Source organism: Angustibacter speluncae, from assembly GCF_054777815.1.
Genome location: NZ_BAAHAF010000187.1, coordinates 1 through 55,047, shown reverse-complemented (window position 1 = coordinate 55,047; position 55,047 = coordinate 1). Strand labels below are relative to the sequence as shown.

Below are 55,047 nucleotides of genomic sequence, written 5' to 3'. Positions count from 1 at the left end.
GGCCGCGGCGACAGCGCGGCCTGCAGCACGGGCACGAGCACCGACGGCGCGCCGTCGAGGTCGTGGGCGCCGCGGCGCACCCGGTCGAGGACGACCTCCAGCGGGCCGCGCCCGAACGGCGGCCGGCCGGTGGCGGCGAACGCCAGGCTCGCGGCCCAGCCCCACCAGTCGGCGGCCTGCCGCACGGGCGCGCCCTCGACCAGCTCGGGCGACAGGTAGCCCGGCGTGCCCATCACCAGCCCGGTGCTGGTGAGCCGGATGTCGTCGGCGACGTGGGCGATGCCGAAGTCGATGACGACCGGCTCGCCGTCGAGCATCAGGACGTTCGCGGGCTTGAGGTCGCGGTGCACGACGTCGACCCGGTGGATCGCCGACAACGCCTCCCCCAGGCCGAGGCCCAGGCGGGCGAGCTCGTCCGGGCCGAGCGGGCCGTGGTCGGCGACGTAGCGGTCCAGCGGCGGCGCGGGCACGTAGCGGGTGACGACGTACGGGGTGTCGTGGTCGACGTCGGCGTCGAGCACCTCGGCCACCCGGGGGCTGCGGACGCGGGTGAGGGTGTCGACCTCGCGGGCCAGCCGCTCGCGCGCCTCGGGGTCGCCCGCCACGTGCGGGCGCAGCACCTTGACGGCCACCGCGCGCCCGTCCGGGTCGAGCGCGAGGTGGACGACCCCCATGCCGCCCTGGCCGATCGTCTGGGCCAGGCGGTACCGGCCGAGGCGTCGCCCGGTGCCGACCGTCTCGCTCACCCGGTTCACGGTACGGGAGCCCGTGGCCCGGGACGCGCGGCGCGCAGGTCACGAACCGGTCGCGTCCGCGGTCCTGCACCGGGTCTTCACCGCACCGACCCCCCGCGGTCGCGGGTCAGCTCTGGATGTAGGCGGAGAGCTGGTCGCGCTCGCTGGTGAGCTCGTCGATGCGGTGCTTCACGACGTCGCCGATGCTGACGATGCCGGCGAGGGCGCCGTCGCGGACCACGGGCACGTGCCGCACCCGTCGGTCGGTCATCAGCCGCATCAGGTCGTCGATGGCGACGTCGGGCTCGCAGGTGTGCACGTCGCTGGTCATGATGTCGCCCACGGTGCGCTCGAGCAGGGCGGGCCCGTCGCTGTGCAGGCGGCGCACCACGTCGCGCTCGCTGACGATGCCGTGCACCGTACGTCCGTCGGACGACACCACCATGGCGCCGATGCCGTGCTCGTCGAGCAGCGCGAGCAGCCGCGCCACCGTCTGCGTGGGCTCGACCGTCACCACCGCGTCGCCCTTGCTGCGCAGCACGTCCACGATCCGCATCGAGCACCTCCGAGACTCCGGTACCGGGGCACCGACGGTATCGCCGCGGGGGCTCCGCCGGAACCCCTCCGACCTGCCGGGCGGGCGTCCGACGGCTAGGGTCGGCCCCACCCCCGACCCCCCTGCACCAGGAGCTGGACCACCGTGCCGAGCACGCCCGGACGCCCCTCCCGCGCCCGCCGACGTCGCGGCCGCCACGACTTCGTCGTGGTGGCCAACCGGCTGCCCGTCGACCTCACCAGCGAGCCGGGCGAGGAGCTGGCCTGGACCCGCTCGCCGGGCGGCCTGGTCACCGCGCTCGAGCCCGTCATGCAGGAGCGCGGCGGCGCCTGGGTCGGCTGGACCGGCGCGGCGGGCGAGGCCCCCGACCCCTTCGACGCCGAGGGCATGCACCTGGTGCCGGTGCCGCTGTCGGCGCAGGAGATCACCGACTACTACGAGGGCTTCTCGAACGGCACGCTGTGGCCGCTCTACCACGACGTCATCGCCCCGCCCGAGTACCACCGCGAGTGGTGGGACGCCTACGTCGCCGTGAACCAGCGGTTCGCCGACGCCGCGGCCGCGCAGGCCGCGCCCGACGCCCAGGTCTGGGTGCACGACTACCAGCTGCAGCTGGTGCCGGCGATGCTGCGCGCGCAGCGGCCGGACCTGCGGATCGGCTACTTCCACCACATCCCGTTCGCGCCGTACGAGATCTTCGCCCAGCTGCCCTGGCGGCGGCAGGTCGTCGAGGGCCTCCTCGGCGCCGACCTGCTGGGCTTCCAGCGCGAGCAGGACGCCGGCAACGTGCTGCGGGCCGCCCGCCGCGCCCGCGGCCTCGCCCCGGCGCGGGGACGGGTCACGGTCCGCTCGGAGGAGTCCACCGACGACGCCGCCGGTCGCACCGTCACCGCCCGCGCCTACCCGATCTCGATCGACTCGCGCGGCCTCGACGCACTGGCCCGTGACGCCGCGACGGCCGAGCGGGTCGCGCAGGTGCGCGAGGAGCTCGGGAACCCGCGTCGGGTGCTCATGGGGGTCGACCGGCTCGACTACACCAAGGGCATCATGCACCGGCTGAAGGCGTACGGGGAGCTGCTCGACGAGGGTCGCCTCGACCCCGCCGAGACGGTCCTGGTGATGGTGGCGACCCCGAGCCGCGAGCGGGTCGAGCAGTACCGCCGCCTCAAGGACGAGATCGAGCTCGCCGTCGGACGCATCAACGGCCGGCACGGCACCCTCGGCCACACGCCCGTCGTGTACCTGCACCACTCCTACCCGCGGCCCGAGATGGCCGCGATGTTCCAGGTGGCCGACGTCATGCTCGTGACCTCGCTGCGCGACGGCATGAACCTGGTGGCCAAGGAGTACGTCGCGTGCCGCCACGACGACGCCGGGGTGCTGGTCCTGAGCGAGTTCACTGGCGCCGCAGTCGAGCTCGGCCAGTCCCTCCTGGTGAACCCCCACGACATCGAGGGACTCAAGGACGCCATCATGAGGGCCGTGGAGATGGAACCGAGGGAGCAGGCGCGGCGCATGCGGGCGCTCCGCCGCAAGGTGCTCGAGAACGACGTCAACGCGTGGGCCGAGCGGTTCCTCGCCGATCTGCAGCAGGCGCACCGGTGAGCCCCCGCCGGCCGGGGCAGGACCCCTCGCGGGCGACCGCCCTCGACCCCACCTCGCTCGAGGCGGCCCTGCGCCGCTTCGCCTCGATGCGGCCGCTCGTCGTGGCGCTCGACTTCGACGGCACGCTCGCGCCGCTCGTCGACGACCCGTCGACCAGCCGGATGCTGCCGGTGGCCCGCAGCGCGCTGCGCAGCATCGTCGCCGCCGACGGCGTCACGCTCGCCCTGGTGAGCGGCCGGTCGATGGACGACCTGCGCGCGGTGGCGTCACCGCCGCCGGGCGCCGTGCTCGTCGCGAGCCACGGGGCCGAGGTCGAGGACGGCCGCAACGCCGTCGAGGGCCCCACGCTCGAGCTGCTCCAGCGGGTCCACGCCGAGCTCGCCGAGCTCGCCGAGGAGAACCCCGGCACCCGGGTCGAGACCAAGCCGACCGGTGCCGTCCTGCACACCCGGCAGGCCCGCGGCACCATCGCGGCCCGCGCCACCGCCGCCGCCCTGCGGGGACCGGCCGCGCACGAGGGCGTGACGGCGCTGCGGGGCAAGGACGTCGTCGAGCTGAGCGTCGTCGAGGCCGACAAGGGCACCGCCGTCGACGCGCTGCGCGCCGACGCCGGTGCGGCGGCGGTGTTCTTCGCCGGCGACGACGTGACCGACGAGCACGTGCTGCGCCGCCTGTGGCCGGCCAACGGCGACGTCGGCATCAAGGTCGGCGAGGGCGAGACGGCGGCGGAGTTCCGGGTCGCCGACTGCGAGGCGATGGCCGACCTGCTGAACGACCTCGCCGACCTGCTGCACGGCTGACCGAGGGTCAGCGCCTCGCGGCCGCGGTCGACCCCCGCACGACGAGCTCGGGGCGGAAGACGTACTCGGCCCGCGGCGCGGGCGTCCCGTTGATCTCGTCGAGCAGCGCGCGCACGGCGGCGGCGCCCATCGCCGGCACGGCCTGGCGCACCGTCGTGAGCGGTGGGTCCGTGAACGCGACGAGCACGGAGTCGTCGTACCCGACGACCGAGACGTCCTCCGGGACCCGCAGCCCGCGCTCGCGGACCGCGCGGATGGCGCCGAGCGCCATCAGGTCCGACCCGCAGATCAGGGCCGTGCACCCGCGGTCGACCAGGCGCGAGCCCGCCGCGGCGCCGCCCTCGACGGAGAACAGAGAGAACTCGACCAGGTCGTCGATCTCCGCGGCCGACAGCGCGAGGTGGCTGCGCAGCGCGGCGCTGAACCCGGTGACCTTGCGGATCACCGGCACGAACCGCGACGGGCCGAGCGCCAGCCCGATCCGGGTGTGGCCCTGCGAGACCAGGTGCGCCACGGCGATGTCCATCGACGCGACGTCGTCGTTGCTGATGAACGGGGCGTCGACGCCCTCGGCGTACCCGTTGACCAGGACGATGGGCAGGCCGCGCTCGCGCAGCGTCGTGTACCGGCCGGTGTCGGCCGTGCTGTCGGCGTGCAGCCCCGACACGAAGACGATGCCGGACACCCCCCGCTCGAGCAGCATCGTCGTGTAGTCGTCCTCGTGCACGCCGCCGGGCGTCTGGGTGCACAGCACGGGCGTGTAGTCGTGCTGGGCGAGCGCCGACTCGATCACCTGCGCGAACGCGGGGAAGATCGGGTTCTCGAGCTCGGGGGTGATCAGGCCGACGAGGCCGGCCGACTTCTTGCGCAACCGCGACGGCCGCTCGTACCCGAGGACGTCGAGCGCGGTGAGGACGGCCTGGCGGGTCGAGTCGGCCACCCCGGGCTTGCCGTTGAGCACCCGGCTGACGGTGGCCTCGCTGACCCCCGCCTGACCTGCGATGTCAGCGAGCCGCGCGCGCATGGGTGGAACCGTACTGCATCGTCGTCAGCCGCTTGCAGCGATCTTGCAACGTCCGTGCGCAAGTCGTGGCACCCGCTGCCGCCTACCCCTTCACCGCGCCGGCCGTCAGCCCGCCGACGATGTAGCGCTGGAGGTACTGGAACAGCAGGATCACCGGGACGGCCGCGAGCAGCGCCCCGGCGGCGAACACCCCGAGGTTGTTCGACCGGTCGGCGTCGATGATCCCGTAGAGGCCGATGGCGAGGGTCTTGCTGTCGTTGCCGGTGAGGAAGATCGACGCCAGCAGGAACTCGCTGATGATGCCGATGAACGCGAGCAGGCCCGTCACGGCCAGGATCGGCCGCACCAGCGGCAGGATGATCCGGAAGTAGATCGTGGCGTGGCCGGCGCCGTCCATGATCGCCGCCTCGTCGAGCTCGCGCGGGATGGCGTCGAAGAAGCCCTTGATCAGCCAGACCTGGCCGAGCGCGCCGCCCATCAGCACCAGCGCGTACCCGAGCAGGGTGTTGAGCCCGAGCGCCGGCACCACCTCGCCGATCTCGGTGAACATGGTGAACAGCGCGACCGCGGCGAGGAACTGCGGGAACAGCTGGATCAGCAGCAGGGTGAGCAGGCCGGGACGGCGTCCGGTGAACCGGAACCGCGAGAACGCGTACGCCGCCAGCGCGCTGCAGAACACCTGCCCGAGCGGCACCACGACGCACAGGATCAGCGTGTTGGCGAACCACCGCAGGAAGGGTCGGTTTGGGTCGGTGAGGATCGACTCGAAGTTCACGAAGCTGACCTGGGTGGGGATCAGCGACGTCGAGGTGATCGAGCCGATCGGGTTCAGGGCCGCCGAGACGATGTAGAGGATCGGGAAGACCGCGAAGACCACGGCCACCAGGCCCACCGCGTGGCGCCACCCGACCTCGCGCCACCAGCGGGCGCCCTTCAGCTTCACCTGCGGCGCCAGTGCGCGCGGCTCGTCGGCCACGGCGGGCAGGGCGACCTGCCCGGTGGCCGGGTCGGTCTCGATGGGCTGGTTCGCGGTCATCTCAGCTCACGTCCTCGAGGGAGCGGGTCAGGCGGAACTGCAGCGCGGCGATCACGCCGGTGAGGATGAACAGGCAGACCGAGATCGCCGCGGCGAAGCCGATCTGGGCACCACCGGCGCCGAACGCCAGCCGGATCGTGTAGCTGATGAGCAGGTCGGTGCCGCCCGCCGTCGGGTTGTCCGGGGTGAACGGGCCACCCTCGGTCAGCAGGAAGATCGCGGTGAAGTTGTTGAAGTTGAAGGCGAACGTCGCGACCAGCAGGGGGGCGACCGAGACCAGCAAGAGCGGGAAGGTCACCTTGCGGAACCCGTAGAAGCCGCTGGCGCCGTCGATGCTCGACGCCTCCTTGAGCTCGGCCGGGATCGACTGCAGCGCACCGGTGGCCACGAGGAACATGTAGGGGAACCCGAGCCAGGTGTTCGTGATGATCAGGGCGGTCCGCGCCCAGAACGTCTCGCCGAGCCAGTTGATGTCGGTGCCGAGCAGGTCGTTGATGAGGCCGAAGTCGCGGTTGTAGAAGCTCGCCCACACCAGCAGCGAGATGAAGCCGGGGATCGCGTAGGGCAGCAGCAGGATCGAGCGGTAGACCCGCTGGCCCCGGACCCGCACGTCGTTCAGGGTGACGGCAAGCAGGAGGCCGACGCCGAAGGTCGTCACGACCGACAGGGTCGCGAAGACCACCGTCCAGACGAAGATCCGCAGGAAGTCGCCGCTGATGCGGCTGTCGGTGAAGATCCGCTCGAAGTTGGCGAACCCGACGTCCGCGCGCCACGACTGGTCGGACAACCGGTTGCCGTCGGCGTCGACGAACAGCTCGCGGTCGCCGACCGTCTGCACGGTGTAGGTGACGTCGGTCTGGGTGTTGGTGATCGTGTCGGCGGCCTCGTCGTACTGCAGCGTCGTGACGCCCTCGAAGGCCTCGCGGATGCCGAGCTGGCGGATCGCGCCGTCCTCGGTCGGCACCGCGAGCTCGGCGAGCGCCGCGCCGGCGTCGTTCACCTGGCCGGGCGTGAGGACCTCGTAGCCGTCTGCGGCGGTGACCCGGTCGTCCTCGACGGTGACGCCCTCGGGGTCCTCGGTGAGCCCGTCGGGCGTCCCGGCGTAGACCGTGCCGTCACCCTGGGAGACCAGGAAGAAGGTGAAGGGGCCGTCGGTGGGCGAGCCCTCCGTGGCGACCGTGAGGTTGTAGCGCGGGGCGTCCGGGGTCTGGACGACCGACGAGCCGATGATCCGCGAGACCGTCTCCTCCTTCGAGGTCCGCGTGCCGTCGCCGAAGTTCGTCGTCGACAGCTGCGCGGTCGCGACCACCGGGTACACCACGAACAGGACGAGGAAGAGCGTGCCGGGCACCAGGTACTTCGCCGGCAGCCCGCGACCGGTCGCGTAGGTGGCCACCAGGACGAGGGCGATCGCCCAGATCGCGGCGAGGAAGCCCCAGCGCTCACCTCCCAGCAGGGCCGGTGTCAGGGCCGCCGCGGTGCCGACGACGGTGCCGAGCGCCAGGACCTTGACGGCGAGCACGCCGGGTCGGGTGGTGCTCTGCCGGCGCCGCGTCGGCGGCGGCTCGGGGGTGGCGGGGGTGGACGGCGTCGTCGTCGTCTGGACCACGGGGGCTCCCGGCGTTCAGGGGTGCAGGAGGGGTGGTGGGGCGGTGCCCCGGTGGTGCGGTGGTGCGGTGGTGCGGTGGTGCAGGCCGACCGGCGCGAGCCCGCCCCGGGGTGGCGGGGCGGGCTCGCGCTCGGGGGATCAGCCGCCGATGGCCTGCTTGATGGTGGCGCCGGTGTCGGTCATCGTCTGGGTCGGGTCGGCCCCGCCCACGATGGCGGCGTAGGCCTTGCCGAGCGGCTCGAAGACCGACTGCATCGCCGGGATGGCGGGCATCGGGTCACCGGCCTCGGCCGCGGTGGCGAAGATGCCCACCTCGGGGTTGTCGGCGCTGACCGCCTCGCGCACCGAGGTCATCGCCGGCGGGAGGCCGGCACCCTCGAACATCGCGGTCATGGCCTCCTCGTTGTTCATCCCGCTCTGGATGAACTCCTGGGCGAAGGCCTTGTTCTGGCCGTTCGAGGCCACGAAGAACGCCTGGACGCCCGCGAACGGGACGGCCGGCTGCTGACCGGCGAAGCCGGGGACGGGCTGGATCTCGAAGGGGATGCCGGACGCCTTCACGTCCGCGAGCGCCCACGGGCCCGACAGCAGGAACGGCGCCTTGCCGTCGGCGAACAGCGCGATGCTGTTGTCGCCGGAGACCGAGCGGGTCAGCGCGCCGGAGCCCGCCTCGCCGAGCTCGTAGATCTTCTGCGCCGCGGCGATCGAGCCGGGCTGGCCGACGCCCAGCGTCGCGGGGTCGTAGCTGCCCTCGGCGTCGCGCTCGAACATCACGCCGCCCATCGAGGTGTACAGCGGCTCCATGTGGTACGCGTCGCCGAGCTCGCCGACCGGCAGGTTGAACGCCGACTCGACGGTGCCGGCCTGCTTCAGCTGCAGCCCGGTGGCGAAGGCCTCGTCGAGGCTCGCCGGGGCAGCCGGGGCCAGGTCGGTGTTGCGGTAGAGCGCGAGCGCCTCGATGCCGTACGGCAGGCCGTAGAGCTGGCCGTCGTAGGTGGTGGCCTCGACGGCGACGTCGCCGTAGCCGGACAGGTCGTCGGCGGTGATCTGCAGCGGCTCGATCGCGCCGTTCTGCACCAGGTTGCCGATCCAGTCGTGCGCGCCGACCACGATGTCGGGGCCGTTGTTCGCGGTGTTCGCCGTGACGAAGTTCGCCTGCAGGTCGGCGGAGACCACCTGCACGTCGACGGTGATGTCGTTCTCCTCACCGAACTGCTCGGCGATGCCGCGGATCGCGGGCGCCTTGAGGTCATCGGTCCAGATGACCAGGTCGGCGTCGCCGCGGGCGGGCGCGCCGCTCTCGGAGGCGCTCGGGTCGGCGGCGGAGGACGACGAGGGGGCGGCCTCACCGCCACCACCACCGCAGGCCGACAGCAGGAAGGCGACGCCGGCGACGGCCGCCAGCTTCGGGGACAGGTGGCGCATGGGACTCCTCGATCGGACGCGGTGGGACGGCGCCGAGGGGGCGTCGTCGCCTGTGTGGCCGTCGTCCCGGGCACCCGGACGGGTGACCCGAAATCGACAGGTCGGACGCTAGCAAGTTCTTGCGGTCGGATGGAAGCCGTTTTCGGTCTCGATTTCAGCAATTTCACGGGCTAGGTTTCACGTCGTGGGTGTGCGACTGACAGACATCGCCGCCCGGGCCGGTGTCAGCGCAGCCACGGTGAGCAGGGTGCTCAACGGGCGCACGACCGTCTCGGAGCCGGTGCGCGCCGCCGTGCTCGCGGCGCTCGACGACCTGGGGTACGAGCGACCGCCGCGCCGCGGCCGGCGCTCGGCCGGGCTCGTCGGCCTGCTCGTGCCCGAGCTCGACAACCCGGTCTTCCCGCACATGGCGCAGGTGATCGAGACGGCCCTGGCCAGGGCCGGGTACACGTCGGTGCTGTGCACCCAGACGCCCGGGGGCGTGCAGGAGGACGAGTACGTCGACATGCTGCTCGAGCGCGGCGCGAGCGGCGCGGTCTTCGTCAGCGGCCACCACGCCGACACCACCACCGACCACCGGCGCTACGCCGAGATGCAGCGGCGCGGCCTGCACCTGGTGCTGGTCAACGGGTTCCGCGACGGGCTCGAGGCCCCCTTCGTCAGCTGCGACGACGCCGCCGGCGTGCACCAGGCGGTCGAGCACCTGGTCGGTCTGGGGCACACCCGCATCGGCCTCGCGACCGGCCAGCCGCGCTACGTCCCGGTGGCCCGCAAGGTCGCCGGGTTCCACGAGGCGGTGCGGCGCCACCTCGGCGTCACCGCCGACGTCGACGACCTGGTGCAGACCACCGTGTTCCGCGTCGAGGGCGGCCAGCGCGCCGCCGCCGCGCTGCTCGACCGCGGGGCCACCGCGGTCGTCTGCGGCTCCGACCCGATGGCCCTCGGCGCGATCCGCGAGGTGCGCCGCCGCGGGATGCGGGTGCCCCACGACGTCTCCGTGGTCGGCAGCGACGACTCCCCGCTCACCGAGTTCACCGACCCGCCGCTCACCACGGTCCGCCAGCCCGTGGCGGAGATGGGCGCCGCCGTGGCCCGCATCCTGCTCGACGAGATGGCCGGGACGCCCGCACCCCGCGCCGAGTACGTCTTCCGCCCGCAGCTGGTGGTGCGCGGCTCCACCGCTCGGGCCGTGCACGCCCACCACGCCGTCCCGATCGAGAGGCCCTCGCCCGCATGAGTCCCCGACACCGTCGCGAGGGTCCGCCCGCCGACGGCCACCTGCTCGACCTGCCGCACCACGACGGGTCGCCCCTGCACGTGGCCGTCCGGCACCCGCGTCCCGGCGATGTGGTGCGGGTGCGGCTGCGCGTGCCGCACGCGCACCGCGCCCGGCAGGTGGTGGTGCGCGTCCTGCGCGACGCCGAGCCGGCGCTGGCGGCGGCGACCGTCGAGCACGAGGACGACCGCGAGACCTGGTGGGGCGCAGACGTCCTCGTGCACAACCCGGTCACGCGGTACCGGTTCTTCCTCGAGGGCGACGCCGGGTCGCCGGTGCCCTACGGCTGGCTGAACGGCACCGGGCTGCACCCGCGCGACGTGCCCGACCACGACGACTTCGTCCTCAGCTCGCACGAGCCCGCGCCGGAGTGGGTCGAGGACGCCGTCGTCTACCAGGTGTTCCCCGACCGGTTCGCGCGGTCGTCGGCCGCCCCGCCGGTCGACGCCCCCGGCGTCGCCCCCGCCTGGGCCGTCCCCGCGCGCTGGGACGAACCGGTGCTGCCGCGCGACCAGGACGGCCGCGAGGTGGCGGCGCAGTGGTTCGGCGGCGACCTCGACGGCGTGGTCGAGCACCTCGACCACCTGGTCGACCTCGGCGTCACCTGCCTGTACCTGACGCCCGTCTTCGAGGGCCGCTCGAACCACCGCTACGACGCGGTCTCGTTCGACCACGCCGACCCCGTGCTCGGGGGCACCGAGGCCCTCTCACGGCTGACCTCGGCGGCGCACGAGCGGGGGCTGCGCGTGGTCGGCGACCTCACGACGAACCACACCGGCGTCGGGCACGAGTGGTTCGCGAACGCGAGCGCCGACCCGTCCGCGCCGAGCGCCGCGTACTACCGGTTCCGCGAGCACCCGCACGACTACGTGTCGTGGCTCGACGTGCCGAGCCTGCCGAAGCTCGACCACTCCTCGGACGCCCTGCGCGACGCCCTGTACCGCGGCCGCGGCTCGGTGGTGGGCCGCTGGCTGCACGACCCCGTGGCCCTGGACGGGTGGCGCATCGACGTCGCCAACATGACCGGCCGCTACGCAGGCGCCGACGACGCGCACGGCGTCGCCCGCGACCTGCGCGCCACGATGGCCGCTGCCCGCGACGAGACGGGCCGCCAGACCTGGCTGCTCGCCGAGCACGGCCACGACGCCGGCGGCGACCTGGCCGGCGACGGCTGGCACGGCACCATGAACTACACCGGCTTCACCCGTCCGGTCTGGACCTGGTTGCGCCCCGACCCGGCGCCGCCCGCCTCGTCCGAGCGCGAGAGGGTCACCTTCCTGGGGCTGCCGATCGAGGTCCCGCGGCTGCCCGGCGAGGCGGTGGCCCGGACGATGGACGCCTTCCGCGCCGGCATGCCGTGGCGGGCCTGGACGGCGTCGTCGACCCAGCTCGACTCCCACGACACCGCCCGGGTGCGCACCGTCCTCGGTGGCGGCGAGGGCTACCCGGCCGACGGCGGCCCGTCCGGCGCCGCGCACCGCGACGAGCAGGCCGCGCGCACCGCCCGCGAGCTGCACCACGTCGGCGTCGCGCTCCTGCTGACGCTGCCCGGCGTCCCGACCGTGTTCGCCGGTGACGAGATCGGGCTGACCGGGGTGAACGGCGAGCACGCCCGCACCCCGTTCCCGTGGGACGACCGCGGCGCCTGGGACGAGGAGACCCTGGAGTGGCACCGTCTGCTGGTGCGGCTGCGGCGCGAGCACGTGGCGCTGCGCCGGGGCGGGTTCCGCTGGGCGGCCGTGCGCGAGGACTCCCTCACCTTCCTGCGTGAGCACCCGGACGAGCGCGTGCTCGTCCACGTGGCCCGCGCGGCGCATCCGCCGGTCGAGATCCCCGTCCCAGCCCTCGGGACGAACGGGGTCGCCGGAGGCCGGCCCCTTGTCGGGGGCGACGCGGTGAGGCAGAGTGAGCAGGCGCTCACGCTGTCGTGCGCTGGCCCGGCTGCGTGCGTGTACCTGCTCGGGATCGACTGATCCCGGGTCCACCTTTCACGACGGATCGTCCGGCACGTACCTGCCGGTGAAGGGATCGATGCACCATGGCTACGGTCACGTACGACAAGGCCACCCGGGTCTACCCCGGGGCCGACAAGCCCTCGGTCGACAAGCTCGACCTCCACATCGAGGACGGCGAGTTCCTCGTCCTCGTCGGCCCCTCCGGCTGCGGCAAGTCCACCTCCCTGCGCATGCTCGCGGGTCTCGAGGACGTCAACGAGGGCCGCATCCTCATCGGTGACCGCGACGTCACCAACATGCAGCCCAAGGACCGGGACATCGCGATGGTGTTCCAGAACTACGCGCTGTACCCGCACATGACCGTGGCCGACAACATGGGCTTCGCGCTGAAGATCGCCGGCGAGCCGAAGGCGAAGATCCGCGAGCGCGTCGAGGAGGCCGCCAAGATCCTCGACCTCACCCAGTACCTCGACCGCAAGCCGAAGGCCCTCTCCGGTGGCCAGCGCCAGCGCGTCGCGATGGGCCGCGCGATCGTCCGCCAGCCGCAGGTGTTCCTCATGGACGAGCCGCTGTCGAACCTCGACGCCAAGCTCCGCGTCCAGACCCGCACCCAGATCGCCCAGCTGCAGCGCCGGCTCGGCGTCACCACCGTCTACGTGACCCACGACCAGGTCGAGGCCATGACGATGGGCGACCGCGTCGCGGTGCTCAAGGACGGTCTGCTGCAGCAGGTCGACACCCCGCGCCGCATGTACGACCACCCCGACAACGTCTTCGTCGCGGGCTTCATCGGCTCCCCCGCCATGAACCTGCTGCAGCTGAAGACCGTCGACGGCGGCGTGAAGTTCGGCGACGCCACGGTGCCGGTGCCGCGCAGCGCGATCGGCGAGGCCTCGGCCGACACCATCACGGTGGGCGTGCGCCCCGAGGACCTCGAGCTGTCCGAGACCGGTATCGCCGTCGAGGTCGACGTGGTCGAGGAGCTCGGCGCCGACGCCTACATCTACGGCCGCACCCGCGAGAACGGCGAGGAGCACCAGATCATCGCGCGCGTCGACGGTCGGCGTCCTCCGGCCAAGGGCGAGACGGTGCACCTGACCGCCAAGCAGGGCCACACGCACCTGTTCGACGTCAAGGACGGCCACCGCCTCGGCGACTCCGAGGGCTCGCACGCCTCCTCGGTCGGCCGCACCGACGGCGAGGCGACCTCGCTGACGAAGTGAGGTCACCGGCCCGCTGACGCCGGGCCGACCAGCACGTGCGCGACGGGGCGCCCACCGACTTCGGTGGGCGCCCCGTCCGCTTCCCACCCAGACCCCGGGAGCCCACCGTGGCACTGCAGATCCAGGCCGCCCGCCCCGACCCCGCCCTGCTCGACCTGCCGTGGTCGGTGCCCCTGGAGGAGTGGCCCGCCGAGCAGCTCGCCGCCCTGCCGCGCGGCATCTCGCGGCACGTGGTGCGGTTCGCGCGGCTGTCCGGCCAGGTAATCGCGATCAAGGAGATCAACGAGCACCTCGCGCGGCACGAGTACCAGATGCTGCGGCTGCTGGGCCGTCTCGACATCCCCTGCGTCGAGCCCGTGGGCGTCGTCAGCGGGCGCACCACGCCCGACGGCGAGGAGCTCGACCCCTGCCTGATCACCCGGCACCTGAAGTTCTCGCTGCCGTACCGCGCCCTGTTCAGCCAGACGATCCGCCCCGACACCGCCGACCGCTCGATCGACGCGCTCGCGGTGCTGCTGGTGCGGCTGCACCTGTCCGGCTTCTGGTGGGGCGACGTGTCGCTGTCGAACACCCTGTTCCGCCGCGACGCCGGCGCGTTCGCCGCGTACCTCGTCGACGCCGAGACCGGCCAGCTGCGCGAGCGGCTGTCGGACGGCCAGCGCGAGCACGACCTCGAGATCGCCCGGGTGAACATCGCCGGCGAGATGCTCGACCTGCAGGCCGGCGAGCTGCTCGACGAGGACTACGACGTCGTCGCGGCGTCCGACCTGATCGTGCAGCGCTACCGGTCGCTGTGGGGCGAGCTCACCGGCGCCGAGTCGTTCGAGGCCGGCGAGAAGTGGCGCGTCCGCGCCCGGATCGAGCGGCTGAACGAGCTCGGGTTCGACGTCGGCGAGCTCGAGATCGCCACCGACATCGACGGCGCCCAGGTGCGCATCCAGCCCAAGGTCGTCGACGCCGGCCACCACCAGCGTCGGCTGCTGCGGCTCACCGGCCTCGACGTCGAGGACAACCAGGCGCGGCGGCTGCTGAACGACCTCGACTCCTACCGGGCCGACACCGACCAGCAGAACGAGGACGAGGAGCTCGTCGCCCACGAGTGGCTGTCGCGGTGCTTCGAGCCGGTGGTGCGGGCGATCCCGCGCGAGATGCGGGCCAAGCTCGAGCCGGCCGAGGTCTACCACGAGGTGCTCGAGCACCGCTGGTACCTGGCCGAGCAGCAGCAGCGCGACCTCTCGCTCGCCGAGGCGCTCGGCAGCTACCTGATGCACGTGCTGCCCCACAAGCCGGACGAGGCGTCGGTGCTCGGCGTCGACACCGAGGCGCTGCCCGTCCTGGCGCGCGAGGACCTCACGCCCTGAGGGGGCGCGCTCAGCCCTCCTTGCGGGCCAGGACGTACAGCCGCTCGGTCTGCGCCTCGACGTCGTACGGGCCGCGCAGGTACCACTCGACGTCGACCAGGCCGGCGGCGCGGACGGCGTCGAGCACCTGCTCGCGGTCGTGCAGCACGAAGTCGAGGTCGACGGCCTCGCCGCACAGGGTGTCGACGTGCCGCACGCCCTCGTCGCCGACGTGCAGCGCCAGCACCAGCCAGCCGTCGTCGTCGAGCACCCGCGCGAGCGCCGCCACCGCCTCGCGCAGCTCGGAGCCCGCGAGGTGCACCAGCGAGTACCAGGCGAGCACGGCGCCCCAGCCCGGCGCGGTGCGCGGCCGCAGGAGCCGGGTCAGGTCGCCCTGCTCGAACTCGACGTCGGGGAACCGCTCGCGCGCCTCGGCGACCATCCCCGCGGACAGGTCGACGCCGCGCACGTCGGCGCCGAGCTCGGCGAGGTGCGCGGCGACGTGGCCGGGGCCGCACCCCGCGTCGACCACGGGACGGCGGCGGGCGACGCCCGCGACCTGCTCGAGGACCCACCGGTCGAACGGCTTGTGCGCCAGCTCCTCGGCGAGGGCCTCGGCGTACGCCGTCGCGACGTGGTCGTACCCGGCGACGACCTTGGCGTCGCGGGCGCTCGCGCCCTCGGCGAGCACGCGGTCGCGGTCGGCCGGCGCGGGTGCCGCGGCGGCGGTCGCGTGCCCCCCGGCCACCGGGCCGAGCAGGTGCACCCAGCGGGTGTCCTTGTGGCCGGCGGCGCGCGGCAGCTCGCGCACGAGCGGCTCCGGCCGCTCCGCGAGCGCCTGCAGGACGCGCTCGGCGTCCTGCTTGTCGGTGAACGGGTGCAGCCGGTCGGTGCGCGAGCGCAGCTCGCCGGCCGACTGCGGGCCGCGCAGCAGCAGCACCGTGAGGAGCGCGCGCCCGGCCTCGTCGAGCTCGATCTCGGCGTCGAGCAGCTGGTGGTACTTCAGCACCCGCGACCCGGCGCCGGTCCAGACGGTGCGCACCAGGCCGCGCTCCTTGAGCCGTGCGACGGCGTCGAGCACCGTGCGGTCGTCGTAGTCGACCACCGGGTCGCGGCTGCTCGTCTGGTTGCAGGCGGTGCGCAACGCGTTCTGGCTCAACGGGTACGACGCCGGCACGGTGCGCTGCTTCTCGAGCAGGGCGCCGAGGACGCGCTGCTCCACCTCGTCCAGCCGGATGCCGTCCTGGGTGCCCGGTGCGGTGCCGGGCTCGACGTGCTCGTGCACGGGGCCGACCCTACCCGGCGGTGCCCGCGCGGCGGCGCCGCTCAGGTCACCGGCCACCGGTGCCGATGACCAGGCATGCAGCGCGTCGTCGGGCGGCATCGCATCGGCGTGGTGGTGAACCGCGTCGAGGACTACGTGCTGCCCGTCGTCCGGGGCCTCGGCGAGGTGCTGCACGGGTCCGGGGCGTCGCTGCTGGTGCTCGCGCAGCCGCCGGACGAGAGCGGTGGCCACGACCCCTGGCTGCGCCGGCTCGTGCGTGCGGGCGCCGTCGACGGCCTGGTGCTCACGGGGGTGGTCGGCACCTGGCAGGGCATCCCGTCGGTCGACGCCCTGGTCAGCGACCTGGGCGGCCACGGCGGCGTCCCCCTGGTCACGCTCGGCAGCGTGCTGCCGGGGGTGCCCGACGTCAGCTGCGACAACGCGGACGCGGTGCGTGCGCTGGTCGACCACGTGGTGCGCGACGCCGGGCGGCGCCACCCGCTGCTGCTCGCGGGCCCGGAGGGCAACACCGACAGCGCCGAGCGCGAGGACGCCGCACGCCGGGCGTTCGCCGCCCACGGCGTGGCGCTCACCGACGACGACGTCGTGCGCGGCGACTTCGCCCGCGAGCTCGCCTACCGCCGCCTGGGCGAGGCGCTGGCACGTCGCGCCGCCGCCGGGGCGCCGCGCGTCGACGCCGTCCTGGCCGTCAACGACGAGATGGCCCTCGGCGCGCTCGACGCCCTGGCCGTCGCCGGGCTGCGGGTGCCGGACGACGTCGTGGTGACGGGTTTCGACGACACCCTGGCGGCCCGCACGAGCCGTCCGCGGCTGACCACCGTCGACCAGCAGCTCGTCGAGCAGGGCCGGCAGGTCGCGGCGCTGCTGCTCGACCAGCTCGCCGGTCGTCCGGTGCCGCAGCGGGTCCGGACGCCGTACCGCCTCGTGGTGCGCAGCTCGACGACCGCGCCCGGCGACCCGACCACCGACGACCTGGAGGGCGCCCTCGCCGCCGCCCGGGCCGAGGTGGACGGCGTGCGCCGCCTGCTCGACCTGCAGCAGGGCCTGCTCGGGGCCTCCGACGAGACCACCCTGACCGAGGAGCTCGCCGCGCACGTCCCGCGCACCGACGTCCGCCGGATGCTCCTGGTCCGCGCGCGGGAGGGCCGGGCCCGGCTGCTGTGGGCGTCCGGGACCGAGCCGGTCGTCGCCGGCCAGGAGACGCACGCCCTCGAGGAGCTGCTCCCGCCCAGCCACCGCGACGAGCTCGACCGCGGCACGCTGGTGGTGCACCTGCTCGGTCGCGAGGGCCGCGAGAGCGGCCTGCTCGTGCACGAGCAGGCCGACCTCGACCGGTGGACGGGGCAGGCGCTGGAGCAGGGCCTGTCCGGTGCGCTCGAGACGCTGCGCCGCACCGACGAGCTCACCGCGTACGCGATCGAGCTCGAGCGGCAGGTCGACGCCCGCACCTCCCAGCTCCAGCGGGCGAACCAGCGCCTCCACGCGGCGCTGCTCGTCGACGGCCTCACCGGCGTGCAGAACCGGATCGCCTTCGACGAGGCCCTGGCGGCCGCGTGGGCCGAGCACCAGGACGGCGGCGGCGCGTTCGCGGTGCTGATGTGCGACGTCGACCGGTTCAAGCTCTACAACGACACCGCCGGCCACCTCGCCGGCGACGGCTGCCTGCGCGAGGTCGCGAGCTGCGTCGCCGACGCCGTGCGCGGGCGCGACGACCTGGTGGCGCGGCTCGGCGGCGACGAGTTCGTCGTGCTGCTGCCGGGCGCCGACGAGGCCGGTGCGGCGCAGGTGGCGCGGCGCGTGCTCGAGCGCGTGCGCGCGGCCCGGGTCGCGCACCCCGGCCTGGGGCCGGGCGGGACGGTGTCGCTCAGCATCGGCGTCGCGTCGACGGCCGGTCGCGACGACCTGCGCTCGGCCGACGACCTGGTGCGGCGCGCCGACGCGGCCCTCTACCGGGCCAAGGCCGCCGGTCGCGACCGGGTCGAGTCGGCCGGCACCGACCTGGCCGCCGTCGGGTCCGCGTCCGACCGGGCCTGACCGGCGGCCCTCGGGGGGGTCAGCAGGCGCCCTGGTCGGACCAGACGTCGGCCGAGCCGGGGGTCTCGCCGAGCGTCCACCAGCGGGCCCGCCAGAGGTGTCCGCCGTGGCTCGCGGTGTCGCCGCCGACGTAGGTGGTGCCGGCGGACCACGGGTCGGTGCCGTCGCAGCCCGAGGGCTCCTCGGTCGGGGGCGTGGTGGGGGGCGTGGTGGGCGGCGTCGTGGGCGGGGTCGTGGGGCCGCCGCCACCGGGCAGCGAGCCGAGGTGGCCGCCGACGGTGCTCGCGAAGTCGTAGCCGTTGGAGGCGTCCCAGTTGATCGACCAGGTCATGGCGCCGCGGATCGTCGGGTACCGCGCCGCGGGGGTGTAGCTGCCGCAGCGCTGGCCGGTGGCGAGGCAGTCGAGGGCCTGGTTGACGACCTCGGGGTCGACGTACCCGCTGCCCGCGCCCGACGGCGACGCCGGCAGTCCGAGACCGACCTGGTCGGGCCGCAGGTGGCCGTCGAGCAGGATGTCGGCGAGCGCGGTCTGGAAGTCGACCGTGCCCTGCGAGTACACCCGGCCGTCGCGGCCGAGCATGCTGCCGGAGTTGTAGTACTGGGTGTTGACGACGGTGATCAGCTCGCTGACCTCGTCGATGAGCGCGAGGTAGGAGCCACCGGGCTGCACGTAGATCGTCTCCGGCGCCATGGTGAGGACGAAGTCGTCGCCGGCCCGGCCGGCGAGGTCGCGCAGCGCGGACGACATGTGCACCAGGTTCGGGGCGTTCTCGAGGTCGATGTCGACGCCGTCGAAGCCGAACTCCTGCATCAGCGCCCAGGTCGAGTCGGCGAACGCCTGGCCGGCCGCCGCGTCGTCGAGGTGGACGGTGCCGTTCTGGCCGCCGACCGAGACGACCACCTGGCGACCCTGGGCCTTGAGCGCGGCGACGTCGGCCTTGAACGCGGCCTCGTCGTACCCGCCGAGCCGGCTCGACAGGGTCGGGTCGAGGTGGAAGTCGATGGCGCCCGGCGTCCCGGGCACCGAGTCGGCGAAGGCCACCGCGACGATCCCGTACGCGTCGGGCACGTCCGCGAGCCGCAGGTTCGTGGCGCCGTTGTCGAAGTTCTGCCAGTAGCCGGTGAGCACGTGGGTCCGCACGTCGGCGGCCTGCGCGGGAGCGCTGGTCGCCGTCACGAGGCCGGCGAGCGACGCGAGCGAGAGCGCGAGGGCGATGCCGGCGGCGCGCAGGGCGCGGTGCGGCAGGTGCAGGACCCGCTCCAGGGCGGGCGAGGGGGTGTCGACGAGCACGGGATCCTCCAGAGCGTCAGCGGTCCGAGGTGGGCGCACCGATTTGTTCATCTACCTAACAAACCGTTGGCGCAGGACGCTACACCCGGAACGTCCGGTTTCGGAAGGGTCTGTCCCGTGGCGCCGTCGTGGATCAGGCGTGGCCGGGCGGCAGCAGCTCGCGGACGGCGGCGATCGTGTCGGCCTCGTCCGGGGCCTTGTCGTCGCGGTACCGCACCAGCCGGGCGAACCGCAGCGCGGCGCCACCGGGGTAGCGCGGGGAGCGCTGGGCGCCGTCGAGCGCGATCTCGACGACGAACCGCGGCCGCAGCCAGACGGTCGCCTTCGTCCGCCGCTCCTCGGCCTGCGGCAGGGTCTCGGTCTGCCAGCGCAGCGTCTCGTCCGTCATGCCCTTGAAGGTCTTGCCGACCATGACGAAACCGCCTGCGTCGGTGTAGGTCCCGTCCGGGTCGCGCGCGCCGAGGTGCAGGTTCGACAGCCAGCCCTGCCGGCGTCCGTGGCCCCACTCGGCGGCCAGCACGACCAGGTCGAGCGTGCGCACCGGCTTCACCTTCTGCCAGGCGCTGCCGCGCCGACCGGCCGCGTACGGGGCGCCCAGGGCCTTGACCATCACGCCCTCCTGGCCGGCGTCGGCCGCGGCCAGCGCGAACGCCTCGCCCTCGTCGGCGTCGCCGGTGACGATCCACCGCACCCGGTACTCCCCCGCGACCCGTTCGAGCTCGGCGAGCCGGACGTGCAGCGGCTCGTCGAGCAGGTCGCGGCCGTCGACGTGCAGCAGGTCGAAGAAGTAGGGCCGCACCACGGCCTCGCGCGGGGCGTCGGCGCCGAAGCGGCTCATCGTGTCGGCGAACGCCCGCGGCCGGCCGTCGTCGGTGAGCACCATCGACTCGCCGTCGAGCACCAGCCGCGTCGCCGGCAGCGCCCGGACGGCCTCGACCACCTCGGGCAGCCGCGACGTGACCTCGCGCAACGACCGGGTGAAGACGCGCACGGCGTCGCCGTCGCGGTGCACCTGGATGCGCGCGCCGTCGAGCTTCTCGTCGACGTACACCTGCTCGGACCCGGCGAACGCCTTGTCGCTCCACGCCTCCGCGACCGACTTCGCGCTCGCCGCCAGCATCGGGCGGACGGGGCGCAGCACCTCGAGCCGCACCGCCTCGAGCCCCGCCACGCCCTCGTCGCGGGCGAGCACGACGGCGCGGGCCAGCGACCCGGTGAGCATCCAGGCCCGGCGCAGCGTCTCGGACGGCACCTCGAACGCGACCGCGGCCGCCTCGGCCAGCGCCGCGTCGAGCGCCCCCTGGCGCATCTCGCCCATCAGCACGCCGGACAGGAACCAGCGCTCGTCGGCGTCACCACGCCGCAGCAGCGTGGTGAGCACCTCGCGCTTGGCGGTCGGGCCGGACGCGTCGCGGACGGCGTCGAGCGCGGCGTCGACGTCGGCGACCTCGAGCGGCTCGCCCTCCCGGTCGGGCAGCGCGTCGAGCACGCCCGAGAGCGTGGCCCACCCGACGCCCACGCGTCCCTGCGCCGGGGAGGCCGTGAGCAACCCCACCGCGACCGGCAGCGCGTCGCCCCCGAGCCGGCGCAGCAGCGCCGAGAGCAGCTCGGTCTTGCGCAGGCGCGAGCGCGTCGCGGCCACCGCCGCCGAGGTGTCGACCAGCTCCCGCACCAGCACGGCGCCAGTCTGCCCGTGCCCACCGACGGTCGCCCGCCCTCCGGTTCACCCGTCGTCGACGAAAGATCGGGCGCTGGACCCCTCCCAGGGGGTCCGGATCCGTGCTCTTTCGAGATGGTGCGCTCAGAGGCGGGTGGCGGCGTCCATCCAGGCGCGGGCGACGTCACCGAAGGGCTCGGCGTCGGCAGCCACCCGGTCGTGGACCCAGCGGCACGACTCCTGGGCCAGCTCGACGACCTGGGGCGGGTAGCCGAACGCGACCCGGTGCTCGGCGAACTCGTCCTCGTCGTCGACGAACACCCGTCCTCCGACCATCCGCACGACGTCGAGGTCGAGGTCGGCGGCGGTGACGAGCTGCGGGGTCTCCCACACCGGCACCGTCGTCATGTCGACGTACACCTCGGCCCGCTCGGGGTCGCCGGTCACGTTGAACGCGGCGACGAAACCCTGGTCGCGCGGGACGAGCAGCGCCCAGGGGAACGGCAGGTCGACCGACAGGTCAGGGCGCGAGACCACCTGGCCCGCAGGCGATCCCAGCCAGTGCCCGTGCTCGTCCTCACCGAGGGGCAGCGCCCACATCACCCAGTGCGGGCGCCCGTCGTACTTGCGGAACCGGACCTCGACCGCGTCGTCGGGACGGGCGGGCTCACGCACGCCGCTGGCGCGCGATCTCGTACAGCGCCACGCCGGCGGCGACGCCGGCGTTGAGCGACTCGGTCGCCGCGTCCATCGGGATGGAGACGATCTGGTCGCACGACTCGCGGACGAGGCGCGACAGGCCCTTGCCCTCCGACCCGACGACGAGCACGACCGGCTCCGTGGCGAGCGACAGCCCGGGCAGCTCGACGTCGCCGTCGGCGTCGAGCCCGAGGACGAAGCAGCCGGCCTGCTTCAGCGACGTGATCGTGCGGTTCAGGTTCGTCACCTGCGCCACCCGCACCCGCGAGGCCGCGCCGGCGGAGGTCTTCCAGGCCGAGGCGGTCATGCCCGCGGCTCGGCGCTCGGCGATCACGACGCCGTGGCCGCCGAACGCGGCGGTCGAGCGGACGACGGCGCCGAGGTTGCGCGGGTCGGTCACGTTGTCGAGCACCACGAGCAGCGGCGCCTGGCCGCGCTCGTCGGCCGCCGCGAGCAGGTCGTCGACCTCGGCGTAGGCGTACGGCGGCACCTGCAGCACCAGCCCCTGGTGCACGGCGCCGTCGGTGAGCCGGTCGAGGTCGGCGCGCGAGGCCTCCAGCAGCGGGAGCCCCTGGTCGCCCGCCGCCTTCAGCGCCTCCTTGACCCGCTCGTCGGAGTCGATGCGCGAGGCCACGTACAGCGTCGACGCCGGGATGCCGGCCCGCAGCGCCTCGACCACGGAGTTGCGTCCGGCCACGTACTCGGAGCCGCCGCGGCCCGCGTTGCGGCGCGACCCGCCCTGCGGACGCCCTGTGCCGGAACGCTTCTCGGCGAGCTTCTTCTTCTTGTGCGCCGGGTGGTACTCGCGGTCCTCCGCCTTCGGCGTGGGGCCCTTGCCCTCGAGGCCGCGCTTGATGCGCCCGCCGGAGCCCGCCGTGGGCTTGCTGGTGCGGCGCACGGCGCCACGTCGCTGGGAGTTGCCGGGCATCAGGAACCGTCCTCGGTGTCGGAGAGGCGCCAGGAGGTGCCGTCGGGTCCGTCGACGAGCACCACGCCGGCGGCGGCGAGCCGGTCGCGGACGGCGTCCGCGCTGGCCCAGTCCTTGCTGGAGCGCGCCTGCGCGCGCTCGTCGATCTGCACGCGGACGAGCGCGTCGAGCGCCTTCACCCAGCGCTCGTCGGCGCGGTTGCCGCTCACCCACGGCTCCTCGTGCGGGTTGATGCCCAGCACCGAGGTCATGCTGCTGACCGCACCGAACGCCGCGGCCACGGCGTCCGCGTCGCGGGCGTCGAGGGCGGCGTTGCCCTCGCGGACGGTGTCGTGGACGACGGCCAGCGCGGCGGAGACGTTGAGGTCGTCGTCCATCGCGTCGTCGAAGGCCTTCGGGCGGCCCGCCGGGTAGGCGATCGCACCCGTGTCCCCCGCCATCCACTGCGACGCCCGGGTCAGGAAGCCCTCGATCCGGGCCATCGCGGTGGCGGCCTCGGCGAGCGACCCCTCGTGGAACTCGATGTTCGAGCGGTAGTGCGCCGAGCCGAGGTAGTAGCGCAGGTTGAGCGGGCGCACCCGCTCCAGGATCGAGGTGACCAGCAGCGAGTTGCCGAGCGACTTGCTCATCTTCTCGCCGCCGGTGGTGACCCAGCCGTTGTGCAGCCAGTAGCGGGCGAACCCGTACCCGGCCGCCTGCGACTGCGCCTGCTCGTTCTCGTGGTGGGGGAAGCGCAGGTCGATGCCGCCGCCGTGGACGTCGAACTCCTCGCCCAGGTAGCGCCGGATCATCGCCGAGCACTCCAGGTGCCACCCGGGCCGCCCGACGCCGTACGGCGTCGGCCAGGAGGCGGTCTCGGGCTCGTCCGGCTTCACCGACTTCCACAGCGCGAAGTCGCGCGGGTCGCGCTTGCCGCGCGGGTCGGCGTCCTCGGCCGGTGCCATGTCGTCGAGCCGCTGGTGCGTGAGCGACCCGTAGCGCTCCCAGGAGCGCACGTCGAAGTAGACGTCGCTCGACCCGTCCTCGGCCCGGTAGGCGTGGCCCCGCTCGACCAGCCGGTCGATGAGGGCGACCATCTCGGTGACGTGGCCGGTGGCGCGCGGCTCGTACGTCGGCCGCCGGAGCCCGACGGCGTCGTAGGCCGCGGTGAAGGCGCGCTCGTGCTGCAGCGCCCAGGCCCACCACGCCACGCCGGCGTCGCGGCTCTTCGCCAGGATCTTGTCGTCGACGTCGGTGACGTTGCGGACGAAGGTGACGTCGTACCCGTGGCCCGCCTCGAGCCAGCGCCACAGCTGGTCGAAGGCGACGGCCGAGCGCAGGTGCCCGATGTGGGGGTCGGACTGGACGGTGGCGCCGCACAGGTACAGACCCACCCGGCCCTCGACCAGCGGGACGAAGTCCCGCACGGCGGCGGTGGCGGTGTCGTACAGGCGCAGGCTCACCGCCCCAGGTTATCGGGGCGACACCCCCCGCCCGGACGGACGGGAACGCCCGCCTCGGCCATGGCGTTGTGCGATCAGGGCCGTCCCAGGGTCGTCCCCGATGCCGCGGCGCGGCAGCGCGCACGTAGCGTCGACGCCACGGTCCGGCACGCCGGCCGGTACGCACCACCACCACCCGAGGACGGAACCGTGAGCCAGCAGACCCCGACCGCCGCTCCCGCGCCGGGCGCCGACCCGGCCGCGTCGGCGGTGCCCGCCGCCCGGGCCGTCGACCTCGAGCGCGTCTACGGCCGCGGCGACACCGTGGTGAAGGCGCTCGACGGCGTCACGGTCTCGTTCCCCGCCGGCGGGTTCACCGCGATCATGGGCCCCTCCGGCTCGGGCAAGTCGACCCTCATGCACTGCCTCGCCGGACTCGACCGCGCCACGGCCGGCCACGTCCTCATCGGCGACACCGACCTGGGCACCCTGAACGACAAGGCCATGACGCGGCTGCGCCGCGACCGCCTCGGCTTCGTGTTCCAGTCCTTCAACCTGGTGCCCACCCTCACCGCGATCGAGAACATCACGCTGCCGCTCGACATCGCCGGGCGGCGCCCGGACCAGGAGTGGCTCGACCAGGTGATCGACACGCTCGGTCTGCGCGACCGCCTGCGGCACAGGCCGTCCGAGCTGTCCGGAGGTCAGCAGCAACGCGTCGCGTGCGCGCGCGCCCTCGCCAGCCGTCCCGACGTGATCTTCGGCGACGAGCCCACCGGCAACCTCGACTCGCGCTCCAGCGGCGAGGTGCTGTCGATCCTGCGCCGCAGCGTCGACGAGATGGGGCAGACCGTCGTCATCGTCACGCACGACCCGCGCGCCGCCTCCACGGCCGACCGCGTCGTGTTCCTCGCCGACGGCCGCATCGCGGGTGAGATGGCCGACCCCACGCCCGAGTCGGTGCTCGACGCGATGAAGTCGATGGACCGGTAGGTCGACGTGTCCGCCATGCGCAAGGTCGCGATGCGCGGCCTGGCCGCCCACAAGGTGCGGTTCAGCCTCACGGTCCTGTCCGTGGTGCTCGGGACGGCGTTCATCGCCGCCTCGTTCGTCTTCACCCAGATGCTGGGCCGCAGCTTCGACGACATCGTCGAGCTCACCACCGCCGGCGTCGCCGTGCAGGTGCAGCCGACCGACGAGCTCGGTGCCGGCGTCCCGCTCGCCCTCGTCGACGAGCTGCGCGACGTCGACGGCGTCCGCGCCGTCGAGCCGACGACGCAGGGCCCGGTCACCCTGGTGGGGGCGGACGGCGAGGCGGTCAGCAGCGGCGGTGCGCCGTCGCTCGGCTACGGCTTCGTCATCGGCGACGACGCGGTGAGCACGAACGGCCGCATCGGCGACGGGCGCGCGCCGGAGCGGGACGGCGAGATCGTGCTGAACGACACGGCGGCGGAGAACGCCGGCCTGGCGGTGGGTGACACCACCACCGTCGTGCCCGCGAGCGGCGAACCGTTCGAGGTCGAGGTCGTCGGGCTGTTCGAGCAGGACGGCGGCGGTGTCGGCGGCTTCATCGGCATCGGGTTCACGCCCGAGCAGGCGGTCGCCCTGTTCACCGACGGCACGAACGCCTCGGACCTGCTGGTCGCGGCCGACGACGGCGTCGACGAGCAGACCCTGCGCGACCGCGTCGCCGCCGCACTGCCCGACGGCCTGCAGGCCCGCACCGGCGAGGAGCTGCGCGAGGAGAGCCGCACCCAGTTCCAGACCGCGCTGACGTTCATCAACTCGTTCCTCACCGCGTTCGGCCTGATCGCGCTGCTGGTGGGGTCGTTCATCATCGCCAACACCTTCTCGATGGTCGTCGCGCAGCGGGCGCGCGAGATGGCGCTGCTGCGCGCGGTCGGCGCCGGCCGCGGGCAGGTGACGCGGTCGGTGGTCGTCGAGGCCTTCGTCGTCGGCGTCGCCGGGTCGGCGGTCGGGCTCGCCGCGGGCTTCGGGCTGGCGAAGGTGCTGACGGTGGTCCTGTCGGCGGTGGGGTCCGGCATCCCGGTCAGCGGGCAGAGCCTGACGGCGTCGAGCGTCGCGGTGACGATGGTGGTCGGCGTGACGATCACCGTCCTCGCCGCGCTCGTCCCCGCCCGGCGCGCCGGGGCCGTGGCGCCGGTCGAGGCGATGCGCGGCGAGTTCGCCTCGCCGTCCGACCGCAACGGGGCGCGCATCACCCTCGGCCTCCTCGCGCTCGCCGTCGGCGCGTTCGCCACCTGGGTGGGCGTCGCCACGTCGAGCCAGATCTGGCTCGGCGCAGGCTTCCTCGGTGTCGGCACGGCCGTCGTCGTCCTGTCGCCGCTCGTCGCGCCGGTCGTGTTCCGGCTGATCGCCCCGCTGCTCGCGCGGCCCTTCGGCTCGATCGGCCGGATGGCGCACGGCAACGCGGCGCGCAACCCGCGGCGGACGGCCGCGACCGCCCTCGCGCTCGCGCTCGGCCTGACGCTGGTCACGGTGTTCTCCATCGTCGGGGCGTCGGCCAAGGCCAGCCTCGAGCGGCTCGCGAGCGCCGGCGCGACGTGGGACTACGTCCTCAGCGGCCCCTCCGGCGGCCCCTCCGGCGGCCCCGACGGCGGGGCGGTACCGCGGGGCGCGGTCGGCGACGTGGCCGCCGTCGACGGCGTCGAGGAGGCCGTGGCGCTCACCCTGGTGCCCGCGGTCGCCGACGGGGAGCCGTCGTTCGGCTTCGCGGCGACCCAGGGCCTCGACCGCGCCATCGAGCTCGACCTCGTCGACGGGACGCAGTCCCTCGCGCCGGGGACCGTGCTGCTCAACCGCGAGGACGCCGCCGGCCGCGGCGTCGGCGACACCTTCACCGTCGCGGTGCCCGGACGCGCCGAGCTCGACCTCACCGTCGGCGGCGTCTACGAGAGCGACCTGCTGTCGGGCTGGCTGGTCGACCAGAGCACCGCCGACGAGCTCCTGCCGGCGCAGCAGCAGCAGGTCTTCCAGGTGTTCGTCGTGGCCGACGACGGCGCCGACCTGGGCGCGCTGCGCTCCGACCTCGAGGACGTCCTCCAGCCCTACGTCACCGTCACCGTCAGCGACGTCGGCCAGTTCACCGACTCCCTGTCGTCGCAGGTCGACATCCTGCTGGGCATCCTCTACGGCCTGCTCGCCCTCGCCGTCGTCATCTCGGTCCTCGGCATCGTCAACACCCTCGGCCTGTCGGTCGTCGAGCGGCGTCGGGAGATCGGCATGCTGCGGGCGGTCGGCATGCAGCGACGGCAGGTGCGCACCGCGATCTACGTGGAGTCGGTGCTGATCTCGGTCTACGGCGCGGTGCTCGGGCTCGTCGTCGGGCTGGTGTTCGGCTACCTGTTCGCGCGCAGCCTGGCCGAGGACGGCCTCGACATCACCGTCATCCCGTGGGGCCAGGCGCTTGCCTTCCTGGTGGTGGCCGCGGTGGTCGGCGTCCTGGCCGCGCTCTGGCCCGGGCACCGGGCCGCGCGCACGCGCCCGCTGGAGGCGATCGCGTCCGAGTGAGCCCTGCGGCCGCGGTGGCCTCGGGATAGGTTCGGGTCACCCGCTCCCCGAGGACCACCGGAGGTCACCCGTGCCGCAGACCGTCCAGGGCGTCGTCGCCCGCAGCAAGGGCGCACCCGTCGAGCTCACCGAGGTCGTCGTGCCCGACCCGGGGCCCGGCGAGGCGGTCGTGCAGGTGCAGGCGTGCGGCGTGTGCCACACCGACCTGCACTACCGCGAGGGCGGCATCAACGACGACTTCCCGTTCCTGCTGGGCCACGAGGCGGCGGGGGTCGTCGAGGCCGTCGGCGAGGGCGTGACCGACGTGGCCCCCGGCGACTTCGTGGTGCTGAACTGGCGCGCCGTCTGCGGGTCGTGCCGGGCGTGCCTCAAGGGCAAGCCCTGGTACTGCTTCGCCACCCACAACGCGACGCAGAGGATGACGCTGGCCGACGGCACCGAGCTGTCGCCCGCGCTCGGCATCGGGGCGTTCGTCGAGAAGACGCTCGTGCACAGCGGCCAGTGCACCAAGGTCGATCCGTCGGCCTCCGCGGCGGCCGTCGGCCTGCTCGGGTGCGGCGTGATGGCCGGGTTCGGTGCCGCGGTGAACACCGGCGGCGTCACCCGCGGCGACTCGGTGGCCGTCATCGGCTGCGGCGGCGTGGGCAACGCGGCGATCGCCGGAGCCCGGGTGGCCGGTGCGACGACCGTGATCGCGGTCGACGTCGACGACCGCAAGCTGGAGTGGGCCAAGGGGTTCGGCGCCACGCACACGGTGAACTCGCGCTCGGTCGACGCCGTCGAGGCGGTGAAGGAGCTCACCGGCGGCTTCGGTGCCGACGTCGTCGTCGAGGCGGTCGGACGTCCGGAGACCTACGAGCAGGCCTTCTACATGCGCGACCTCGCCGGCACCGTCGTGCTGGTGGGGGTGCCGACCCCCGACATGAGGATCGAGCTGCCGATGATCGAGGTGTTCGGTCGCGGCGGGGCGCTGAAGTCGTCCTGGTACGGCGACTGCCTGCCCTCGCGCGACTTCCCGATGCTGGTCGACCTCTACCGGCAGGGACGCTTCGACCTCGACGCGTTCGTCTCCGAGACGATCGGCCTGGGCGACGTCGAGGCGGCGTTCGAGAAGATGCACCAGGGCGAGGTCCTGCGCTCGGTGGTCGTGCTGTGACCGTGCGCATCGACCGGGTCGTGACGTCCGGCACCTTCTCGCTCGACGGCGGCACCTGGGACGTCGACAACAACGTCTGGGTCGTCGGTGACGACACCGAGTGCGTGGTGGTCGACGCCGCCCACGACGCCGACGCCGTGCTCGAGGCGGTCGGCGACCGCAGGCTGCTCGCGGTGCTCAGCACCCACGCCCACGACGACCACGTCGACGCCGCGCCCGAGGTCTCCGAGCGCACGGGCGCACCGGTGCTGCTGCACCCCGACGACCACGTGCTGTGGGAGATGAAGCACCCGGGCACCTCCCCCGGCGGCGACCTCGCGCACGGCGACGTCGTGCGCGTGGCGGGCACCGAGCTGCACGTGCTGCACACGCCGGGGCACGCGCCCGGCGCGTGCTGCTTCTACGCGCCGGCGCTCGGAGTCGTGTTCACGGGCGACACCCTGTTCCAGGGCGGCCCGGGCGCGACGGGGCGCTCGTACAGCGACTTCCCGACGATCGTCGACTCGATCCGCGACCGGCTGCTGGTGCTGCCCGCCGAGACGCGGGTGCTCACCGGGCACGGTGACGAGACGACGATCGGCGACGAGGCGCCGCACCTGCAGGAGTGGGTCGACCGGGGCCACTGAGGCCTCACCCCAGCGGGTCGGCGAGCTCCCAGCCGTGGGCGAGGAGCTCGTCGACCGCGCCGACCGCCTGCGCCAGCCGCTGCTCGTGCGTCCCGCGCACCTCGAGCCACGGCGCGGGCTGGGCGCCGAGCACCTCGCGGAAGCGCTCGTGCATGCCGTGCCGCAGGTGCTCGCCGTCGCGCAGACCGTCCTGGACGAACGGGATCTCGTCGCCGGTCAGCAGGTAGAGGTCGGGCACCCGGGTCTTCGCGAGCGCCTCCACCGAGGGCGACGACGACCCGACGTAGCGCTCGTGCCAGACCGTCGTCGCGAGCACGTCGGTGTCGCAGACGACGAGCGGACGCGGTGCGGTGCGGGCCGCGTCGTCCTCGCGCCGCGCCTGGGTGGTCGCCACCAGGTCGAACTCCGCCGTGTGCCAGGGCGCCTCGAAGCCGCCGGGCCGCACCTCGCTCCACTCGCGACCGAACTCGGCGACCCACGACGTCGCGTAGTGCTCGGCCAGGGCGAGCGACAGCGTGGTCGTCCCGGTCGACTCGGCGCCGGAGACGACGACGCGCCGCGCGAACCACTCGCGGACGGACGGCGGCAGCGCCCACCAGTGGCCGGCGACGTCGGCGCGGACGGCCGTCCCGGAGACCGGGGTGGTCGCGCGGCCGGGGTCGACCTGCACCCAGGTCGCACCGAGCCTGCGCGCCAGCTCCGCCCCGTACGCGTCCGAGGTGAAGGCGGCGTCGACCGGCGCGTCGAGCAGCCCCTCGATCACCGGCATGTGGGCGTCCCACGCTGCCGGGGAGTCGAAGTCGACCTCGGCCTCGTCCATCGCCGCGACGACGTGCACGTCCGGGTGCTCGGCGCGCACCCATCCGGCGCGCACCTCGAGCGGGATCGACTCCACCTGCGACGCGAGCACCTCGACGGTGACCCGCTCGCACCGCGCCGCCGCGGCGCGGACGAGGGCCTGGTGGCCGGCGTGCAGCGGGTAGAACTTGCCGAGCACCAGGCCGTGCCGGAACTCCTTGTGGCGCAGGCCGTTCACGGCCTGGCCGTCGCCAGCGCCTCGGCGGCCGACCCGTCGACCGGACGCGCGCCGTCGAGCGAACGCCGCCACTCGCGCCGGCCCTGGACGCACAGCGCGATGAACAGCAGGTAGAGCACCGCGGTGAGGTAGAGGCCCTTGTACGCGTAGAGGCCGACGTAGAGCACGTCGACGCTGATCCACACGCCCCAGCTGCCGATCCACTTGCGGTTGAGCATCAGCTGCGCGGTGAGCGACATCGCGGTGGTCGAGGCGTCCGCGACCGCGACGGTCGAGTCGGTCCAGGTGGTCAGCACCCAGGTGAGGACGGCCGCCGCCGCGACGCAGCCGAGGGCCAGCAGCGGCCAGGCGGCGCGCGGCGTGCGCCGCACCGCCAGCTCGCCCCGTGCCGGCCCGCCGCGCAGCCACCAGTACCAGCCCAGCACGCCCAGGCCGATGTAGACGACCTGCAGCCCGGCGTCGGCGTACAGCCCCGCCTGCACGAACAGCACGATGAAGAAGACGTTGTTGGCGATGCCGACAGGGAAGTTCCAGACCTGCTGCCGCACCACGAGCCACACGCACAGCGCCCCCGTGACGAAACCCGCCACCTCGGTCCAGCTCATCGTCCAGCCGCTCACGCCGCCTCCCCCGTGCTGCTGCTCATGCGCCCATCCCAGCGCAGTCGCGGCATTGTTGTCAACTCCACCAAATAGGTGGTCAGCGCCTGCCCCCGAGCCGTCCGGCGGCGACCCCTGCCCAGCTGACCAGGCAGCCCACCAGCAGCGCGGCCCCGGTGACGAGCAGCGCGACGACGGTGACCGACGGCAGCGGGCCGACCGGCGGCAGGAACGCGGTCAGGGCGTTGCCGAGCAGCGCCAGCATCACGCAGCCGAACCACACGGTCGCGACCCACGACGAGCGCACGACACGCCACAGCACCACCCGCAGCTGCCCGCCCAGCGGGGCCAGGGTGCGACGCGTCCACCACGCCAGCGCCGCGGCGGCGACGAGGCCGACCACGAGCCGCCCCGGGTAGGAGTCGAGCCCGGTCGCGATCCGGAGCACGAACCAGCACCCCCAGGCGCCGAGGTGCGTGCGCTGCAGCCACCGCAGCACCAGGTGGATGAGGTTGCGGCGGGCGACCTCGACGGTCGGGTCGGCGCGCAGCGTCGACGAGAAGCTGTCGGCGGCGCCGGCGTACGACCCCTGCTGCAGCCGCACCACACCGAGGTCGTGCCGGGCGTCGACGTGCTCGGGGTCGAGCCGCAGCGCCTCGAGCAGCGCCCGCTCCGCCACGTCGAACCGCTTCCAGGACAACGCGACCGAGCCCATCATGGCGTGCGTGTCGGCATCGAGCGGCGCGAGCTCGCAGGCCCGTGAGGCGGCCTGCCAGGCGATCTGCCGCCGGTCGGGCATCCGGTCGGCCACCGCAGCCACGGTCAGGTGCGACCCGTGCCACGACGGGGCGATCCGCGTCGTCTCGATCGCGGCGGCCAGGGCGTCGTCGTACCGCCCGAGCTCGGCGAGCGCGCTCGCCCGCACGGCGTGCGCCTGCAGGTCGTGCGGTGCGCGGGCCGCGACCTGGTCGGCGTCGCGCAGCGCGGCGTGCGGGTCGCCGAGCCGCAGGTGCGCCCGGCCGGCGAGCAGCTGGGCGCCGTCGTCGAACGGGTCGGACGCGAGCACCCGGTGGGCCGCCTCCAGCGCCTCGCGGTAGCGCCCCGACGACAGCAGCATCTCGCCCCGGTCGACGCTCACAGGAGCTTGTGCTTCTTCATCCAGGTGCGCAGGTCGGCGTAGGTGCCGTCGTTGTCGGCGAACATCACCACGTTGCGGGCGGTGTCGAACCAGCCGCGGGTCGAGGGGCGCACCTGCCCGACCGCCCACTCCAGGTCGGCCATGCCGATCAGCCGCGCCCGTCCCGTCCGCACGCCGTCGAGCAGCGCGCGCTCGGCGGCCGACTCGCAGACGTGCGCCAGGTCGGCGCCGGAGTAGCCGTCGGTGCGCTTGGCGATCCTGCGCACGTCGATGCCCTCGACCGGCCGCTCCTTGAGGTGGTGCCGCACGATCGCCTCGCGCGCCTCCTGGTCGGGCGGCAGCACGAGCAGCGTGCGGTCGAGCCGGCCCGGACGCCGCAGCGCGGGGTCGACGTCCCACGGCTGGTTCGTCGCGGCCAGGACGAAGACGCCCTCGTTGTCCTGCCCGACGCCGTCGAGCTCGGTGAGCAGCTGGTTGACGGTCGTGCGCATCGCGGACGAGCGGGTCTGGGACCGCTTCTGCCCCAGCGCGTCGATCTCGTCGAGGAACAGCACCACGGGGGCGCTGCGGCGCGCGAGCATGAACAGCTCGTGCAGGTTGCGCTCGCTCGTCCCGATCCACATGTCGAGCACGTCGTTCATGCCGACCGAGATGAACTTCGCGCCCATCTCCCCGGCCACGGCCCGGGCCACGTAGGTCTTGCCGCACCCGGGCGGGCCGTAGAGCAGCAGCCCGCCGCGCAGCGACTTGCCGTACAGCCGGCGCAGCTCGGGGTTGCGCAGCGGCGCCAGGAACGCGGCCTCGAGCCGGTCCTTGACCTCCTGCAGCCCACCGACGTCGGCGAGGCCGATGCCGACCTTCTCGACGTCCCAGGCCCCCTGCTCGGGCTCGGGTGCGCCCTCGTCGTCGACGAACATCGGCGCCGCGACGTCGCCCACCTGCTGCTCGGCGGCGCCCCAGTCGAACCCGTGCGGTCCCGGCGGCGCGTCGGGGTCGTCCGGCACCTCCGCGGGAGGCGGGGTGGGAGGGGTCGTCGTCGGCGGGGGCGGCGGGGGCGGCGCGTCCGGGGTGAGGGCGCGGGTCATCAGCTCGCGCGCCTGGGCGCTCGTGGGGTCGCGCTGCAGCGCCGTCGCGCACTCCGCGACCGCCTCGTCGGCCCGGCCCGCGTCGAGCAGCGACTGCGCCAGGTGCAGCCGCAGCGTCGTGTCGTCCGGCACCGCCGTCAGCGCCCGCCGCAGCGCCTCGATCACCCCGTCGTCCATCCCCCCATCCTCCCAGTCCCGACCGCAGCGCGTGCCACAACACCACAGGGGTCGCACAACGGTCCGGACGGTTGTGCGACGCGTCGCGTGTTGTGCAAGCGGGCGGATCGCGTCGTCCACAGGGGTGCTCGCTCGGAGGGCGCCGTCCACAGGTCGGGCTGCGGCAGTGGCGCGCCACCTCCGGTCGGCCCGAGGCTGACGCCGTGACCGGCCCGGAGGTGCTGCACCGCGAGCGGCTGCTCGCACTCGGCTACGACGACAACGAGCTGCGGCGTCTGCTGCGCTCGGGTGCGCTCGTCCGGGTCGGACGCGGGTCGTACGCGCGGGCGGCCGGCGTCGCCGATCCGGCCGCGCTGGTCCTCGCCCGGGCCAGGTCCGCGCTCCGGCGGCTGGACGAACCGGCCGTGCTGAGCCACACGACCGCGGCGACTGTGCTCGGGCTGCCGACGTGGGGGCCAGCCCCCGCCCGCGTCCAGGTCACCCGCGACGCGAGCAGCGGTGGACGGCGCACGTCGTCGACCCACGTCCGCACCGCTCCCCTGGCGGCGCACGAGGTGACGTCTGTCGCCGGCCTCCTGGTGACGAGCCCGGCCCGCACGGTCGTCGACGTCGCGCGGCTGCTCGGCGAGGAGCCGGGCGTCGTCACGGCCGACGCTGCTCTGCGTACCGGGGTGGTGTCGCGCGAGGAGCTCGAGACGGCGCTCGAGCGCGCCCGCGGGTGGCCGGGCATCGCGCGCGCCCGGCGGGCCGTCCGGTTCGCGGACCCGCTCTCGGAGAGCGTCGGCGAGTCGCGCAGCCGGGTGGCGATCGCGCGGGTGGGGCTGCCTGCCCCGCGGTTGCAGCGCGTCGTCCGCACGGGCGGCGGCGTGGTGGTCGGACGCGTCGACTTCCTCTGGGAGGACCACCGCACGATCGGCGAGTTCGACGGCCTGGTGAAGTACCGCCGTGTCGTCGACGACGACGACCCCGGCGACGTGGTCACGGCCGAGAAGCTGCGCGAGGACGCCCTGCGCACCGAGGGGTACGAGGTGGTCCGCTGGATCTGGTCCGAGCTGGACCGCTTCCCGGTGGTGCGCGGACGGATCGCGCGCGCCTTCGCCCGTGCCGATCGAGGAAGGTGACCGCTCGCACAACGCGCGACGCGTCGCACAACCGTCCGGACGGTTGTGCCGGGACGCGGGCGTTGTGCGGGCGTCAGCCGAGGGGGACGACGAGGGCGGTGGCGATCGCGGCGAGACCGTCGCCGCGGCCGGTGAGGCCGAGGCCGTCGGTGGTGGTGCCGCTGACCGACACCGGCGCACCGCACGCGGCCGACAGGGCGTCCTGCGCCTCGGCGCGGCGGGTGCCGATCTTGGGGCGGTTGCCGACGACCTGCACGGCGACGTTGCCGACCTCGAAGCCGGCGGCCCGCACCAGGCGTGCGGCCTCGCCGAGGAGCGCGACCCCCGAGGCGGCGGCCCACTCCGGTCGCGAGGTGCCGAAGTGCGCGCCGAGGTCGCCGATCCCGGCGGCGGAGAACAGGGCGTCGCAGCAGGCGTGCGCGGCGACGTCGGCGTCGGAGTGGCCGTCGAGGCCGGGCTCGCCCGGCCACAGCAGTCCGGCCACCCACAGCTCGCGGGCCGAGCCCGCCGGCGCGAACGCGTGCACGTCGACGCCGACGCCGGTGCGCGGCAGGGCGCTCACGGTGCGCCCACCGCCCCGGCCTCCGCACGGGCGCGCAGCACGGCCTCGGCCAGCAGCAGGTCGAGCGGCCGGGTCACCTTGAAGGCCTCCGGGTGCCCCGCCACCACGTGCACGGGGACGCCGAGCGCCTCGACCAGCCCGGCGTCGTCGGTGGCGTCGGCCCCGGACGCCTCGGCGTGCGCCCGCTCCAGGTCGTCGCGGGCGAAGCCCTGCGGGGTCTGGACGGCGACCACGCCGCGGCGGTCGACGGGACCGCGCTCGAGGTCGCGCAGGGTGTCGGCGACGGGCAGCCCCGGCACCACGGCCCGCTGCCCGCTGCGCAGCGCGGCGACCACCCGCCGCACCACCTCGACCGGGACGAGCGCGCGGGCGGCGTCGTGCACCAGCACGGTGCGCACCTGCGGCGGCAGCGCCGCGAGCTCGGCGGCCACCGACCCCTGCCGGGTGGCGCCGCCCGCGACCACGGCGACGTCGTCGCCGACCGGGCAGCCGTCGACCAGCCCGGCCGGCACGACGGCGACCAGGTGCGGCACCCCGGCCGCACGGAGCGCGTCGAGCGAGCGCACCAGCAGCGTCCGGCCCGCCACCTCGACGAACGCCTTCGGGACCGACTCGCCGAGCCGCTCGCCGCGACCGGCCGCCACCACGACGGCCCCCACCGCGGTGCTCACACCGCCCCCGGACGCACCACCGCCCCGCACGCTGCGAGCGGCGGGGCGGTGGTCGGGCTGGTGGTCAGGACGCGAGGACCTCGTCGAGGATGGCCTCGGCCTTCTCCTCCTCGGTCTTCTCCGCGAGCGCGAGCTCGGAGACGAGGATCTGCCGGGCCTTGGCCAGCATCCGCTTCTCACCGGCGGACAGGCCGCGGTCCTGGTCGCGGCGCCACAGGTCGCGGACGACCTCGGCGACCTTGATGACGTCGCCGGAGGCGAGCTTCTCCAGGTTGGCCTTGTAGCGGCGCGACCAGTTGGTCGGCTCCTCCACGTGCGGGGCGCGCAGCACCTCGAAGACGCGGTCGAGACCCTTCTGGTCGACGACGTCGCGGACGCCGACGAGGTCGCAGTTCTCGGCCGGTACCTCGATGGTGAGATCGCCCTGCGCGACCTTGAGCTTGAGGTAGGTCTTCTCCTCACCCTTGATGGTGCGCTTCTTGATCTCCTCGATGAGGGCCGCTCCGTGGTGCGGGTACACGACCGTCTCGCCGACCTTGAATGCCATCTGCTCTTTTCCCCTTTCGCGACCTCCAGGTTACCACGCCGACGTCCTCCGACGACAGTCGACGGGACGCGTTTGCGCAGGTCAGAGGCATGATGGGCTGTCCGGAAGGGCTTGACAGGAGCCGCGACGACGTGCCACGCGCGGGGTGGGAAGGCCCCGGGGCGCACCGGGTCGATACAGTGGGCACCGCCCGCCGCCCGACCTCCGCCACCCGACTCCGCCGAGGAGCCCCCGTGACCGTCCTGCGTCCGTCCCGTCGTCCGGCCGGGCCCCGACTGGCCGCCGCCGCGCTGGCCGTCTGCGCCCTGTCCGGCTGCTCCGTGCTGAGCCCGCAGACCACGCAGAACGTCACCTACGCGCCGTCGGACGGCGTCCAGGGCGACCTCGGCCAGATCAAGGTCCGCAACGTCATGCTGCTGACCGCCGAGCAGGGTGCCCCGGCCGAGGTCGTGGGTTCGGTGTTCAACGGCTCGGGCGACGACGTCGAGCTCGAGGTCGTCGTGCGCGAGCCGGCCGAGGACCCCGCCGCGCCGAACGAGCCGGTCGCGACCCAGACCCTCGAGCTGCCCGGCAACCAGAGCCTGACGATCGGGCCGGAGGCCGACGAGACGATCGAGATCGACGAGCTGGGCATCGTCCCCGGCCGGTTCGCCGAGGTCACCTTCATCGGCGGCGGCGACAACCTGGTGCTGCAGGTGCCGGTGCTCGACGGCACGCTCGCCGAGTACGCCGAGCTGCTCGGCGAGGAGGGCTGACCCCTCAGGGGTCCAGCTTGTAGCCCAGCCCCCGCACCGTCACCAGGTGCCGCGGGTCCTTGGGGTCGACCTCGATCTTCCCGCGCAGCCGCTTGACGTGGACGTCGAGCGTCTTGGTGTCGCCGACGTAGTCCGAGCCCCACACGCGGTCGATCAGCTGCCCGCGGGTCAGCACCCGGCCGGCGTTGCGCAGCAGCATCTCGAGCAGCTCGAACTCCTTGAGCGGCAACGAGGTCTGCTCCCCGCGCACGGTGACGACGTGGCGCTCGACGTCCATCCGCACCGGGCCGGCCTCGATGGTCGTGGGCAGCAGCTCGTCCGGCTCGCCCTTGCGGCGCAGCACCGCGCGGATGCGCGCGACCAGCTCGCGCGAGGAGTACGGCTTGGTGACGTAGTCGTCGGCACCGATCTCGAGCCCGACCACCTTGTCGATCTCGCTGTCCTTGGCGGTGAGCATGATCACCGGGACGCTGCTGCGGGCGCGCAGCGCGCGGCAGACCTCGGTACCCGGCAGGCCCGGCAGCATCAGGTCGAGGAGCACGAGATCGGCTCCGCTGCGGTCGAACTCGTCGATGGCGGTGTGCCCGTCGGCGGCGACGACGACCTCGAAGCCCTCCTTCTCGAGCAGGTACGACAGGGGGTCGGACAGGGACTCCTCGTCCTCGACCACCAGGATGCGGGTCACGTGGTGCTCCTTCGTGCGCCGTGCGCGCGGGCGGGGGGTGCGGCTGCCGGGGCGGATGCGGGACCGGCCTCGCCGGTCGAGGCGACCGGGAGCCGGACGGTGAAGGTCGACCCGGCGTCCGGCTCGCTCCACACCGTCACGTCGCCGCCGTGGTTGGCCACGACGTGCTTGACGATGCTGAGCCCGAGCCCGGTGCCGCCGGTGCTGCGCGAGCGCGCCGGGTCGACCCGGTAGAAGCGCTCGAACACGCGCTCGAGGTCGCCGGCGGGGATGCCGATGCCCTGGTCGGCCACCGCGACCTCGACCAGGTCGCCGTCGACCTGGGTGCCGATGCCGATGCGGGTGCCCTGCTCGGAGTACCGCACCGCGTTGTCGACCAGGTTGCGCAGCGCGGTGACCAGCAGGTCGTGGTCGCCGTAGACCTTGGCGCTGCAGGGCGGGCCCACGTCGAGGGTGATGCGCTTGGCGTCGGCGGCGAGCCGGGCGCGGTCGACCGCCTCGCCGATCACCAGGTCGACCGACACCAGCTCGGGCTCGGCCAGCGCCGACGCCGTCTGCAGCCGCGAGAGGTCGACGATCTCCTGGACGAGCGCTGCCAGCCGGTCGGCCTCGCGGTGCATGCGGCCGGCGAACCGCCGCACGGCCGGCGGGTCGTCGGCGGCCGACTCGATCGTCTCGGCCAGCAGCGAGATCGCCCCGACCGGCGTCTTCAGCTCGTGCGAGACGTTCACGACGAAGTCGCGACGCACCTCCTCGACCCGACGGGCCTCGGTGCGGTCCTCGACCAGCACGAGCACGTGCAGCGTCCCGAGGGCGGCGACGCGGGCCAGGACGACGAGGGTGCCGCGACCGAGCGGGCCGCGCGGCAGCTCGAGCTCCTGCTCGCGGGTGAGCCCGTCGCGGCGCACCTCGCGCACCATCTCGAGCAGCTGCGGGTGCACCACCTCGTGGCCCCGCACGATGCCGAGCGAGTGCGCGGGCGGGGTGGAGCGCACCACGGCGTCGGCGACGTCGACCACGACGGCGGCCGACCGCAGGACGGCGAGCACGTCGCCGACGCCGCGCGGCAGCTCGGGCTCGGGCGTCGGGGGGGCCGTCTCGCGCTCGCTGAACCGGAACGCCACGACGGCGACGACCAGCACCAGGACGGCCAGCGTCCCGGCCACGAGCAGGACGCGCGGCTCCACGTCCACCAGGGTAGGGCGGGCGAGGACCCCGTCCGGACCGGCGCGGGCGCCGTGCACACGGGTGTCCCCGGATGTTCACCTCGGCACTGGTTACCGTTCACCGACGCCCCGGAGCATGGACGCAGCCGCGACCGCCGGCGACGAGAGGGACCCCCTGATGCGACAGCAGTTCCACACCGACCTCGAGCACCTCGACGGGCAGCTCGTCGACATGACCCGCCTGGCCGCCGACGCCCTGCGCGACGCCACGCGCTCGCTGCTCGAGGGCGATCTCGCGCTCGCCGAGAAGGTCATCACCGACGACGCGGCGATCGACAGCAGCCAGCGCGACGTCGACGAGCGGGCGGTCGAGCTGCTCGCCCGCCAGGCGCCGGTCGCCACCGACCTGCGGGTCGTCGTCGCGGGCCTGCGGATGAGCTCGACGATCGAGCGGATGGGCGACCTCGCCCGCCACGTCGCCCAGCTCGCGCGGCTGCGCTACCCGGCCAAGGTCGTCCCGGACGACCTGGTGCCGCTGGTCACCGAGATGAGCGCCGCCGGCGTCCGGCTCGCGACCAAGGCCGGCGAGGTGATCGCGAGCCGCGACCTCGAGGTCGCCGCCCAGATGGAGCCGGACGACGACGCGCTCGACACGTTGCACCGCAAGGTGTTCGAGGCGCTGGCCGACCCCGCCTGGTCGCACCCGACGCAGACCGCCGTCGACATCACGCTGCTCAGCCGCTACCTCGAGCGGTTCGGCGACCACGCGGTGTCGCTGTCCGAGCGGGTGCAGTTCCTCGTCACCGGCCAGTGGGACCTCGCGGCCGACGGCGCCGCGACCACGCACCCGTCCTGACGCTCAGCCGCACCCGCTCGCGAGCGCGTCGTCGACGCGGTGCTGGGCCGGCGCGACCGCGCTGTCGCGCGAGCCGGCGCTGATCTCGGCCAGCCGGTCGCCGGCGGCCTCGACCGCCTCCGGGCTCGCGTCGGCGACCGTGACCGCGTCGAGGTCGTCGGCCAGCCCGGCCCAGTAGCCCTCGACCGCCGCGACGTCGTCGCGCACGGACGCCGGCGCCTCGTCGGTGACGGCCGCCGCGACGTCCGCCCAGTAGGCGGGCGCGGCGCGTCCGGCCGCCACGAGCGTCACCGTCAGCGCCTGGGGATCGGACGCCGACAGCCCGAGCCGCTCGAGCTCGGCCGCGCCCGCGTCGTCGAGCCGCGCCGCCGCCTCGGCGACCGCCTCGCAGTCGAAGGCGCGCGGGGCGGGGGACGCGAGCGCGGGCGGCTCGTCGTCGGTGCACCCGCCGAGGGTGAGGCCGAGCAGCGCCCCGACGAGCAGGGCGCCGCCCCTCACCGCCGCGACCTCAGCGGCCCTGGTTCGCGACCGCGGCCGCGGCCGCGGCGGCGGCGTCGGGGTCGAGGTAGCGACCGCCGGCCACGGTGGGCCGCAGGTCGTCGTCGAGCTCGTAGACCAGCGGCATGCCGGTGGGGATGTTCAGCCCGACGATCGTCTCGTCGTCGATGCCGTCGAGGTGCTTCACCAGCGCGCGCAGGGAGTTGCCGTGCGCCGCGAGCAGCACGACCTTGCCGGCCCGCAGGTCGGGGACGACGGCCTGCTCCCAGTACGGCAGCATCCGCGCGACGACGTCGGCGAGGCACTCGCTCGCGGGCATGTCGCCGCCGAGGTCGGCGTAGCGCGGGTCGGTGTCCTGGCTGAACTCGGTGCCGGGCTCGATCGGCGGCGGCGGGGTGTCGTACGAACGGCGCCAGAGCATGAACTGCTCCTCGCCGAACTCCGCGAGCGTCTGCTTCTTGTCCTTGCCCTGCAGCGCGCCGTAGTGGCGCTCGTTCAGGCGCCAGTGCCGCTTGGTCTCGATCCAGTGCCGGTCGGCGACGTCGAGCGCGAGGTTGGCCGTCGTGATCGCCCGCCGCAGCAGCGAGGTGTGCACGACGTCGGGCAGGACGCCGCTCGCGACGAGCAGCTCGCCGCCCCGCCGGGCCTCCTGCACGCCCTTGTCGGACAGGGGCACGTCGACCCAGCCGGTGAACAGGTTCTTCGCGTTCCACTCGCTCTCGCCGTGGCGGAGCAGCACCAGGGTGTACGACATGCCGTCAGCCTACTGACGGCCCCGTCGCGGCCCGCAGGCGTGGACACTGGCGGCGTGCGCGAACCGGGAGGCAGCCGGTCCCGCCTCGTCCGCGAGGCGGCGTCGGTGCTCGCCTCCGTGCTGGTGGCGGTGTCCGTGGTCGGCGGCCTCGGGCTGGCGCTCCTGCTGGCGAGCGAGGCCGCGCCGGGGCTCGTGCCCGGGCTCGCCGCGCAGGCCCCGGCGCCCACGCCCGAGGACGTCCCGCCCGCACGGGGCACCGCCCTCCTCGCCCCGCCCGAGCCCGCACCGCTCCCCCCGCTGGCGGGCCGCGTCGTCGCCGGGACGCGCGCGTTCCCGGTCGCCGGGGCCACCGACTACGCGCGGGACCACCACGACTACCCGGCGACCGACGTCTTCGCCGACTGCGGCACGCCCGTCCTGGCGGTCGCGGCGGGCGAGGTGGTCGAGACCTCGACCACCGACCTGTGGGACCGCGCCACCAACGTCGGCGCCGACCGCGGCGGGCTCTCGGTCACCGTGCTCGGCGACGACGGCGTGCGCTACTACGGCTCGCACCTCGCGACGGTCGAGGTGCAGCCGGGCACCTGGGTGCGCGCCGGCCAGGTGCTCGGGACGGTCGGCGAGACCGGCTCGGCCGCCGGCACCGGCTGCCACCTGCACCTCGGCCTCAGCCCCGGACGCTGCGGGCCGGGCGACTGGTTCACCCGCCGCGGGGTGGTCAGCCCGTACCCGTACCTGGAGGCCTGGCGGACCGGGCAGGACGCCGACCCGGCGCCCGCGGTGTGGCAGTGGTACGTCGAGCACGGGTGCCCCGCGACGCCGTCCGCCTACCCCTGAGCAGCCGGCCGCTGGTCGGTCGCGGTGTCCTCGAGCAGGTGCCGGAACGCCTCGAGGTTGCGGGTCGACTCGCCGCGCGACACCCGCCAGGCCCACTCCTTGCGCATCGACGTCAGGAAGCCGAGCGCGAGCAGCTCGTTGAACGAGCCGTCGGCGACCTCGAGCACCTCGCCGAGCAGGGCGTCGAGCGAGCCCGCCGTGACGCCCTCGAGCGGCAGCCGCCCGCGCAGGTAGACGTCGCCGTCGCGGTCGACGGCGAACGCGACCTGGCGCAGCCGCGCGTTGCGCTCGAGCAGCCAGCGGTGCACGCGGGCGTGCTCCTCGTCCGGGTTGCGGACGACGAACGCCGACACCGACAGCGAGTGGTCGCCGAGCAGCAGCGAGACGCCGGTGCGCAGCTTGCGCTCACCGGGCAGCTGCACCACGTACTCCCCCGGGCGCGCGCCCGGCTCGTGCTCGACGCGGGCCGGCCCGTGCGGGCCGACCACCTCCTCGGCCGCGGCGTCGTCGAGCCAGCGCTCGAGCACCTCCTGGGCGCGGGCCCGGGCGGTCGCGCTCACGGCGCGACCTCGGTGGCACCCACCGGTGCCGGACGCGGCGGGGCGGGGCGGGCGCGCCCGAGCCGCAGCAGCCGCTCGTCGCGCGCGGCGCGGTACACCTCGAGCGTGGCGCCGACCGTGGCGTCCCAGCCGAACCGCCGGGCGTGCTCGCGCGCGCCCCGGCGCAGCCGGGCGAGCCGCTCGGGGTCGTCGAGCAGCGCGCCGAGCACCTGCGCCCACTCGAGCGGGTCGTGGCCGTCGACGAGCGCGCCCGAGACGCCGTCGGCGACCGCCGTGGGCAGCCCGCCGACGGCCGCGGCCACGACCGGGGTGGCGCAGGCCTGCGCCTCGACCGCCACCAGGCCGAACGACTCGTTGTACGACGGGACGGCCACCAGGTCCGCCGCCTGGAACCAGCGGGCCAGGTCGGTGCGCGAGACCGGTGGCTCGAACCGGACGACGTCCGGGACGCCCGGGACGCCCAGCAGGCCGAGGCGCTGGGCGAGCTCCTGCAGCTCCTCGGGCCGGTCGAGGCCGGAGCCGCTGGGGCCGCCGACGACCACCACGACGAGCCGACCCCGCAGCTGCGGGCGGGTGCGCAGCAGGTGGGCGGCCGCGCGCACCAGCACGTCCGGGGCCTTGAGCGGCTGGATCCGGCCGGCGAACAGCAGCACGTGCGCGTCCTCGGCGAGCCCGAGCGAGGCCCGCACCTCGCGCCGTCCGCGCTCGTCGACCGGGCGGAAGCCGTCGAGGTCGACGCCGGGCGGCACGACCGCCACGCGCTCGGGACGCGCGTCGTAGAGGTCGATCAGCTCGGCCGCCTCGGACGTGGTGTTCGCGACCAGGCGGTCGGCCGCCGCGACGACCTGCTCCTCGCCGATCTCGCGTCCGGTCGGCTCGGGCCGGTCGCCCTCGGCGAGGTGGGAGTTCTTCACCTTGGCCATCGTGTGCATGGTGTGCACCAGCGGCACGTTCCAGCGGTCGGCGACGAGCCAGCCGACCTGGCCGGACAGCCAGTAGTGCGAGTGCACGACGTCGTAGAAGTCGGGCTCCTGCGCCGCCTCGGCGCGCATCACGCCGGCGGTGAAGGCGCACAGCTGGCCGGGCAGGTCGTGCTTGCCGAGCCCCGCGAGCGGACCGGCCACGACGTGGCGGACCGTGACCCCGGGCGCCAGCTCGACCGCCTCGTCCGACAGCGCGGACGTGGACGCCGACGTGGCGCGGGTGAAGACCTCGACCTCGGTGCCGCGCGCGGCCAGCCGGGTCGCCAGCTCGACGACGTAGACGTTCAGCCCGCCGGCGTCGCCGGTGCCCGGCTGCTCGAGCGGCGAGGTGTGCACCGAGAGCATGGCCACCCGGCGGGGCGTCCAGGGCTCGGTCACGCTCGCGACGCTACCCCGTGGTGCTGCGGGTCGCGCGAGCGCGTCCCGGCGCCCGTTCGGGAGGATGGGACGGTGCCGGCCCCCCGCCGTCCCGTGGGCACCCTGACCCGCGGCACCACGAACCCGAACCGGTTGCGCCGCCTCGACCGTTGGCTCGCCGGGCCGGGTGCGCGCGCGCTGCGGGGCGCCGACGACCCCCTCGTGGTCGACCTCGGGTACGGCGCCTCGCCCGTGACGACGCTCGAGCTCGCCGACCGGCTGCGGGCCGTGCGTCCCGACGTCGAGGTGGTCGGGCTGGAGATCGACCCGGAGCGCGTCCGGGCGGCCGCACCGCTCGCCCGCGACGGGGTGCGGTTCGCGCACGGCGGGTTCGAGCTCGGGCCCGTGGGCGGACGGCGGCCCGTGCTGGTGCGGGCCGCGAACGTGCTGCGGCAGTACGGGGAGGACGAGGTGTCCGGCGCGTGGGAGCAGGTGACGTCGCGGCTCTCCCCGGGCGGCCTGCTGGTCGACGCCACCTGCGACGAGGTCGGCCGGCGCGCCGCCTGGGTCGCCGTCGGGGTCGAGGGACCGCTCACGCTCACGGTGTCGCTGCGGCTCGGCGGGCTCGGGCGTCCCGGCGACGTCGCCGAGCGGCTGCCCAAGGCGCTCATCCACCGCAACCTGCCGGGCGAGCGCGTCCACGCGTGGCTCGCCGCCCTCGACGAGGCCTGGACGCGGCACGCCCACCAGGCGAGCTTCGGTGCGCGGCAACGGTTCCTGGCCACCTGCCGCACCGTCCGCGACGAGGGGTGGGACGTGCGCGACGGCGCCGCGCGCTGGCGGCTGGGCGAGCTGACCGTCGGCTGGGACGACGTCGCGCCCCGCTGAGCGGGCCTATGCCGCGCTCGTCACCAGCCGCCGGAGCTGCGTCCGGTGATCGCGCGGACGGCCGGGCGCACCCGGGCGAGGTAGATGCCGGCGGCGACGACCGCGACGATGTTCAGGATGTTGAACGGGCCGAGGAAGATGCCGACGCCGCCGATCACGGGCAGCGACAGGACGCCCGCGAGCACCGCGACGCCCAGGACGATCAGCCAGAACCGCTTCGACTGGTTGCTCGTCGCGGGGTAGGCGTCGGCCCGGTGCCGCCCGGCGTCGACGAGGGCGAACACCTGCAGAGCGAGGAACGCCAGGGCGAAGCCCCAGTAGATGACGAGCTGCACTTCGGCCATGCACCGATGGTAGGTGCCGACCCTGGGAGCCGGCTGGACGTCCGCGGGGAGTCAGGCCTCGAGCAGCAGGGTCACCGGTCCGTCGTTCACCAGCGACACCTCCATCTGCGCGCCGAACCGCCCGGTGGCCACCTCGAGGCCGTGCCCGCGCAGCGCCTGCACCAGCTGCTCGACCAGCGGCTCGGCGACCGGTCCGGGCGCAGCCGCCGACCACGACGGGCGGCGTCCCTTGCGGGTGTCGGCGTAGAGCGTGAACTGGCTGACGACCAGCACCGGGGCGCCGACCTCGTCGGCCGAGCGCTCGCCGTCGAGCACGCGCAGGCCGGCGATCTTGCGGCCCAGCGTCGCCACCTGCTCGGGGCCGTCGGTCCCCGTGACGCCCACCAGCGCGAGGAGGCCCTGCCCGGTCGGGTTGCCGGCGCCGTCGACCCGGCCGACGACCTCGCCGTCGACCACGACCGAGGCCGTCCTCACCCGCTGCAGCAGCACGCGCACGGTCAGCCCGCCCCCTCAGCCCGCCGCGGGCAGGACGGCCTCCACGGCGCCGACCGGCTCGCCGTGGCCGAGCACCGGCACCGAGCCCACCTCGTCGAGCACCGGCGCGTCGACCCCGAGCGCGCGCAGCGCAGCCGCCATCACGACCGGGCGGGGTCGCTGCGCGCCGTCGAGCACCTTGAGCGCCGCGCTCGAGCCGTCCGCCAGCCCGACGGCGTAGACGCCCTCGGCGCCGTCCTTGGCGACCAGCCCGGGGACGCCGGCCATCAGCGCGGTGACGTCGCGCCCGGTGCCGCCGACCATCTGCGGGTGGGCGGCCATGGCGCGCGCCACCCGTCCGAGCGGGCCGTCGTCGCCGTCGGCGCCCGCGCGCGCGATCGCGCCGAACGCGCGGGCCAGGCCGGTGAGCGAGCAGGAGAACAGCGGGGCGCCGCAGCCGTCGACCGTCACGTGCGCGGGCTCGTCGCCGGTGAGGTCGACCAGGGTGGCGCGGACGGCCTGCTGCAGCGCGTGCTGCGGGTCGCGGTAGGTGGCGGTGTCCCAGCCGTTCGCGACGCAGGTGGCGAGCATCGCCGCGTGCTTGCCCGAGCAGTTCTGCGCGATCGGCTCCCTGCCGCGTCCGGCCGTGCGCCAGGCGAAGGCCGCGGCGTCGTCGAGCGGCAGGTCGGGGGTGTTCTGCAGGTCGCCCTCGTCCAGGCCCGCGGCGGCCAGCACGGCGCGGGCGCCCTCGACGTGCACCGCCTCGCCGTTGTGGCTGGCGCAGGCGAGCGCGAGCAGCGGGCCGTCGAGGTCGAGCCCGGCGCGCAGCATCGCCACCGCCTGCAGCGGCTTCAGCGAGGACCGGGCGAAGACCTGGGCGTCGGGGTCGCCGGCGCGCAGGAGCTCCTGGCCGTCCGGGCCGAGGGCGACGAGATGGCCGTGGTGCACGGACTCGACCACCCCTCCGCGCACGACGTGGGCGAGGACGGCGGCGGGGGTGGTCACGGCCCGATCCTGCCGCACGGGCCGCGGCGGGGTGCGCTCAGGCCAGCGAGCTGTGCCGGCCGAGGCCGCGGTAGGTCCAGCCGGCGCGCTGCCAGGCGTCCGGGTCGAGGGCGTTGCGGGCGTCGATGACCCGGCGCTCGCGCACCAGGCCGCCGACCCGCTCGGGGTCGAGCGAGGTGTACTGCGGCCACTCGGTGGCGAGCAGGACGACGTCGGCGCCCTCGATCGCGGCGTCGGTGTCCTCGACGTAGGTGAGGTCGGGCCACAGCGCCCGGGCGTTGTCGAGCGCCCGCGGGTCGGTGACGACGACGTCGGCGCTCTGCAGCCGCATCTGGGCGGCGACGTTCAGCGCCGGCGAGTCGCGGATGTCGTCGCTGTCGGGCTTGAAGGCCGCGCCGAGCACGACGACGCGCTTGCCGATGAACGACCCCCCGCACGCCTCGCGGGCGAGCTCGACCGCCTTGCCGCGGCGGCGCTGGTTGATGGCGTCGACCTCGCGCAGGAACGTGAGCGCCTGGTCGGCGCCGAGCTCGCCGGCGCGCGCCATGAAGGCGCGGATGTCCTTGGGCAGGCAGCCGCCGCCGAAGCCGAGCCCCGCGCCGAGGAACCGGCGTCCGATGCGCGCGTCGTGGCCGATGGCGTCGGCGAGCCGGACGACGTCGGCGCCGGTCGCCTCGCACACCTCGGCCATCGCGTTGATGAACGAGATCTTCGTGGCGAGGAACGCGTTCGCGGCGACCTTCACCAGCTCGGCGGTCTCGAAGTCGGTGACCACGACCGGGGTGCCCGCCGCGATCGGGGTGGCGTAGACCTCGCGCAGCAGCGCCTCGGCCCGCTCGGTGCGGACGCCGAGGACGAACCGGTCGGGGGTGAGCGTGTCCTGGATCGCCAGGCCCTCGCGCAGGAACTCGGGGTTCCACGCCAGCTCCAGGTGGGGCGCCTGCGCGGCGAGCAGGTCGGCGAGCGCGGCCGCCGTGCCGACCGGGACGGTCGACTTGCCGACCACGAGCGCCTCGCCCGGGACGTGCTCGACCACGGTGCGGACGGCCGCGTCCACGAAGCGGGTGTCAGCCGCGAGCTCGCCCTTGCGCTGGGGCGTGCCCACGCACACGAACACGACGTCGCAGCCCTCCAGGCGCGAGGCGTCGGTGGTGAACTCCAGCCGCCCGGTCGCGAGCGTCTCGGCGAGCATCTCGTCGAGCCCGGGCTCGAAGAACGGGGAGCGTGCCGCCTGGAGCCCGGCGACCTTGGCCTCGTCGACGTCGAGGCCGACGACGGTGTGCCCGAGCCGGGTCATGCACGCGGCGTGCACCGCCCCGAGGTACCCGCACCCGACGACACCGATCCGCAGACTCATGCGCTGATCCTCTCGCAGCCGCTCCCCCCGCGCCGACGAGGGCGCCGGGCACCCTCCCGGGCCGGACGCGCAGGACCCCCGCGCGGGTGCGCGGGGGTCCTGCGGTCAGCCGTGCTGCGAGGTCAGTCGCCGACCTTCTCGGCGGCGGCGGCGACGGCCTTGGTGGCCTGCGCGGCGGTCTTGCGGGCGCTGGTGGTGGCGCTCTTGGTGGCCGACTTCGACGCGGTCGCGCGCTTCTTGGCCGTGGTGGCGGTGCGCTTGGTCGCCGGCGAGGTGCGCTTGGCGGTGGCCTTCTTGGCGGTGCTCCTCGCCGCGGTCGCCGAGGTCTCGGCGTCCTTGCGGGCGCTGGTGACGGCGGCCTTGGCGGCGACCTGGGTGTCCTTGCTGCCCCGGCGCACGGTGGTCACGGCGGCCTTGGTGCGCGACAGGGTGGTCTTGCCCTGCTGCACCAGGTCCTGGGTGGCCTTCTGCTTGCGGATGCGCTCGACCAGGGTCTTGCCGCGGCCGGCGAGGCCGTCGAAGCCCTCCTCCACCTTGCCGGCGGCCTCGAGGCCACGGCTCACGGCGGAGGTCGGCAGCGCGCGGGCCTGCTGCGGCAGGGCGGCGACGCGCGCCTGCAGCTTGTCGGCGGCGAGCTCGGTGCGGACCTCGTCGCGCACCTGCACCAGCTGCGCCTGCGCGCCGCGGGCGCGCTCGACGGCCAGGTCGGTGATGCCGACCACGACGTAGCCGGCGTCGACGGCGGTCTTCCTCAGGTCCTCGGTCAGGGTGCTCATCTTCACTGTCCTCCAGTGCTCGTGCGGTTCGTGGGGGCCTTGCGGGTGGTGCGCTTCGTCGCGCGCTTCGCGGTGGTGCTGCGAGGGGTCCGGGGCGTCGTCGGCGCCGGCTCGTCGGTGGCGGACGCGGCCGCCTCGGCCTCGCGCGCGTTCTCGGAACGGAACGAGGCGTAGATGTCCAGCAGCACCCGCCGCTGGCGCTCGGTGAGGTCGGGGTCGGCCATCACGGCCGTCTCGACCTCCGCCTTGCCGGCACCCTCCTCGAGGATGCCCGCGCGCACGTAGAGCACCTCGGCGGAGATGCGCAGACCCTTGGCGATCTGCTGCAGCACCTCGGCGCTCGGCTTGCGCAGGCCGCGCTCCACCTGGCTCAGGTAGGGGTTCGACACCCCCGCCGCCTCCGCGAGCTGGCGCAGCGAGAGCTTCGCGCCCTGCCGCTGCTCGCGCAGGAACTCACCGAGCTCGGTGACCTTCAGCGTGGCCATGCGTCCACTCTGCTTGCTCCTGCTAGCAGATGCAAGCGCTAGCGGCTGCAAGCGGGCGTGGCGTCCGTCACCCCGGGTCCTGCACGCACTGGACGAGGCGTGCTGGCACGGCACGCGTGTCGTTCCACCACTCCGGTGTCACTTCCGGCACTGAACTTGGGAAACGGACCGGGACGCGGGTGCTCGCTGGAGCGAGCACTCAGGGGGCGACCACGACCTCCTGAGACGCGCTCACGCCGTCGACGGCGAGCACGGCGTCGACCGGCGTCGAGCGCTTCACCACGGCCAGGGCGATCGGGCCGAGCTCGTGGTGCCGGGCGACCGAGGTCAGCTGCCCGGCGGCCCGGGCCGGTCCCTGCACGACCGCGCCGCGCTCGGGCAGCTGGTGCCCGGAGCCGTCGAGGTGCAGCATCACCAGCCGCCGCGGCGGGCGGCCCAGGTTGTGCACCTTCGCGACCGTCTCCTGGCCCCGGTAGCAGCCCTTGCGCAGGTGCACCGCGGTGCGCAACCAGTCGAGCTCGTGCGGGAGCGTGCGCTCGTCGGTGTCGAGACCGAACCGCGGGCGCCAGGCCGCGACGCGCAGCGCCTCGGACGCCCAGGTGCCGGCCAGCGGGCGGTCGGCCAGCGCCGCGGCCAGCTCGGCGCGCGGCACGAGCACCTCGCGCCACGGGCGCTCGGCGCCCGGGTGCTCGTCGTCGGGGGCCAGGCAGTAGCGGACGCCGTCCGGCGAGGTCGTCGGCCAGGGGTCGTCCCAGCCGGGCACCGGGCTCGCGAGGTCGGCGCCGCCGCGCAGCTGGGCGACCACCGCCCAGTCGTCGGTGACGTCGGCGATCTCGACCCGGAGCATGAAGCGCATCCGCTCCAGGTGCGCCACCAGCGCGGCCTGCGCGCCGGGCTCGACCGTGATCCAGGTCGTGGTGCCGTCGTCGACGAGGTGCAGGGCGTGCTCGACGCGTCCGTGCGGGCTGAGGACGAGCGCCTCGCGCGGCTGCCCCGGACCCAGGTCGCGCAGCCACTGGGTGGAGAGCGTGTCGAGCCAGGTGAGCCGGTCCGGCCCGGTGAGGGTGACCACGCCACGGTGCGACTGGTCGACGACGGCCTCGCCGGCGAGCAGCAGCCGCTGCTCGCGGACGGGGTCGCCGTAGTGCCAGGCGACGCCGGCGTCCGGGCCGTCGGCCGCGACGGCGCCCTCGCGGGCCAGCAGCGGGGACGCGGACGTGGTGGCGGCGCTGGTGCTCATGCCGGGGTCAGCGCCCCGGGACCCGCGCCCATTCCGGCTCGCACGGGACGCCTCAGCCGACCTTCTTCAGCCGGGCCGACGCGTGCGGGGTGAGCGGCTGCCCGACGGCGGCCATGTCCATCGCCCACAGCAGGTCGCCCTCGACGAACCCGTACAGCCGGGTCGCCGCGGTGTACTCCTTGGCGGTGCTGGTGCGGGCCACGACGTCGGTGGACAGGTCGGCGCGGCCGTTCGAGGCCCGGCCGGTGTAGATCTCGACGAACCCGGTGGGGTGGGCGAGCAGCAGCTCGACGTCGACGCCCGCGGCCTCGCGCGCGGCGGCCTCGGCGTCGTCCGGCACGACCACGCGCCAGTACCCGGTCTCGCTCGCGAGCGGGCGCACCACGGCGCCGTCGTCGTCGAGCAGGTGGGCCTGCGAGCGCCAGTGCAGGAACGGGCGGCCGTCGTGGCGCACCTCGACCTCCTGGCCGAAGCGGACCTCGTCCATCGTCGGGTACCCGACGACGCCCGCGCCCTCCCAGCGCCCGAGCAGCCAGGCGAGCGGCAGCAGCGGACCGGGCAGGTCGGCGGGGATCTCCAGCGGGGCTCGGCGTGCGCCGTCGGCGTCGCTCACGGGTCGCGGACCGCCGGGCTCAGCGCTGGCCGGCGAAGAGCTTGTAGAGGACGTAGACCGCGAACCAGCCGATCACGATCGACGACAGCACCAGCAGGGTGAGGTAGAAGATCTCCAGTCCGCCCATGGGTGGAGGCTACCGCCCCGCTCGTAGGGTGGCGCTCGTGGCCCGCTCCCTGCTGGTGAAGTGCACGTGCGGCACCGACGCGCCCGAGCGCGCGAACCAGGCGCTCACGGTGGCGGCGACGGCGGTCGCCGCCGGGGCCGAGGTCGACCTCTGGCTCACCGGCGAGGGTGCCTGGCTGGCCGTGCCCGGACGGGCGGACGACCTGGCCCTGGCGCACGCCGCCCCCGCCGCCGACCTGCTCGCGGCCGTGCTCGCCGAGGGCTCGGTGACCGTGTGCGCGCAGTGCGCCGCCCGCCGCGACCTCACCGATGACGACCTGCTGCCCGGCGTACGCGTCGCCGGGTCGGCCTCGTTCGTCGAGGCCGCGCTGCGCGAGGGCGTCCAGGCGCTCGTCTACTGACGCCGGCCCGGTGGTCGCCACCGGGACGTCTGGGAGGATGCCGCGCGTGACCCGAGCCGTGCCCGCCGTCACCACCGCCGTGCTCGCCGCGACGGTGGCGCTCGGGGCGCTCGCGGGCCAGGTGCTGCTCGTCGCGGCCCTGCTGGTCACCGTCATCGTGATGGCCACCGGGTGGCCCACCCTGCTCGGCCTGCCCACCCAGCGCGGGTCGACGACCGTGCTCGCGCTCGGGGGGACGGCGGCCGTCCTGGTCGTCTCGCTCGCCGGCACCGAGGACGAGCCGCTGCGCTGGCTCACCCCCCTGCTGGCCCTGTCGGTGGTCGCGACGTTCGCCCACCAGCTGCTGCGCCGCGACATGCGGCCCCGCCTGGTCGAGTCGGTCGCGGGCGTGGTCTCCGGCGTCGTCGTGGTCGAGCTGGTCGCGGGGTGGCTCGCGGCCGCCGGCACCAGCACCGACCTGGTGCTCGCGGGCGTCGCCGCGCTCGTCCCGGCCTCGCTCGCGCTGGCGGTGCCGCTGCCGCAGCGGGTCACCGGGGTGCTCTGCGTCGTGGCGGCCCTGCTCGGCTCGGTGCTGGCGTCGGTGGCGCTGCCCGACGTCGCGACCGTCCCCGGCGCGGTCACCGGCCTGCTCGTCGCGGTGCTGCTGGTCAGCCTCGACCGGCTGTTCGCGACGCTGCCGTCGGCCACCTCGCGCCAGGCGGGGCTCGCGCTCGGCGCCGCCGGCGTCTGCTGCACCGGCGCGATCGTCTACCTGCTCGAGCGCGTCGCCGGCTGACCGCGGGCGTCCCAGCTGGAGGGACGACGCGGCGTCCCGCGGAGGCCGCCGCCTATCCTGGGTCCTTCCCGCGCCCGCAGGGAGGAGGACCCGTGGCCCAGCTGCTGCTGCTGACGAACGCGCTCGCGCCCTCCAGCGAGGTGCTGCCGGCCCTCGGGCTGCTCCCCCACAGCGTGCGCGTGCTGCCGGCCGAGCCGGTCGCCCTCGTCGACGCCCCGGTGGCCGACTTCGTGCTCGTCGACGGCCGCCGCGAGCTCGCCGCCGCCCGGTCGCTGTGCCGGCTGCTGCGCACCACCGGGGTCTCCTCGCCGCTGCTGCTGGTGCTCACCGAGGGCGGGCTCACCGCCGTCGCCGCCGACTGGGGCGCCGACGACGTGCTGCTCGACACCGCCGGACCCGCCGAGGTCGAGGCCCGGCTGCGGCTCGCCTCCGGCCGGCTGGCGCTCGCGGCGGGCGAGGACGAGGAGCCGGACGAGATCCGCGCCGGCGACGTCGTCATCGAGGAGAGCACCTACACCGCCCGGCTGCGCGGACGCGTGCTCGACCTCACCTACAAGGAGTTCGAGCTGCTGAAGTACCTCGCCCAGCACCCCGGGCGCGTGTTCACCCGCGCCCAGCTGCTGCAGGAGGTGTGGGGTTACGACTACTTCGGCGGCACCCGCACCGTCGACGTCCACGTGCGGCGGCTGCGCGCCAAGCTCGGCGTCGACCACGAGCAGCTGATCGGGACCGTGCGCAATGTGGGCTACCGGTTCGTCCCGCCGGGCCGGCGCGAGGCGTCCGAGCCCGTCGACGCCGACGCCTGACCGTCGGTCGCAGGAACCCCGGCACGACACCCCCGGGCACGACGACGCCCCCGGTGCGGACCGCGTCCGCGCCGGGGGCGTCGTGCCGATCAGGCCCGGGTCACAGGCCGTTCACCCGGTCCGTCGCCGGCGGGCTGACGGGGGTGTTCGCCCCGAGGTACTCCACCAGGTTCGTCACGTCCTCCTCGGCACCGAGCAGGTTGGTGCCGTTGGTGAACTCGGTGAACAGGTCACCACCGGCCGCGAGGAAGTTCAGCGTGCCCACCCGGTAGGTGGCCGCCGGGTCGACCGGCGTCCCGTTCAGGGTCAGGCCGCTCGCCCGCGAGCCCTGGGGCTGCGTGGCGTCCCAGGTGTAGCTGAACCCGGCGGAGGTGCCGAGCGCGAGCGTCGGGCGGCTGCCGCGGGCCGACACCGGCTGGTACTGCTGCTCCAGCACCGTGTCGAGCTGGGCACCGGTGAGGTCGAGCGTCACGAGCACGTTGCCGAACGGCTGCACCGCGTACGCCTCGGCGTAGGTGATCTCACCCGCGCCGATCGGTGCCCGGATGCCACCGACGTTGATGAGCGCGAGCTGGGCGCCGCCGTCGGCCGGGGCGCTGGTGCCCCAGAGGATGGCGTCGGCCATCAGGTTGCCCATCGGCGTCTCCTCGCACCGGCAGGCCGGGCCGGTGACGCCGTCGCCGCCGATGTCGGCGGTGGCCTGCCCGACGACCTGCGAACCCACCGGGCCGGCGAGGGTCTGCCACTTCGCGATGATCGCGGTCTGCTCCGGGTCGGCCGTCACGGTCGAGCGCGCCACCAGGTGGTTCGTGGCGGTCGACAGGTCGCGCAGGACGTCGCCGGAGTTCTTGTTGATGACCAGCTTGGTCTCGGTGACGACCTGCCCGAAGGACGCGGCCGAGGTCACCAGGCGCGGCTTGCCGCGCGGGTCGGGGATGCTGCACACGTACGGCTGGTGGGTGTGGCCCGTGATGACGGCGTCGATCTCGGGGTTCAGCTGCTCGGCGATGCCGACGACCGCGCCGGAGATGCCCGTGCAGTCCTGGTAGGTGCCCGTCTGCAGACCGCCCTCGTGCAGCAGCACCACGATCGACTTGACGCCCTGCTGCTTGAGCTTGCGCGCCTCGCGGTTGGCGGTGAGCACCTCGTCGAGGAAGCGCACCGACGACACGCCCGCGGGGTTCACCAGGGTGTCGGTGGCCTCGAGGGTCATGCCGATGAAGCCGACCTTGGTGCCGTCGACGTCCTTGATCGACGTGCCCGGCAGCAGCGTCTGGTCGGTGCCGCGCTTGCGGACGTTCGCGGCGAGCCACTCGAAGTCGGCGCCGGCGTACGGGGCGTCCTCGAAGTAGCAGCCGTCGACGGGGTGGCACCCGCCCTCCTGCATGCGCAGCAGCTCCTCGGTGCCCTCGTCGAACTCGTGGTTGCCCACGCTGCTGACGTCGAGGCCGAGCGCGTTCAGCGACTCGACCGCGGGCTCGTCGTGGAAGGCGCCGGACAGGAACGGCGAGCCGCCGATCAGGTCGCCGGCCGCCACCGTGAAGCTGGCGTCGGCGGTGCTGGCGTCGCGCAGCCGCTGCAGGTGGGCGGCGAGGTACTCGGCGCCGCCGGAGGGGGTCTGCGACGGGTCGAGCGTGCGACTCAGGTTCGGGTCGTTCGCCTCGAGGTGGCCGTGGAAGTCGTTGAACGACAGCAGCTGGACGGTCTGCAGGTTGCGCGGGGCGGCCTGCGACGGCGGGACGACCGCGGCCGCGAGGCCGGCGGCCAGGGCGGCCGTGGCGAGCGCCGCGGTGGCGGCGCGTGGGCGGGTGAGGACGTTCATGACGCTCCTGGGGGGTTTCGGGGGGTGCGCCAGGAACCCTACGGTCACGGACGGACGGTCGGGGCCCTCAGACGGGTGAATCCGACCGGTCCGCGCTACCCCTAGGTTGGCCCGTGTGGAGCAACCGCGCGTGCAGCCCCTCGACGACACCCACCTCGAGCTGGTGGGCCCGCTGCTCGACGCCGCCGCCGCGGCCGACGGCTCCCGGGCCCTCGACGAGGCGGGCGAGCTGGCGCTGCGGCACCGGCGCCCCGGTGTGCGGCACCTCGGCGCCCTGCTCGACGGGCGGCTCGTCGCGTACGCCCAGGTCGCGCCCGACGGCGCCGCCGCCGCCGTC

The 55,047-nt window shown here is 74.6% G+C and carries 53 protein-coding genes and 1 pseudogene; 20 read left to right on the top strand and 34 right to left on the bottom strand.

Going from position 1 to position 55,047, the window contains the following annotated elements:
* Positions 1 to 746 (bottom strand): serine/threonine-protein kinase (locus tag ACYVKY_RS20610; RefSeq protein ID WP_460436856.1); only part of this gene is annotated, 746 nt, incomplete at its 3' end.
* A gap of 115 nt (positions 747 to 861) precedes the next feature.
* Positions 862 to 1,290 (bottom strand): CBS domain-containing protein, encoded by a 429-nt coding sequence (locus tag ACYVKY_RS20605; protein ID WP_460436855.1) that lies wholly within the window; start codon positions 1,288 to 1,290, stop codon positions 862 to 864.
* A 144-nt stretch (positions 1,291 to 1,434) separates the two neighbouring features.
* On the opposite strand from ACYVKY_RS20605, the gene ACYVKY_RS20600 reads away from it, so the two are divergent.
* Positions 1,435 to 2,895 carry an alpha,alpha-trehalose-phosphate synthase (UDP-forming) gene (locus ACYVKY_RS20600; RefSeq protein WP_460436854.1) on the top strand — a complete coding sequence of 487 codons (1,461 nt, stop codon included), beginning with the start codon at positions 1,435 to 1,437 and terminating at the stop codon, positions 2,893 to 2,895.
* Positions 2,892 to 3,695: a trehalose-phosphatase gene (gene otsB, locus ACYVKY_RS20595; RefSeq protein WP_460436853.1), complete on the top strand. Its 804-nt coding sequence runs from the start codon at positions 2,892 to 2,894 to the stop codon at positions 3,693 to 3,695. Before ACYVKY_RS20600 ends, otsB begins: the two co-directional genes overlap by 4 nt.
* A gap of 7 nt (positions 3,696 to 3,702) precedes the next feature.
* Here otsB and ACYVKY_RS20590 read toward each other — a convergent pair whose 3' ends face one another.
* From ACYVKY_RS20590 to ACYVKY_RS20575, 4 genes are all read right to left on the bottom strand, one after another.
* Positions 3,703 to 4,719 carry a LacI family DNA-binding transcriptional regulator gene (locus ACYVKY_RS20590; protein WP_460436852.1) on the bottom strand — a complete coding sequence of 339 codons (1,017 nt, stop codon included), beginning with the start codon at positions 4,717 to 4,719 and terminating at the stop codon, positions 3,703 to 3,705.
* An 82-nt stretch (positions 4,720 to 4,801) separates the two neighbouring features.
* Positions 4,802 to 5,755, bottom strand: a complete 954-nt coding sequence (locus tag ACYVKY_RS20585) for a sugar ABC transporter permease (RefSeq protein WP_460436851.1) — start codon at positions 5,753 to 5,755, stop codon at positions 4,802 to 4,804.
* Between the two features lies 1 nt (position 5,756).
* Complete coding sequence (locus ACYVKY_RS20580) at positions 5,757 to 7,364, bottom strand: ABC transporter permease subunit (protein ID WP_460436850.1); 1,608 nt, start codon at positions 7,362 to 7,364, stop codon at positions 5,757 to 5,759.
* 138 nt (positions 7,365 to 7,502) lie between these two features.
* Positions 7,503 to 8,789, bottom strand: a complete 1,287-nt coding sequence (locus tag ACYVKY_RS20575) for a sugar ABC transporter substrate-binding protein (protein WP_460436849.1) — start codon at positions 8,787 to 8,789, stop codon at positions 7,503 to 7,505.
* Positions 8,790 to 8,973: 184 nt separating this feature from the next.
* On the opposite strand from ACYVKY_RS20575, the gene ACYVKY_RS20570 reads away from it, so the two are divergent.
* The 4 genes from ACYVKY_RS20570 to ACYVKY_RS20555 all read left to right on the top strand — a co-directional run bounded on the left by ACYVKY_RS20570 (position 8,974) and on the right by ACYVKY_RS20555 (position 14,604).
* Positions 8,974 to 10,026: a LacI family DNA-binding transcriptional regulator gene (locus ACYVKY_RS20570; protein WP_460436848.1), complete on the top strand. Its 1,053-nt coding sequence runs from the start codon at positions 8,974 to 8,976 to the stop codon at positions 10,024 to 10,026.
* The gene (locus tag ACYVKY_RS20565) at positions 10,023 to 12,038 is read left to right on the top strand and encodes a glycoside hydrolase family 13 protein (RefSeq protein WP_460436847.1); all 2,016 of its coding nucleotides are present in this window, start codon (positions 10,023 to 10,025) and stop codon (positions 12,036 to 12,038) included. The genes ACYVKY_RS20570 and ACYVKY_RS20565 overlap by 4 nt, the downstream gene beginning before the upstream one ends.
* 65 nt (positions 12,039 to 12,103) lie before the next feature.
* Positions 12,104 to 13,243 carry an ABC transporter ATP-binding protein gene (locus ACYVKY_RS20560; RefSeq protein ID WP_460436846.1) on the top strand — a complete coding sequence of 380 codons (1,140 nt, stop codon included), beginning with the start codon at positions 12,104 to 12,106 and terminating at the stop codon, positions 13,241 to 13,243.
* Positions 13,244 to 13,350: 107 nt separating this feature from the next.
* Positions 13,351 to 14,604, top strand: a complete 1,254-nt coding sequence (locus tag ACYVKY_RS20555; protein WP_460436845.1) for a DUF4032 domain-containing protein — start codon at positions 13,351 to 13,353, stop codon at positions 14,602 to 14,604.
* Positions 14,605 to 14,614: 10 nt separating this feature from the next.
* On the opposite strand, the gene ACYVKY_RS20550 is transcribed toward ACYVKY_RS20555, so the two are convergent.
* Positions 14,615 to 15,868 carry a DUF480 domain-containing protein gene (locus ACYVKY_RS20550; RefSeq protein ID WP_460436844.1) on the bottom strand — a complete coding sequence of 418 codons (1,254 nt, stop codon included), beginning with the start codon at positions 15,866 to 15,868 and terminating at the stop codon, positions 14,615 to 14,617.
* Positions 15,869 to 15,943: 75 nt separating this feature from the next.
* Between ACYVKY_RS20550 and ACYVKY_RS20545 the strand changes: the two genes are divergently transcribed.
* Complete coding sequence (locus ACYVKY_RS20545) at positions 15,944 to 17,902, top strand: GGDEF domain-containing protein (RefSeq protein WP_460436843.1); 1,959 nt, start codon at positions 15,944 to 15,946, stop codon at positions 17,900 to 17,902.
* 19 nt (positions 17,903 to 17,921) lie between these two features.
* Here ACYVKY_RS20545 and ACYVKY_RS20540 read toward each other — a convergent pair whose 3' ends face one another.
* The 5 genes from ACYVKY_RS20540 to cysS all read right to left on the bottom strand — a co-directional run bounded on the left by ACYVKY_RS20540 (position 17,922) and on the right by cysS (position 23,919).
* Positions 17,922 to 19,193 carry a glycosyl hydrolase family 18 protein gene (locus ACYVKY_RS20540; protein ID WP_460436842.1) on the bottom strand — a complete coding sequence of 424 codons (1,272 nt, stop codon included), beginning with the start codon at positions 19,191 to 19,193 and terminating at the stop codon, positions 17,922 to 17,924.
* A 133-nt stretch (positions 19,194 to 19,326) separates the two neighbouring features.
* Positions 19,327 to 20,871 carry an ATP-dependent DNA ligase gene (locus ACYVKY_RS20535; protein ID WP_460436841.1) on the bottom strand — a complete coding sequence of 515 codons (1,545 nt, stop codon included), beginning with the start codon at positions 20,869 to 20,871 and terminating at the stop codon, positions 19,327 to 19,329.
* 123 nt (positions 20,872 to 20,994) lie between these two features.
* Complete coding sequence (locus ACYVKY_RS20530) at positions 20,995 to 21,525, bottom strand: DUF402 domain-containing protein (RefSeq protein WP_460436840.1); 531 nt, start codon at positions 21,523 to 21,525, stop codon at positions 20,995 to 20,997.
* Positions 21,518 to 22,477, bottom strand: a complete 960-nt coding sequence (rlmB, locus tag ACYVKY_RS20525) for a TrmH family RNA methyltransferase (RefSeq protein WP_460436839.1) — start codon at positions 22,475 to 22,477, stop codon at positions 21,518 to 21,520. The genes ACYVKY_RS20530 and rlmB overlap by 8 nt, the downstream gene beginning before the upstream one ends.
* Positions 22,477 to 23,919: a cysteine--tRNA ligase gene (gene cysS, locus ACYVKY_RS20520; protein WP_460436838.1), complete on the bottom strand. Its 1,443-nt coding sequence runs from the start codon at positions 23,917 to 23,919 to the stop codon at positions 22,477 to 22,479. The genes rlmB and cysS overlap by 1 nt, the downstream gene beginning before the upstream one ends.
* Positions 23,920 to 24,108: 189 nt before the next feature.
* Between cysS and ACYVKY_RS20515 the strand changes: the two genes are divergently transcribed.
* From ACYVKY_RS20515 to ACYVKY_RS20500, 4 genes are all read left to right on the top strand, one after another.
* The gene (locus ACYVKY_RS20515; RefSeq protein WP_460436837.1) at positions 24,109 to 24,891 is read left to right on the top strand and encodes an ABC transporter ATP-binding protein; all 783 of its coding nucleotides are present in this window, start codon (positions 24,109 to 24,111) and stop codon (positions 24,889 to 24,891) included.
* A 15-nt stretch (positions 24,892 to 24,906) separates the two neighbouring features.
* Entirely contained in the window at positions 24,907 to 27,429 is a 2,523-nt protein-coding gene (locus ACYVKY_RS20510; protein ID WP_460436836.1) for an ABC transporter permease, read from the top strand.
* Between the two features lie 70 nt (positions 27,430 to 27,499).
* The gene (locus ACYVKY_RS20505) at positions 27,500 to 28,585 is read left to right on the top strand and encodes an S-(hydroxymethyl)mycothiol dehydrogenase (protein ID WP_460436835.1); all 1,086 of its coding nucleotides are present in this window, start codon (positions 27,500 to 27,502) and stop codon (positions 28,583 to 28,585) included.
* The gene (locus tag ACYVKY_RS20500) at positions 28,582 to 29,211 is read left to right on the top strand and encodes an MBL fold metallo-hydrolase (protein WP_460436834.1); all 630 of its coding nucleotides are present in this window, start codon (positions 28,582 to 28,584) and stop codon (positions 29,209 to 29,211) included. Before ACYVKY_RS20505 ends, ACYVKY_RS20500 begins: the two co-directional genes overlap by 4 nt.
* Before the next feature lie 4 nt (positions 29,212 to 29,215).
* On the opposite strand, the gene ACYVKY_RS20495 is transcribed toward ACYVKY_RS20500, so the two are convergent.
* From ACYVKY_RS20495 to ACYVKY_RS20480, 4 genes are all read right to left on the bottom strand, one after another.
* A complete protein-coding gene (locus ACYVKY_RS20495; RefSeq protein WP_460436860.1) occupies positions 29,216 to 30,238 on the bottom strand; it encodes an AAA family ATPase in 1,023 nt (340 codons plus the stop codon).
* A gap of 5 nt (positions 30,239 to 30,243) precedes the next feature.
* Positions 30,244 to 30,867 carry a nicotinamide mononucleotide transporter family protein gene (gene pnuC, locus ACYVKY_RS20490; RefSeq protein ID WP_460436833.1) on the bottom strand — a complete coding sequence of 208 codons (624 nt, stop codon included), beginning with the start codon at positions 30,865 to 30,867 and terminating at the stop codon, positions 30,244 to 30,246.
* Between the two features lie 79 nt (positions 30,868 to 30,946).
* A complete protein-coding gene (locus ACYVKY_RS20485) occupies positions 30,947 to 31,984 on the bottom strand; it encodes a tetratricopeptide repeat protein (RefSeq protein WP_460436832.1) in 1,038 nt (345 codons plus the stop codon).
* Positions 31,981 to 33,246, bottom strand: coding sequence for an ATP-binding protein (locus ACYVKY_RS20480; protein WP_460436831.1), 1,266 nt, complete (start codon positions 33,244 to 33,246; stop codon positions 31,981 to 31,983). The genes ACYVKY_RS20485 and ACYVKY_RS20480 overlap by 4 nt, the downstream gene beginning before the upstream one ends.
* 203 nt (positions 33,247 to 33,449) lie before the next feature.
* Between ACYVKY_RS20480 and ACYVKY_RS20475 the strand changes: the two genes are divergently transcribed.
* The gene (locus ACYVKY_RS20475; RefSeq protein WP_460436830.1) at positions 33,450 to 34,367 is read left to right on the top strand and encodes a type IV toxin-antitoxin system AbiEi family antitoxin domain-containing protein; all 918 of its coding nucleotides are present in this window, start codon (positions 33,450 to 33,452) and stop codon (positions 34,365 to 34,367) included.
* A gap of 73 nt (positions 34,368 to 34,440) precedes the next feature.
* Here ACYVKY_RS20475 and ispF read toward each other — a convergent pair whose 3' ends face one another.
* The 3 genes from ispF to ACYVKY_RS20460 all read right to left on the bottom strand — a co-directional run bounded on the left by ispF (position 34,441) and on the right by ACYVKY_RS20460 (position 36,147).
* Positions 34,441 to 34,929 carry a 2-C-methyl-D-erythritol 2,4-cyclodiphosphate synthase gene (gene ispF / locus ACYVKY_RS20470; protein WP_460436829.1) on the bottom strand — a complete coding sequence of 163 codons (489 nt, stop codon included), beginning with the start codon at positions 34,927 to 34,929 and terminating at the stop codon, positions 34,441 to 34,443.
* Complete coding sequence (gene ispD / locus ACYVKY_RS20465; RefSeq protein ID WP_460436828.1) at positions 34,926 to 35,600, bottom strand: IspD/TarI family cytidylyltransferase; 675 nt, start codon at positions 35,598 to 35,600, stop codon at positions 34,926 to 34,928. Before ispD ends, ispF begins: the two co-directional genes overlap by 4 nt.
* 64 nt (positions 35,601 to 35,664) lie before the next feature.
* Positions 35,665 to 36,147, bottom strand: coding sequence for a CarD family transcriptional regulator (locus tag ACYVKY_RS20460; RefSeq protein WP_460436827.1), 483 nt, complete (start codon positions 36,145 to 36,147; stop codon positions 35,665 to 35,667).
* A gap of 233 nt (positions 36,148 to 36,380) precedes the next feature.
* Here ACYVKY_RS20460 and ACYVKY_RS20455 point away from each other — a divergent pair, with 233 nt between their 5' ends.
* Positions 36,381 to 36,902, top strand: coding sequence for a hypothetical protein (locus tag ACYVKY_RS20455; RefSeq protein WP_460436826.1), 522 nt, complete (start codon positions 36,381 to 36,383; stop codon positions 36,900 to 36,902).
* A gap of 4 nt (positions 36,903 to 36,906) precedes the next feature.
* On the opposite strand, the gene ACYVKY_RS20450 is transcribed toward ACYVKY_RS20455, so the two are convergent.
* Together ACYVKY_RS20450 and ACYVKY_RS20445 are read right to left on the bottom strand one after the other, a co-directional pair.
* Positions 36,907 to 37,587 carry a response regulator gene (locus tag ACYVKY_RS20450; RefSeq protein ID WP_460436825.1) on the bottom strand — a complete coding sequence of 227 codons (681 nt, stop codon included), beginning with the start codon at positions 37,585 to 37,587 and terminating at the stop codon, positions 36,907 to 36,909.
* Positions 37,584 to 38,774, bottom strand: coding sequence for a sensor histidine kinase (locus tag ACYVKY_RS20445; RefSeq protein ID WP_460436824.1), 1,191 nt, complete (start codon positions 38,772 to 38,774; stop codon positions 37,584 to 37,586). Before ACYVKY_RS20445 ends, ACYVKY_RS20450 begins: the two co-directional genes overlap by 4 nt.
* 157 nt (positions 38,775 to 38,931) lie before the next feature.
* Here ACYVKY_RS20445 and phoU point away from each other — a divergent pair, with 157 nt between their 5' ends.
* Positions 38,932 to 39,609: a phosphate signaling complex protein PhoU gene (gene phoU / locus ACYVKY_RS20440; protein WP_460436823.1), complete on the top strand. Its 678-nt coding sequence runs from the start codon at positions 38,932 to 38,934 to the stop codon at positions 39,607 to 39,609.
* A gap of 3 nt (positions 39,610 to 39,612) precedes the next feature.
* Here the strand turns inward: phoU and ACYVKY_RS20435 are convergent, their stop codons facing one another.
* Both ACYVKY_RS20435 and ACYVKY_RS20430 read right to left on the bottom strand, forming a co-directional pair.
* Positions 39,613 to 40,107, bottom strand: coding sequence for a hypothetical protein (locus ACYVKY_RS20435; protein ID WP_460436822.1), 495 nt, complete (start codon positions 40,105 to 40,107; stop codon positions 39,613 to 39,615).
* A gap of 10 nt (positions 40,108 to 40,117) precedes the next feature.
* On the bottom strand, positions 40,118 to 40,861 hold the full coding sequence (locus tag ACYVKY_RS20430; protein WP_460436821.1) for a 2,3-diphosphoglycerate-dependent phosphoglycerate mutase: 744 nt from the start codon (positions 40,859 to 40,861) through the stop codon (positions 40,118 to 40,120).
* A 129-nt stretch (positions 40,862 to 40,990) separates the two neighbouring features.
* On the opposite strand from ACYVKY_RS20430, the gene ACYVKY_RS20425 reads away from it, so the two are divergent.
* Positions 40,991 to 41,698: a M23 family metallopeptidase gene (locus ACYVKY_RS20425; protein WP_460436859.1), complete on the top strand. Its 708-nt coding sequence runs from the start codon at positions 40,991 to 40,993 to the stop codon at positions 41,696 to 41,698.
* On the opposite strand, the gene ACYVKY_RS20420 is transcribed toward ACYVKY_RS20425, so the two are convergent.
* Together ACYVKY_RS20420 and mshA are read right to left on the bottom strand one after the other, a co-directional pair.
* Positions 41,689 to 42,258 (bottom strand): type III secretion system chaperone family protein, encoded by a 570-nt coding sequence (locus tag ACYVKY_RS20420; protein WP_460436820.1) that lies wholly within the window; start codon positions 42,256 to 42,258, stop codon positions 41,689 to 41,691. The two genes, ACYVKY_RS20425 and ACYVKY_RS20420, sit on opposite strands and share 10 nt — an antisense overlap.
* Positions 42,255 to 43,586, bottom strand: a complete 1,332-nt coding sequence (mshA, locus tag ACYVKY_RS20415; protein WP_460436858.1) for a D-inositol-3-phosphate glycosyltransferase — start codon at positions 43,584 to 43,586, stop codon at positions 42,255 to 42,257. The genes ACYVKY_RS20420 and mshA overlap by 4 nt, the downstream gene beginning before the upstream one ends.
* 105 nt (positions 43,587 to 43,691) lie before the next feature.
* Between mshA and ACYVKY_RS20410 the strand changes: the two genes are divergently transcribed.
* Entirely contained in the window at positions 43,692 to 44,486 is a 795-nt protein-coding gene (locus ACYVKY_RS20410; protein WP_460436819.1) for a class I SAM-dependent methyltransferase, read from the top strand.
* Positions 44,487 to 44,506: 20 nt separating this feature from the next.
* Here ACYVKY_RS20410 and ACYVKY_RS20405 read toward each other — a convergent pair whose 3' ends face one another.
* From ACYVKY_RS20405 to ACYVKY_RS20370, 8 genes are all read right to left on the bottom strand, one after another.
* Complete coding sequence (locus ACYVKY_RS20405; protein WP_460436818.1) at positions 44,507 to 44,830, bottom strand: DUF2516 family protein; 324 nt, start codon at positions 44,828 to 44,830, stop codon at positions 44,507 to 44,509.
* A gap of 51 nt (positions 44,831 to 44,881) precedes the next feature.
* Positions 44,882 to 45,325, bottom strand: coding sequence for a D-aminoacyl-tRNA deacylase (dtd, locus tag ACYVKY_RS20400; protein ID WP_460436817.1), 444 nt, complete (start codon positions 45,323 to 45,325; stop codon positions 44,882 to 44,884).
* A 15-nt stretch (positions 45,326 to 45,340) separates the two neighbouring features.
* Positions 45,341 to 46,309, bottom strand: coding sequence for an asparaginase (locus ACYVKY_RS20395; RefSeq protein WP_460436816.1), 969 nt, complete (start codon positions 46,307 to 46,309; stop codon positions 45,341 to 45,343).
* A gap of 37 nt (positions 46,310 to 46,346) precedes the next feature.
* Positions 46,347 to 47,660 (bottom strand): UDP-glucose dehydrogenase family protein, encoded by a 1,314-nt coding sequence (locus ACYVKY_RS20390; RefSeq protein ID WP_460436857.1) that lies wholly within the window; start codon positions 47,658 to 47,660, stop codon positions 46,347 to 46,349.
* A 128-nt stretch (positions 47,661 to 47,788) separates the two neighbouring features.
* Positions 47,789 to 48,442 (bottom strand): hypothetical protein, encoded by a 654-nt coding sequence (locus ACYVKY_RS20385; protein WP_460436815.1) that lies wholly within the window; start codon positions 48,440 to 48,442, stop codon positions 47,789 to 47,791.
* Between the two features lie 2 nt (positions 48,443 to 48,444).
* On the bottom strand, positions 48,445 to 48,927 hold the full coding sequence (locus ACYVKY_RS20380; protein WP_460436814.1) for a helix-turn-helix domain-containing protein: 483 nt from the start codon (positions 48,925 to 48,927) through the stop codon (positions 48,445 to 48,447).
* 199 nt (positions 48,928 to 49,126) lie between these two features.
* Positions 49,127 to 50,167 (bottom strand): YgfZ/GcvT domain-containing protein, encoded by a 1,041-nt coding sequence (gene ygfZ, locus ACYVKY_RS20375; RefSeq protein ID WP_460436813.1) that lies wholly within the window; start codon positions 50,165 to 50,167, stop codon positions 49,127 to 49,129.
* A gap of 52 nt (positions 50,168 to 50,219) precedes the next feature.
* Positions 50,220 to 50,780 (bottom strand): heme-binding beta-barrel domain-containing protein, encoded by a 561-nt coding sequence (locus ACYVKY_RS20370; RefSeq protein ID WP_460436812.1) that lies wholly within the window; start codon positions 50,778 to 50,780, stop codon positions 50,220 to 50,222.
* 164 nt (positions 50,781 to 50,944) lie between these two features.
* On the opposite strand from ACYVKY_RS20370, the gene ACYVKY_RS20365 reads away from it, so the two are divergent.
* From ACYVKY_RS20365 to ACYVKY_RS20355, 3 genes are all read left to right on the top strand, one after another.
* Positions 50,945 to 51,307: a DsrE family protein gene (locus ACYVKY_RS20365; protein WP_460436811.1), complete on the top strand. Its 363-nt coding sequence runs from the start codon at positions 50,945 to 50,947 to the stop codon at positions 51,305 to 51,307.
* Between the two features lie 46 nt (positions 51,308 to 51,353).
* Entirely contained in the window at positions 51,354 to 52,082 is a 729-nt protein-coding gene (locus ACYVKY_RS20360) for a hypothetical protein (RefSeq protein ID WP_460436810.1), read from the top strand.
* 92 nt (positions 52,083 to 52,174) lie between these two features.
* Positions 52,175 to 52,888, top strand: coding sequence for a response regulator transcription factor (locus ACYVKY_RS20355; protein WP_460436809.1), 714 nt, complete (start codon positions 52,175 to 52,177; stop codon positions 52,886 to 52,888).
* A 100-nt stretch (positions 52,889 to 52,988) separates the two neighbouring features.
* On the opposite strand, the gene ACYVKY_RS20350 is transcribed toward ACYVKY_RS20355, so the two are convergent.
* The gene (locus tag ACYVKY_RS20350; protein ID WP_460436808.1) at positions 52,989 to 54,710 is read right to left on the bottom strand and encodes a bifunctional metallophosphatase/5'-nucleotidase; all 1,722 of its coding nucleotides are present in this window, start codon (positions 54,708 to 54,710) and stop codon (positions 52,989 to 52,991) included.
* Positions 54,711 to 54,825: 115 nt separating this feature from the next.
* On the opposite strand from ACYVKY_RS20350, the pseudogene ACYVKY_RS20345 reads away from it, so the two are divergent.
* Positions 54,826 to 55,047: pseudogene (locus ACYVKY_RS20345) on the top strand (hypothetical protein); the annotation flags it as partial.

Excerpts from the sequence above, each read along its gene's own strand:
- ACYVKY_RS20430 (WP_460436821.1), bottom strand. The coding sequence starts at position 40,861 with ATGTCGTACACCCTGGTGCTGCTCCGCCACGGCGAGAGCGAGTGGAAC.
- ACYVKY_RS20380 (WP_460436814.1), bottom strand. The coding sequence starts at position 48,927 with ATGGCCACGCTGAAGGTCACCGAGCTCGGTGAGTTCCTGCGCGAGCAG.
- ACYVKY_RS20385 (WP_460436815.1), bottom strand. The coding sequence starts at position 48,442 with ATGAGCACCCTGACCGAGGACCTGAGGAAGACCGCCGTCGACGCCGGC.
- ACYVKY_RS20480 (WP_460436831.1), bottom strand. The coding sequence starts at position 33,246 with ATGGACGACGGGGTGATCGAGGCGCTGCGGCGGGCGCTGACGGCGGTG.
- ACYVKY_RS20350 (WP_460436808.1), bottom strand. The coding sequence starts at position 54,710 with ATGAACGTCCTCACCCGCCCACGCGCCGCCACCGCGGCGCTCGCCACG.
- ACYVKY_RS20460 (WP_460436827.1), bottom strand. The coding sequence starts at position 36,147 with ATGGCATTCAAGGTCGGCGAGACGGTCGTGTACCCGCACCACGGAGCG.
- ACYVKY_RS20585 (WP_460436851.1), bottom strand. The coding sequence starts at position 5,755 with ATGACCGCGAACCAGCCCATCGAGACCGACCCGGCCACCGGGCAGGTC.
- ACYVKY_RS20565 (WP_460436847.1), top strand. The coding sequence starts at position 10,023 with ATGAGTCCCCGACACCGTCGCGAGGGTCCGCCCGCCGACGGCCACCTG.
- rlmB (WP_460436839.1), bottom strand. The coding sequence starts at position 22,477 with ATGCCCGGCAACTCCCAGCGACGTGGCGCCGTGCGCCGCACCAGCAAG.
- mshA (WP_460436858.1), bottom strand. The coding sequence starts at position 43,586 with ATGCTCTCGGTGCACACCTCGCCGCTCGAGCAGCCGGGCACCGGCGAC.
- ACYVKY_RS20590 (WP_460436852.1), bottom strand. The coding sequence starts at position 4,719 with ATGCGCGCGCGGCTCGCTGACATCGCAGGTCAGGCGGGGGTCAGCGAG.
- ACYVKY_RS20575 (WP_460436849.1), bottom strand. The coding sequence starts at position 8,789 with ATGCGCCACCTGTCCCCGAAGCTGGCGGCCGTCGCCGGCGTCGCCTTC.
- ACYVKY_RS20545 (WP_460436843.1), top strand. The coding sequence starts at position 15,944 with ATGCAGCGCGTCGTCGGGCGGCATCGCATCGGCGTGGTGGTGAACCGC.
- ygfZ (WP_460436813.1), bottom strand. The coding sequence starts at position 50,167 with ATGAGCACCAGCGCCGCCACCACGTCCGCGTCCCCGCTGCTGGCCCGC.
- ACYVKY_RS20405 (WP_460436818.1), bottom strand. The coding sequence starts at position 44,830 with ATGGCCGAAGTGCAGCTCGTCATCTACTGGGGCTTCGCCCTGGCGTTC.
- ACYVKY_RS20560 (WP_460436846.1), top strand. The coding sequence starts at position 12,104 with ATGGCTACGGTCACGTACGACAAGGCCACCCGGGTCTACCCCGGGGCC.
- ACYVKY_RS20510 (WP_460436836.1), top strand. The coding sequence starts at position 24,907 with ATGCGCAAGGTCGCGATGCGCGGCCTGGCCGCCCACAAGGTGCGGTTC.
- phoU (WP_460436823.1), top strand. The coding sequence starts at position 38,932 with ATGCGACAGCAGTTCCACACCGACCTCGAGCACCTCGACGGGCAGCTC.
- ACYVKY_RS20605 (WP_460436855.1), bottom strand. The coding sequence starts at position 1,290 with ATGCGGATCGTGGACGTGCTGCGCAGCAAGGGCGACGCGGTGGTGACG.